The following is a 57671-nucleotide window of genomic DNA, read 5'->3' as shown; positions in this document are numbered from 1 at the left end:
AACGATGTAACCTGACCTGCAATTGCCAACACGATATAGGCAATTACAGGAATTGCCATCGAATTTATCTTTCCCCGATTTAAAGCAATAATCATCCAAACCGTACCAATAACAGCAACAGCTGCAAGAATATACGATGCTGGAATATTGATTGTTTTATCCGTATAGCTCAACCCATGAACGACACTTTCCTGAAATATATTTACCTGATTTGTTAACAGTGTTTCAAATGGTGAAAGTAAATGAAGACAAGCTAAAAGCAAGCCTGCAAATCCTAATGTAGTTCCCATATGAAGCTGTGCTGAACGGCTCATTCGATACATATTAAAAACGGAATACGCACCAATTTCCAAAACTAGAAAGAAAATACTCAATCCAAGCAGAATATAAACAATGAACTTTACAAATGGAAGGATAAATAAATAAAACGAAATATCCATATTGAAGTATGGATCTGTTTCACCAAAACCTACATAGTTCATCAGCTTCAGCAATGGCTCCCAGCCAATACCTTGAACGATTGTGCTGCCGATTGCACCAATAAAAACAGCGATCCCAAGCATTATTGCTCTGCTTGTTTTACGTTTTTCAATGATTGGTGGCAACTGATTATTATGAAAATGCCCAATATAGGACTTTCGAATCCAGGAAAGGGTAATATATGTAAGCACTAAAAACAGGAAAAATCCTATTGCACCCAACAATACTTTACTTCCAAAAATTGTCGTAAACACTTTCTCAAATCCTAGCGAACCCATCCATATATAATCCGTAATCCAATTAACAGAAAGCAAGAATAATATGCCAAGTACGATTATGATCCCCAGAATAATCCCGGCAACCTTACCTATTTTCTTTAATTTCTGAATTTGCCTTGCACTTAAATTTACGTTAGACTCCAACGATTAACCCCCCATTATTTTATTAATATCTATATCCATGATAACAGATACGTAGAATCGTTTCTTTCATTTTGTATTCGAATTAAAGTGTGTGAAGCTTTTGTTTCATAAAATCATAAACAAATAAGTTGGTTTAAAAGACCAATCAGGATTACTTTGAGAGTAAACACGATTGGTCTTTTTAATCTATAACCATTGAAAGCGAGTGATTAAAAACGCTATGAAAACATCTCCGTAGAGTTTCTATACCAGACTACTTCTTTTATTTTAAAACAAACTCAGACTTACTGTAACCTTCCTTTGTTTTTGTAACTTCAAGTATTGCAGGAAATATCGCTTTCAATTCTTGAACATGTGAAATAACACCGATCATCCGACCTGATTGTTGTATGTCTATTAATGTGTCAATTGATTTATTTAGTGATTCCTCGTCCAATGAACCAAAGCCTTCATCAATAAACATTGTATTAATCGTTATATTTCCCTGGAAGCTTTGAATAACATCAGACATACCAAGCGCCAAACATAAGGAGGCGTTAAACTTTTCTCCACCTGATAATGTTTTAACATCACGGGTTTGTCCAGTATACGAATCATATACGTCAAGCGCCAGCCCACTTTGCTTTCCGCGTGATTCCTGACGATCACTTCGGATTAAATAAAATTGCCCATTGGACAAGCGGGTTAATCGCCCGTTTGCAGCTTCAATAATCTGATCCAGATATTCGATTTGTAAGTAGCGCTCAAAGGATATTTTCTGGCTGTTTTGTCCTCTAATAACATCATGCAAGTCTGTTATCGTTGAAAGTTGTAACTCATGCTCTTTTACCTGACTTTCAGCATCGATTATATTTACTTTCAAATTGGTGGCTTCCTGATAATTTTCTTTTGATAGATTTAATTTATTCAACGCAAATTCATAAGCCTGCTTTAATTCTTCCAATTCATGTTGAAGTGCAGTTAAATCAATCCTTTTCTTTTCTTTCAATACTTCACTTAACTCATTTACCTGCTGAGTCAATGCAGACAAATGTTGATTGAATTTACGTATATCATTTTTCCACTTTTCTCGTTCAACTTCAGGCATTATTGCCTGACGATAACTCTCTTCCGACTCGAATCTCCCATTTTTTAGTGCATCATTAAATTGATTCTCTGCTTTCTTACGCTTAGCTTTAGTTTCCTCTAATTGGTTGGATGCATGCTCTAAATTGGAAGTAACTCTTGTTTGTTCTTCTTTAGCTTGCTGGAGCATCGTCTGAGCTTCGTCCCATGCCTTCTCAAGCTTTAATTTAAGTGCTTTTGTTTCATTTATTTGTTTTTCCAGTACAGATAAAGTTCTTACTTCTTCCGGTACATTGTGCAATCTTTCTTTAAAAATGGCCCGGGAAGTCTCATAGGACGTCCTCAGGTCCTGATACAATTTATCCATTTGTTCTTTCTTTACTTCCAATTGCTTAGTTTCTACTTTTTCTTTTTCCACAACGCTTTTTAGTTGTTTTAATTCTTCACGAAGCTTTAGTAATTGATCTACTTCCTTCTTTAATCGCTTTCCCTGCTCAACTAGTTGATTCTTTGCTTCTGTAGCCTGATCAGAATGGATATTGTAGTTTGCTACTTCTTTTCCTTTCTCTTCCAGTTGGGCTGAATTTGTATTTGAATTCGCTACAGCACTTCGGTATAAACCATCCGTTTCATCCAGCTCTTTCTTTAATGCTTCCAGCTGCTCTTTCGATACTATTCTTTTTTCATCTGCGGCTTTGTTTGGGTGTTCAAGACTTCCACAAACAGGGCACGCCTCCCCGTGATGCAAATGGTCCGCCAGTAGACTTGCCTGATTATTCATCCAAACTTCTTCAAGATCCTTGTACTGTGTTTTTACTTTCCGGTAAGCTGTTTCCTTTATATGAAGTTCTTTATCCAATTCTGTTTGCCTATTCTTTATTTTTATAAAATCCAGTAAAACCTTTGTTTGTTCTCTCAGCTCATTTAATGTTTGTTGTTTATCTGTTAACTGACTAACCGCATCATCTATCGATTGGATTTTCTCATTGTTTTTTTCAATTGCTTCATTTTTTTCAAGTACATTCTTTTTCACTAGTTCCAGTTCACTTTTCGACTTCTTCCCTTTAATCTCAAGCTCCTGTAAGTGCTTTTTCCTCTCATCTACATCTTGCAGGATTGGCAAATACTCAGTTAAACGATCAAATTTTTTGCCAGTATCTTCTCGCTTACTTTTATTGTTTTCTTCCTGTTTATAATTCGCTTCAGCTTTTTTTAAGTTATTACCAGCATTCTTACTGGCATTATTAGCACTATCTAAAATAATCGACTTTTCTTTTTCTTCTTTACGCCATTCATTCACTTGTTTTTCATAAATTTCAATATTGCCAGCTCGTTCTGCTTCTTCTAATTGTTCTTCTTTCTTACTATAAGCAGGAACTTGAACGTGTAATTCCTTTAGCTGTTTTTCTTTTTTATCTAGTTCTTCGAATCGTTCATTTACAGCTTTAGCCTGATGAAATATCGTTTGCTTCTGATCATGCTTATGATAAGCTTCTTCATATTTTTTTTGATCCAGTTTAATTTTATCCCGGTAAAATTCAGCTTCCTTTTCCAACCCTGTTACGATTTGGTTTACATTATAATGTTCTGAAGAAAGTACATTGAATATGAGAGAATCTTCCCGCTTCGGCAAGACGTTAGCAATACTTTGAAGATAATTATCTCTCATTTGACTTACCTGATTAAATTCCTGCATGATGGCATTTTTTTTATTTTTTAAAAGCTCACTCAAGTGTTTGTAATTCTCAGTTTTGAACAGTCTACGTAAAATCGCTTCTTTATTTTCCGTCTCCGAAGTTAGCAACTTCCGAAATTCTCCTTGTGGAAGCATGACAATCTGCTTAAACTGGTCCTTTGTCAAACCGATGATTGCCTCTACCTTTCGATCGATCTCTGAAACCATTTGGCGGTCAACACATGGGATCTCTTTTCCATCCACTTTTTCGAAAAACTCATATTTTTCACCAGTCTTGGACTTATTCCCCTGTTTCACATGACCCAATTGACGAAAAATACGATAAAATCGTCCTTTCAATTCAAATTCCAGTTGAACAGAGGTGTGGGTATTGTCGTCGGCAAAATCACTTCTTAGCATTCTATTATCTTCCCTATCCGTCCCACTCGCACTGCCATACAACGCAAAACATATTCCATCAAAAATCGTTGTTTTACCTGCACCGGTATTTCCGGAAATAACAAATAAATTATTCTGCTCCAAATCATTAAAATCGATTATTTCTGTATTTTTATATGGTCCAAACGCCGTCATATTTAACTTCAGTGGTATCACGCTGATTCTCTCCTTTCTTCTACGAAAGCTTAGTTCGATATATATTCTTTTTGTTTCATCTTTTTAGAACTCTCATTTTCGTCCTTCAAAAGTTCATCAAGCACTTCTTTAAAAATATATTCCGTTTCTTCGGTTGGTGCGTCTCCTTTTACTTCCTTGTAAAAAGCCTTGAAAAGATCCAGATCACTCATTTTACTGCGATCCACTATCCTCTCATCGTCAGCAGCCATTGGCGAAAAAGAGTAATTCTTACGCTCTACATGCATAGCATTCGGATAAACGGACCTAACCTTTTCCATCGGTGAAAGTACGGGTGCCTCGTCCATTAATCGAACGAAAACATAGTCTTCATTAATAGGATGTGTTAACAGCTCTTCAACCGTAGCTTCCACTGTTCGAATATCTCTTCGGGGAACGAGCTCTCGCTTCATGACAGAGACGTTTCCCACTCCATCCATCTCAACAATATGGAAACCCTTTTTATGGTTCTCTTCCGATATGGAATACTTTAAGATCGATCCTGAATAGCGAATCGTTTCATTTAAGACATAATGGGCCTGATGCAAATGACCAAGCGCTGTATAGTGAAAAGCTGAAAAATGATGAGCATCGACAAATTCTGCTCCACCAATAGAAAGCGGTCGCTCAGAATCACTCGTATTCTCCTTTTCTTCCCCAAACGGCGTAACAAAGGCATGACCAACAAATACATGCCGAGCATTTTTATCAAGTTTTGCAGTGATTTGTTCCACCGTTTTTTTGGCAGCATCATTATGTGTACGAATGGCGTCATCTTCCAAAACATTACGAACAACACTTGGATCACAATATGGAATAAGATGGAAGTGTACTTCTCCATGTTCATCCTGTAAAATAACCGGCTTGAGGTCTTTTGTATAGTTACCAACGATATGAAAGCCATTCTGCTCCATCATACTGCTTCCAAAGTTTAATCTGCTGGGACTATCATGGTTACCAGCAACCGCAAGAACAGGCGTTTTTAATTTCATAACAATTGTCTCAAGTATTTCATCCAAAAGATGAACAGCTTCTGTAGGTGGAACAGCACGATCATACAAATCACCTGCAATGATCACTGCATCTGGCTTCTCCTCTTCTATTGCTTGTAAAAATTGCTTGAGAATATAACGTTGATCATCTGTCATATAAACACCCTGAACAAGTTTACCTAAATGCCAATCTGCTGTATGGAAAAATTTCATAATCCCGTCTCCCTTCGTAGTTTAATAGAATTTTTTGTAGAAAAAGTTTAGAAGAGGTATTGCTTGAAACATAAGGCATAAGGAGGAACTATCATTTAAGAAGTGGATAGCTATGCTAATGAGTGTAGCAATTAAATCAGCTAAACGATGCTGGACGTAATAAGTCTTTTATACAACCGTAACTCTCTTAATGCTATTATAATCGTATCTCCATTGATTATGCAAAAGGGGAAATTTCCATAATGGCTGCTACTCTATAGTTAAAATACAATTCTCCTATGTAATCAGTGTATCATTTTTGCTTTTCTCACAAAAAACCAATAGAGAAAATCTTTTTTTCGATTAGAATAGCAACAAACTTTTTCTACTTTAAAAAAGTAAAAACAAAAGGTACAATTCTCTACTTGAACTGCACCCCTTGTATAAGTCCTGCACAAAATAATCATGTAGCAACACGATTATCGCAATTTATTAACATATTGACGCATATTGTCCATTATTCCTGCCAAACAAATACTTGCAGGATCTTTCTCAATGTCCAATTCCAGAGTTGATCCATCAATGGGTAAGGTTTCTTCAAATATCTCTTCATACTCTGAAACAGTTACTTCAGTTCTTGAAGTAAATAGCTTTGTATGTTGTTCTACATGTAAATACTCCCGGTAATTCGGCTGCAAAATACCTGTAAAGAACTCTCCAACTGCTCCTGAACCATAGCTGTACAGACCTATTCTTGATCCTGCTACTAAATTCTCATTTTGTTCAAGCAGTGATAGCAAACTCAAATACAATGAACCCGTATATATATTACCAACATTCCTGTTATATTCTGTACTGATTTTAAAATTTGCCAATAAACGTTCTTCATCTTCTTCTGTTCCTTCATCCAAAATAGTTTTTAAGGCTTTGAATCCCATCTTTGTATAAGGTAAGTGATAGCAAATGGCTTCGAAATCCTTTAAAGCATGACCTGTTTTTTCTTTGTACGCTTCCCAGAGCGTTGAAAAGAATAAAATGTATTGTTCATTCGAAAATTTTCCATCAACAAAAGCCTTATCTGAATATATTGGACGCCAAAAATCCATAATGTCAGAGGTTAAATAAGCGCTTTGATCCTCCAATGCCATAATTTTAGGATCTGCACTAATAACTAATGCAACCGCACCTGCACCTTGTGTAGCCTCCCCTGAAGTATTCAACCCATATCTAGCAATATCGGAACCGAGTACCAATACCCTGCTTTGTGTATTCAATGCGATATGTCCTTTTGCCAGTTGAATCGCAGCAGTGGCTCCATAACAAGCATGTTTCACCTCAATTGTACGCACGTGAGGATTAAGCCCTAGCAATTGATGAACATACACTCCTGCTGATTTGGAATGATCTATCCCTGATTCTGTTCCAAATATAACAAAATCAATTTTCCCCTTATCTTCATCATCTAGAATTTTCAATGCAGCATTTGCCGCTAATGTAACAGGATCCTGTGTAATTGGAGAAACTGCCATCTTTTCCTGGCCAATACCAATCGTGAATTTCTCAGGCTCTACATTTCTTGCAACCGCTAAATTATTCATATCAACGTATAAATGTGGTGTATAAAAACCTATCTTGTCTATTCCTATTTTCACTGGTCTTCTCCTTTATTTATCAATAAAATTTAAAATTTTTATCCAAGTGATATTATTCACAAATAGTAGAATGTGTTTATACCAACACTATAAATGGTAATATAATTTACTGATAAAAACAACATTGAACTGCCCGCCATTTATATCGGTAACTTTGTTATTCCGTCAAATAAAGTTTACAATATTGCTGAAAGGAGCTAACAGATGAACACAACTTACAAATTACCTGAAGAAATAAATGAAATTCTATATGCAAATAAGAATAAAAGCAATGATGCATATCAGGAACTCATCCGACATGGTGGTTATGTACCGCCTTCTATAGAATTATTAATCGATGCAATCACAGCATTAAGCCTGGGTAAAAATATCCTGTTAAAAGGACCAACAGGTGCTGGAAAGACAAAATTTGCTGAAACACTTTCACATCTATTTAATCAACCAATGTTTAGTGTCAATTGTTCGGTCGATCTAGATGCGGAAAGCTTGCTTGGCTTCAAAACATTAGCATATGAAGACGATAAACAAGTAATTGAATTCGTTCCAGGTCCTGTAACAAATGCAATGAACAATGGAACTTTCCTATATATTGATGAGGTCAATATGGCCAAGCCTGAAACATTACCGCTTATTAATGGCGTTCTTGACTACCGAAGAACTGTAACGAACCCGTTTACAAATGAGATTATCACTGCAAAAGATGGCTTTAATGTCATTGCTGCAATCAATGAGGGTTATATAGGCACAGTTCCGTTAAACGAAGCATTGAAAAATCGTTTTATTGTCATTGAAGTTCCTTATATTGAAGGCGAACAATTAAAGCAATTGATCACATCTAATACAAACCAAACAAACGAAACGATGATCGATTTATTTGTCAAATTGTCTTCTGACCTTATTCAGGCAGTTGCTCAAGGTAAGCTTTCTGAAGATGCAGCATCCATTCGCGCATTACTTGATGCCTGTGATATGAGTGTAATCATTCCTCCAAAACGAGCAATTCTCCGTTCAATTGTGGATAAATTGGATGAAGATAGAGAAAAAGAATTTGTGAGGAATCTAGCAGAAACTCTATTTTGAAAAAGGAGGATACTCAGATGAAGTATAACCGCTGGGATGACTCGAAAGTCGATACAGATCTTTTCCTGCAGCTGCAGGATCTAGCCACGGTATTATCGGATATTCCTGATTTAAAATTCGAATATAACTATGGATCATTTATAGATATCGTTAACGGAAAGATTGCCGGCAGTCATTACTGGGATATTAATCATCATATGATTAAGGTATCTGGTTATAAAACAGATGTTTTCCTGCGAACAATCGGAACATTAAATTATTCAGATATCCCGGAAATGAAGGTTTATTTAGAAAACATGAGGGATTCAAGGTTGCCAAAATTTGCTTCTCAGCTGATTACCTTGTTGGAGGATTTACGGCTTGAAGAAATCGTAAAAAAAGAAAGACCTGGTACGAAAAAGGACTTTGCTGTCCGGCGGAAATTTTTCAGGCATTATTTTAAAACACAATTAAATACAAATGTGACCCGGAGCTACCCGCTTGATGAATTATTCTGCCTCCTTTATTTAATCATACAAGCAGATCAGCCAGATCCTAATTTCCCCCAAGCAAATGGAAAACAGCTTGATCAAATAGAAAAATTAAAGCCAATCTTATATTCCATTTTCGAAGCAATCAACACATCGGATATTGTGCGTATATCCAGGGAAATTATATTTCAATTAGCGCCATATTATAAGGACAGCCTAAACGAATATTTCACTTTTCCAATTTCTCACATAAAAGATTTTACAATGAATACATTATTCGACGAATTAACCCGTACCGATGAAGTGGCGAATGATGATCAAGAAGAAGTGGATGAGGATAATAATGAATATATCGATCAACGCTTTTCCACTTGGCATCGAGAAAACCAAAATAGTGACAGAAAGCAGACCTTTCTCCAATTTGAATTGGATGTAGGAACGAAAACAAACATCCAGGGCGGTGGCACGAGAGAAACGGAGGACGCTGACCAAGCAATGGGTTCAATTCAAGGTGCTTCAGGTCAAAGTAAAAGAAATGATTATTCTGTACTAGAGTCACTGGAAAAGCAGGAAGCCAATCGTGGTAGCGTTCAACATGAAAGTATGTATGGAACGGAAAACAGAAATGCTGTTCCAATCGTTAAAGAAGCTACCTCTCCATCCATTCAGGATATGGAACTTTATCAGGAATTTGTCAGTGAAATCGAAAACTTTAAACGAAAGCTTGCAGCTACGATTGAAAAAACACTGGAGCACAAAAAGAATGCTCCCCAAAAAGATTTAATCAGTGGACGACTTTCAAAGAAGTTACTCCCCATTGTAATCGATGAAAATCCAAGGGTCTTTTACAAGAAAAACCAGGAATCCAATGAAGTCGATGCGGCTTTCACCCTGCTGGTAGACTGCTCTGCTTCCATGCATAATAAGATGGATGAAACAAAACGAGGCATTGTGCTATTTCATGAAGTATTAAACCAATTAAGAATCCCTCACTCCATTATCGGATTTTGGGAGGATGCAAATGACGTAAAGGAAAATTATCAACCGAACTATTTTCACGTTATCCATTCGTTTACCGACTCTTTTTATCAAAATACTGGAGCCAGAATTATGCAGCTTGAACCTCGAGAAGATAATCGAGATGGATTCAGCATTCGTGTGATCACAAAAGAGATTGCAGCAAGAAGAGAAAAAAACAAATTTCTCCTCGTATTTTCTGACGGTGAACCGGCAGCTGCTAATTACGATCAAAACGGAATTATTGACACAAACTTAGCTGTTTCAGATGCACACAAACAAGGCATTGATGTGATCGGGATGTTTCTGTCAGATGGGGAGCTTGATGAAAGAGATGACCTCATATTGAAAAATATTTATGGTAAAGAGCGGTTAATGATTCCAAGTGTAGCTGAATTGCCGGAGCATTTTGCACCGCTTTTGAAGCGGTTGTTATTGCGTTCGATTTAAAGAATAAAAACACCACCTTGTTTCTTGTAGGTGGTGTTTTTATTATCTTTCGTTGAATACCGAGTTTCCTTTAATTAATATCCAACAGCTTCTTTTAGTTCATATCCTGCAATTACTTTGTACAACGAAGCCCGCTCCGATTCATTTAAGGCTATGAGTGGCAAGCGTACACTTCCAACCGGCACACCAATTCGATTCAATGCTTCTTTTACTGATGTCGGATTTGGTGCTGTAAATAGTGTTTTCATAATTGGTAATAGACGACGATGAACGCTTGCTGCATCAACTACTTCCCCTTTTTGAAAATATTGAACCATTTCCTGCATTTCATTGCCAATGATATGGGAAGAAACAGATACGACACCTGATCCGCCAATAGATAGTATTGGTAATGTCAAACTATCATCCCCACTATATACACTGAAGTTATCAGTTGTTTTGCTGATGATTTCAGCTGCTGCATCTAAATCCCCACTTGCTTCCTTAACTGATACGATGTTTTTTATTTGTGATAGACGAATAATCGTTTCAGGCTCGATGTTCACAACACTTCGACCAGGAATATTATAGAGCATCACAGGCAATGACGTATTCTCGGAAATCACTCGAAAATGCTGATACATTCCTTCCTGGGATGGTTTGTTGTAATAAGGTGTCACCAGCATAATTGCATCAACACCTACAGCTTCTGCATCTTTCGTCAATTCGATGGAGCTCTTAGTATTATTTGATCCTGTTCCAGCGATAACAGATACCCTACCATCTACTTTTTTTACAACAAATTTAAATAATCTCAGTTTTTCATCATGTGTCAATGTTGGTGATTCACCAGTCGTCCCTGCAACCACCAAGCCCTCTGATCCATTTGCAATCAAATAATTTATTAAACCTTCCGTTCGCTCAAAATCAATTTCACCATGCTGATCAAATGGAGTTACCATTGCTGTCAATACTTTACCAAAATTCATCTTAACACCACACCTTTTTTAGATATTATAGAAGTGTGGAGAGCCAAAATAAAAAGCAGCAACGAGAGCCGCTGCTGCTAAAAAGAACATTTATTATCGTTCTTAGCTAGATAGCTCTCCATATAGTTTCCTATATGACAATTCCGCATTTATTCAATAACAGAACCAGCTTCAGAATGATGAGCATCCTTTCGCTTCGGCAAATTCCCCTTTCCCTATGTTTCTTTGGAGCTCATTCTCCTCCACATAGGTACTAATGGTTTTCGCACCTCTACCCTTACTTTAAAAAAATACTTTAAAATAAGAAATTATTAGATTTTTTAGTTGTTATGCTTAATGTAACAGAGAAACACTTAAAATTCAAGCCCAAATGGCTCATTTATAGGTTACTGTCGCTTTTTTGTTTTTTTATTATTTAATTTTTCGTTTGCCGTAAATGGTTCATTAGCAAACTCATGATCAAATTGGTTTGATAGCTTTTTCCTAACAGCCTGTTCATCACTAAATCCACTGTCTTTTTTCTTTTTACTCATCAAAACACCTCCATCAGGTATTTTGTGCGAAAAAAATTGTTTTATCCTATGTGGATGTGAATCCTACTGTCATGAAAGTTAATTCTAAAGATGTTCACGCATCACTTCAGATGTACTAAAAATCTTAATCTCTTGTAAAGCTTGTGATGCCAATCGATCTGCCTCCTGATTCATTTTCCTTTGTATCTGATTATATGTTGCATCCACCCCAATTGCAACAATCTTATCCTCGATTCGATCAGCCCATCTTGCCAAATTTTCATCATAACACGGCCAATCTTCTTTCAACTGGTTAATTACAACCTGAGAATCTCCTGAGAAAATAACAGGCAGGTGATGGACACCCAGTTGTTCCAATTCTTTTACTGCCAGGTGAAGTGCTGCATACTCTGCCTCGTTATTTGAATCAAGTTCTTCCACTAAAGCATTTTTCCGAAGCCGTAGTGACTTACCATTTTGTTCATAATATATAACACATCCAAGACCGGATTTTCTTGAATTAAAATCAAAACCACCATCAAAATAAACTGTCACATGATGGGGTTCAGTTCGGATTTCCTCCATCTGTTTCTTTAATTCCTTTAGGTTCCATATATTGTCATGACTATCGACAAATACTAAATTTCTGATGCGGCCGGTTTTCTCTAAATCCTCTGTAACTAGCAGGGCATGTTTAGCCCGCATTTCCTCTGAACTGAAAACTGCCTCCATACCCTTCGGCGTTCGATAGATTATTTCGATTCGGACATTCAATTAAGAATTCTCCTTTCCTTATTGTGTACTATGATAAAGGCTCTTTTCATTCTACTATTCCCCAACAAGCGGCTCAATAAGTATTTATTATTGGCAAAAAGCTTTATAATCATAACAAAGGATATATAAGGAAGGTATGAAACAATGCAGAAGCTCATATTTGAATCAGCATGGGATAAAACAATTGCTGCACAAGACAGAGAAAACATCAAGCAGGTTTTTGACAAAGTAAATTTAATAGCAGGAGAAGTCATCCAATTCACTTCACTCTGGCAGGCAAAAAATCATCGTGGTGAATTATTGATCGCTGTTCTAATTCATAATACAAGTAAACGGGATATTTCCTTCCACAATCAAACACTGACCTATCTTATAAATGATAAAACATTTGCTGAACACACCTTTTCCCCACCTATAACAATTGCGCAGCGAACCAGTATGCCATGGACATTTATTTTTCCAGCTGGTAGCTTTAATAGTAATGAGGATTTTTCTAATGGAATATTGGAGATTGAATAATGTTTTTCATTAAATTGAAGGAGAAATAAATGACTAAAGTATTTAGTGATATCATACAGTTTCGTGGAAACCATTATGACTTTGGATATATGCAGGGTGAACTACTGAGAAATTCCCCAATACTACCTGCTCGTAAAAAGCAATGGGATAAACAATGGAGACATTTTCTATTTGAAAAAAATGAGGTGCAGCAGGCATTCTCTCGTTTTGCCCCTGCAATTTGGGAAGAACTTCACGGGTTAGCAGATGCTTTATCTATGGATATGGAAGATGCTATTCGGGAATTTGGCGGGTATTATTACGAATACGGTCGATCAGGATGCTCTATTTTCTCTGATTCCGACTATATGGTTCGCAATTATGATAATGATCCAATCTCATACGAAGGACGTTACTTGCTTTATGAGCCAACAGACAGTGGTTATGCAATTATCGGTCCATCTATGCAAATAACAGGCCGTACAGATGGTATGAATGAAAAAGGTTTAGTGATGGGTTATAACTTTATTAATCGTAAAAAATCGGATGACGGATTTGTTTGCAATATGATTGGCCGGATTATATTGCAAACCTGCGGGAATGTCGATGAAGCTATTTCACTTTTAAAGGAAATTCCACACCGCCATTCTTTCAATTATGCTTTACTTGATCAAACAGGTGTATCTGTCGTTGTAGAAGCCTCTCCAAGAAATGTTACCTCTCACAATTCCAATATATGCACCAATCATTTTGAGCAATTAACAGATGAAAACCGCTACCGGATGGATGATTCTATTCGGAGGCAGCAGGAAATGGAAAAACAGCAAGGAATTGTCACTGACCCTTATAAAGCTTTTCGTATGTTGAATGATACGGATAAAGGTGTTTTTTCCAAAAAATATGGAGCATGGGCCGGAACATTGCATACAGCTGTTTACTTACCAAAAGAGATGAAAGCCTGGATCGCACTTGGTGGAGACAGATGGCCATTAATATTGGACTTCCAAAAATGGTTAAGTGGTAACAAACTAGCTGTAAAGCGGATAAAAGGAGAACTGGATTCAACCAACTCTTTTATTAATGAATAAGAATTCCTATTCGGTACAACCGAAAGTCGTTTATCTAAATAAAAAGAAGTAACCGCTCTTGGGCTTTACATGCGATTACTTCTTTAAATTTACTTCCTATTAAAATCAATTACTTGCCCCAACCAATTTCCCATCTTCCAGTTTTTGTGTTTCTAAAGACTGGCTGAAATCTTTCTCCGATAAATCAGCTTCCCGTTTTCGCTGAATTACCATTACCAAAATAATCAGTCCTACTCCAATCCCATCGGACAATAATCCTGGATACATCATCATAAAGCCACCAGGAATTAGTAACAGCCGCTCAAAGATAGCCGCCCTTGTTATCATCCAACCAATAATCCCAGCTGCCAATGTTACCACACCAATTACTGCTGACATGAAAGCAATAATAATCTGAGCTACAGACCCATCCATCAGCAATGAAGGTTCCAGTACAAACATAAATGGTACAATAAATCCAACTATGCCTAATCTGACAGCCGAAAATCCCACTCGATTCGGGTTGCTGCCTGAAATCCCGGCTGCTGCAAAGGCTGCCACTGCAACCGGTGGTGTAATTGCTGAAAAAATAGAAAAATAAACAATAAATAAATGTGCTGATAACGTAGATACACCTAATTCAATTAAAGCTGGTGCTGCCAGCATGGCTGTTAAAATATATGCTGCGGCTACAGGCATTCCCATCCCTAAGATAATACAAATAATCATAACTAAGAATAATGTAGGAAGTAGCATCCCTTCCGTTAATCCAAGCACTATACTTGTTAATTTCCCTCCAAGACCAGTGGACATAATTCCAGCTATGACTAAGCCAGCAGCTGCACAGGCGGTTGTAACAGGGATAGAAGCTTTTGCTCCATCAACCATAGCAGCCATAATTGCTTTGACATTCATCCGCTTATCTTTACGGAACCAGCTTACAATGACAATAGATAGAATGCCATAAAAGCCAGTTCTTGATGCACTATAGCCCTGTATCAGGAAAAAGACTAAAACAACTAAAGGAATAAAATAGTACCATCCTTCCTTCAATACCATAGAAATACGGGGTATAGCTTCTTTAGCAGTACGTGGCAGGTCCAGTCTGAATGCCTCGAAATGAATCATCGTTAACAGCGAAACATAGTAGAGAATTCCCGGTATAATTGCTGCGATAACAATGGATCCATAAGACATTTGTGTTACTGCTGCCATCAGGAAAGCGGATGAGCCCATAATTGGCGGTAATATACTTCCTCCTGTAGATGCAGCCGCTTCCACTGCGGCTGCAAATGATGACTTATAACCAGCTTTCTTACTTACGGGAATCGTAAAAGCACCAGTTGTAACAACATTCGCTGTTGGACTTCCCGATATAGATCCAAAAAATGCACTGGCAAGAACTGCTACCTTCGCAGCACCACCCTTTGATCTTCCTGCTACAGCTGTAGAAAGCTTGAAGAAAAACTCACCCGCTCCTGCTTTATTTAGAAATGACCCAAATAACATAAACATAAATACAAATGAAGCCGCTACTGCTATTGGGGAACCCCATAGACCATTAAAGCTAAACGCCAGATCGTCCAAAACCTCCACAACTGAAAACTCCCGATGCCACATAAGCCCATTTAAATGATGACCCCATAATGCATAGCTGATACCAATTAAAACAATAACAATAATCGGAAGGCCAATCGTTCTACGTGCAGCTTCAATACTAAGAATAACAAACACCAGGCCAAAGAAAACATCCCAATTTGTTAACGTATCCATTATTGGAATTCTTTCCGCAATTCGTTCTGCATGATAAGTGAAATAAATTCCTGCACCCAAGGACAGAGAGCTGCAAACGTAATCAATACTTGTTGGCACATTCTTGTGTACTGTTTTTTTAGAAAAGCTATAGACTAAAAAAGTCAGTCCTAAAATAAAAGACAGATGAATTGCCATTTGGTTGATTGGATTTAATTTTCCCCAAACAACAGACCAAATCTGAAATACAGACAAAATGAATGCAAAAACGGAGAAAATTTTCAAATGAATCCCTGGTAATTTTCGCTTATCCCCTTCTTTAAGCCAAGCGGTTAAATTGTCTTTTAAGATCAAGATTCAAAACCTTCCTTCTACAGCCAAACACTGTTAGAATTTACCTAAACGGTTAATTGTGTAACCCTTTTTCTTCAAAAAACTTTTGAGCTCCTGGATGAAGCGGGACATCACCAACATCCATCATATTATCAGCTGTTAAGTTTTTAAATTCTTCATGTACTGTACCCAGATAGTCAAAATTATTGTAAATTCCTTTTGTAATTTGATAGACTTCTTCTTCCGGCACATCCTTATGCACTAATAATATTACTGGTGTATTAACTGTATCGATATCCTGCTCCAAAAAATGATAACTTCCAGCTGCAATTGTTCCGGCTTCCATTCCCAGGTTTTCAGATATCGACTGAATTACTTCCTGATTTAATGAAAGTAATTTGAAATCTAATGTCGTCGACGCCTCCATAATATCACTCGAAGGAACAGACACTGCGTCTCCAGTAGCATCAATGCGATTATCAGCCATCAATTCAAATGTTTTAGCACCACCTAAATGGTCAACCGATCCTCCCCAGGAAATGATATCCTCATAAGTAACACCGTATTCCTGCAAAATATTCCGGGTGATAATTTCACCAGCTGACCCTTTTTGATCAACTGCCAAGCGGAATGGAACCTGATGTTCAATCATGTCATCAAAAGAATCATATTCCGTATCTGCCCTTACAATAAATTGATAATAATTTGCCGGGATAACGACACTTATTGCCCGAATTTCCTCATAAGCTTGATTGTATGGTTCCTCTCCAATGTACGCTGCATAGGCAGTCATTGCATAGGACAATCCATAAGGGACAGTATTAGTACCCACTGTTTGCGGATTTTCTACGATCCCACCCGGTTCAACGGTAATGATGGACCCATCATGCTCCCGTCGGACTGATTCTGCAACACCCTCTGTAAACACAGACCAGGCACCACCGGTACGCCCCCCTATAATTGTTGTTTGAATTGACTCGCTTGCATCTGAATTAGAGGCAGCACCTGATATAAATTCCTTTTCCGATCCACATCCTGCTAAAAAAAACAAACCCAGCAGCAAAAAAACAAGTTTATAAATTTCATTGTTTAACATGTTTAATCCTCCTAACACATTTATTTTTTGTTACCCTCTTTAACTTGCAAACTGATATCCAATGCCTTTACAGAATGGGTTAAAAATCCTAAAGATATATAATTGACACCTGTACTCCGATACGATGCTAGATTTTCCAATGTGATTCCTCCGGATGCCTCGATTACAATTGATTCAGGTACATACGATGCAAACTCCTTTACCTCTTTCGGTGAACGGTTATCAAACATAATCACGTCAGCACCTGCATCAACTGCCTCCAGCACTTCCTCTTTCGTCTCTGTTTCCACTTCTATTTTTACCATATGACCAATTTTTTCCCGTACCGCGTGTACCGCTTTCGTAACGGACCCAGCAAAAGAAATATGATTATCCTTAATCATTACTCCATCATACAGACCCTGTCGATGGTTTTTCCCACCGCCGGTAGTAACGGCGTATTTATCAAACATACGCAATCCAGGAACTGTTTTTCTCGTATCACAAATTTGAATAGAAGGATCATTTAATACCTCCACACATTCATTTGTAATCGTCGCAATCCCACTCATGCGCTGTATCAAATTTAATATGACTCTCTCACCTGTGAGCAAATGAGCAATCGATCCAGTCACTTTTGCAATTTTCTCACCTGCAGTCACCTTATCGCCATCTGTTATATACAAAGTAACTTCCATCGAGGAATCGAGTAAATGATAAGCTTCTTTTATGATTCCCAACCCAGAAATAATTCCATTGTCTTTTGCAATAAATATACCCATGCCTATCTCTTCCAGCGGAAAAATAGCTTGACTTGTTATATCATTATCTCCAATATCCTCCAATAATAATGATTGGAGCAGAACTCGTAATTTTAATTGATTCATCTGCTAAACCCCTTTTTCATGAAATGAATTACTGTCTTTTATGTGAAAACATTCACATACAAAGCACTACTTTGTAAATAAATACTGTAAAAATGCCTTTCTATTATAAGTATTATCTGCAAAATCCTATCCAGTGAAAATATCTAACAGTAAATATTGCTGTCTTGACATCTATGTTTACATAAGATTATTATAATAGCAAGAGTTTTTTTTGATTGCCGGATAATTTATTCTAAATTATTATAGACAATCCTCCCAAGTTCGCACCAGATATGGTATTGAATAAAGTGGTAATATATTAAAGATTTTTTGAGGAGTAGCTGTATGAAAAATAATAATAAAATGTCCTCTACAAAGAGGCAGGAACTTATTTTGGATATGTTAAATCAAGCCGAGCATCCCATTACCGGGGGTGAATTCGCCAAAAAAATGAATGTGAGCAGACAGGTAATTGTCCAAGATGTATCCATTTTAAAAGCAAAAAACGAACCTGTTATTGCGACAAGCCAAGGTTATTTGCTTATGAATCAACGAAGTGACGAAACCGTACAACGGATAATTATTGTATGTAACCACACACCCGAACAAACAAAAAAAGAACTTTACTGTATTGTTGACCATGGCGTTACGGTTAAAGACGTAATTGTAGAGCATGCTGTTTATGGAGATTTAACTGCTTCCATTATGGTGAGCAGTCGAGTAGAAGTGGATCAATTCATCAAAAAAATTAATGAGACCAATGCTTCCTATTTATCAACCCTGACCGAAGGCATCCATCTCCACACGTTGGAAGCAGATACGATGGATAAAATTGAAGCAGCATGTGATACGCTAGAAGAAGTGGGAATACTAGTTAAATAGATCACTGCGTTGGGTCATTATACAAATTTGGTAGTACCGGGAAATGACATTTAATATTTCCCGGTCCACCTTTCACCCTCTACATCAAAGATAGCGATCAATCTATCAGTGATTGTCTTTATTTTATATCCTTAAAGATGCAACATATTTATCCTTGTAAAAATCTACAATATACATTGCTGTTTTTTTTCTCTATAAAAGAAAGCTCCGGATGTTCATGTAAATAACGGCGAATTTCAATAATTTCATTTTTTCGTGATTCAAGCATTTTCATTAATTAATCTTTCATATCCCCAGTTCCTATTAGTGATCTATTAACTATAATGTTATCAGATAAAACCTTCATTTAGGCAAAAAGAACGAAATAATTTATTGACAAAAAATAAATTGTCATGATAGCAGGTATTTTTTCAGGTGCTTTAAAACCTCTCAATCAATGCCTTTCTTTCTATTTCCAGGGCCGCTAAATCTGCTTTCTGTTTTCCCATTTCCACTTTTAAATTACTTGTTATCCGACCGACGTTTGATTGTTGACTTCTGGCTTGTTCCAAAGAATCTTGAATCCTTCCTTGGACCATCCAATCGGAAAGTATCCCATCAAAGAAAAAGTCTGCAAATTTCAATAACTTGGAAATATCTACATGCAATTCAGCAGCTTCATTAACATCTAGCAATTCTTTCTGGAAGCTTCGCATTTTAGTCTGAGCTTGGTGTATATATGCTGTAGCTTCATCGATATGACTGTGTTTGATAGCCCCTGTGATCACCCCACCACCATACAAATCGAATGTCCCCCAACCTGCAGCACTCTCAAGTGAAGTTATAGCATTGGCGAGCGCATATTTGACAGTTTCCCCTGCATTAATAGCTTCTTCCAATTCTGTAATAAAGGCCTGTATATCCCCTTCTTTTTCACTTAAATCGTATAATTCACGAGCAGATGCAGCATTGCTTGCATTAATCATTTCTTCTTTTACAGCTAATATATTTTGATATTCAATTTCAATGGTTACCACATCTTGTAATTTATTCTCTAATACCATTATAGATTCATTGATTTCCTTTTGTGTTTTACTGGCTTCCTTCAGTTGCAGTTGAACACCCACAACCTCCTGCTTTTCCTTTCGCAGCTTTTCTTCTTTTGCACCAAAAAATGTTTGAAACAAGCTGGTCAATCCAATTCCTTCCAGCTTCTTAACATCCTTCGTTTCTTCCGTGAGCTGATCCTCGAGTTCAGTGATTGTATCCTCAATTCCAGATAATTCAACTCTGTAATCTGTCAATTGTGTTTGCCATTTTTTCTTCCTAGTCATTTTCCCTTTTATTTGAACAAGCTGATCATTCAGATCTTTGTACATATGTATTTCCCCCTTGTTAATCAATACTGCTTCTGTATAATTTTACGATTAAGAGATAAGGAAGGTTTCATTTCCCTACTAAAATTATCCAGTTCTTACTTGTTTTTTCTACAAGGCTCTTTTCGTAAACTTTGGGACTGCACTTCGTTCGCCCCACCAAAATACTGTTACTTTTTAGCCTTCTCAGGTGATGTAAACTGCGACGTAATTATTGTTTGCTATAGAATTTTTATAATCGCCGTTCTGGATCGCTCCGGGCGGATGCTTTCCGCGGGCACGGCCTTAGCCTCCTTGAGAAAATCACTCTGCGGGGTCTTCGGACACGTGCTGTTCCCGCAGGAGTCACCGCCCTCTGCTCACCCGAACTGGTGAGGTGGTTTGATGTTTTAAAAATTGAATACTAATGCAGTACATCGGCAATAACCGGAAATCCAGCGGAGGAAACACATTGTAGACTCCCGCGGGAGGAAAGGCATAGGTGAGACCCCGGAGTGCGAAGCACGAGGAGGCTCACCAGCCGCCCGCAGAAAGCGAAATGTGTTTCCGGAGCGAATCCCTGCTCTCAACCAGCGTTTGCAAATGATTTTCATTGCGTCGCACTTTACATCAACTACGGGGCAGATAACAACAAGTCTTTTGGTGGGTCGAGTAATCAATTATGCGAAGAAACAGCCTGCCACAAAACCTCTAACTGCTATTCGTCAGCAAAAAAATAACGATACCTTTATAAAGTATCGTATGCTTAGGTTGAATATCTATATAATTCAGCAACACTTGAGATTCTCAACTCTCAAACCTTGCATGAATATTATTTCTCTTATAAGTAGGATTGCTAAATTCATATACTTCCATGGAAAGTGCTAAATAGCGTTTTACAAACAAGTCTGCAAAATGATTTTCCATCTTACTAAACAGATCGTCAGAAAGAGCCTGTTTATCTTTGTGGGAACGACCTTTTCCAAGCTTAAGGGTGGCGTGGACAAACGCATCATCTGCTGAACCATCTGCTATGAGATAATCAGTCAGCTCAATTGCTCTAATCCGTAAGCCTGCAATTGGAATAATATGCTTATGGAAACGAAACACTTCGTTCACTGTTTGAAGTAATTGTGGTATATCTGCCTCTGTCTTAAGATTATTCGTATATTCAATGTAAAAATGCGGCATTTATTCTCCTCCACCTTATTTTGCCATAGTCAATGTATCCTCACCTGTAATGGTATTAACAAGCCTGCCAATTCCTTCAATTTCAGTTATCACTTCATCTCCCACCTTCGTATCAACAGACCCTTTAGGTGTACCGGTAAGAATAATATCCCCTCTATTTAATGTCATAAAGCTACTTAAATATTCTATCAATTCAGATACACCTAAAATCATGTCAGCAGTAGTACCCTCCTGTGTTATTTCACCATTAACATATGTCCGCAATGTCAGATTCATCGGATCGTCTATGTCCTGAGCATCTACTAGCCAGGGACCGAGTGGTGTACAGGCATCACGGTTCTTCGCCCGAAGATTGGGGCGATAATAATTTTCCAGATAGTCACGCATCACATAATCATTCGCAACCGTATAACCTGCTACATAGTCATACGCATCTATCTCCTTCACATTCCTTGCAGTATCTCCAATTACCACTGCTAATTCACACTCGTAATGCATAAAGGTAACATCACTGGGACGATACGTCTTGCTAAGGTGACCAGTAAATGTATTTGGCCCTTTTAAAAATACTAAAGGCTCTTTAGGAGTACTAAAGTCTAACTCTTTTGCATGGTCATCGTAATTTAGACCTAACGTAAAAACAGTACGGGGTTCTACAGGTGGGAGCCAGATTACTTCTTTCTCATTTACAATTTGGCCATCATTCAATTGCATTTTTCCATTCTTTTCAATAGCATGCTGGATCGAGCCATTATAAACTACTCTGGCATGTTTCATTTCACAATTCCCCCCAGCAAATTTCTCTCACTTTTGATTGTATTTTGTAACTTTCCAACCCCATCTATCTCAATTTGAACATGATCATTAACCCTCGCCAGTGGCGCATGCTCCGGGACACCGACAAGTAGCGTATCTCCTTCATATAGTGTCATAAATGCAGTGACGTCGGCCAGAAGTCTGCTAATTGGGCGTATGAGATTACTTGTGTTATTTTTCTGTTTTAGTTGACCATTAATATATACACGAATATTCAGTTCATCTGGTTTTTTCACAGCTTTACGTTCAATTATCCAAGGACCTGCCGGGCAAAAACCATCACGGGCTTTTTCCTTCACTGCCGGTCGGTAGACACTCTCATGCGGAATACTAACATCATTAACAACTGTGTATCCAAATACATAGTCAAATGCCTTATCTTCCGGTATCTTTGTAGCCTGTTTACCAATTACTACCCCTAAAGCTGCACCTATTTCCAGTTCAGAGATATCCTCCGGCAGTGGAATTTTTGCATCATTACTAATTAAAGTATTAGCTGGCTTAATATACAAAATTGGTGCTTTTGGGGGCTCTTTGTATGGCTTCTTGTACATCGAAGCTTTCAAAGTTTCATATGCACCTTTGTAGTTTAATTTGGTACCATAAACGGTTCCTGATAATGGATTATCAAAAGGAAGTTTATCCATAGCTATTTGCTCACCATTGATACCCACAATATCTCCTTTAAAATCTACAGTGCCTTGAATAAATTGCTGCATTCCCTTTAATTTTAGCTTCACACTAATCATCAGGACACTCCTTTCATTTTCAAAACGGGCTATAACATACAGAAAAACAGACCAGTACTTTACTGGCCTATAAAGCTTATTTATCACGCATTAACGGGCAGTAATACCCCCAACTCCAAGTGTGAGAAATCCCAAATGTGAAGGTGGGGGAGGACCTTGTGTCATACCCTTGCGGTATAAACAGCCCGTAAATTTCCTGATTCTGATCAAGGGTCTTTAGGTCATATCATGAAGTACTAACATTCAGTGGGGGAGGAAGGGAAGCCCCCACTGAATGAAGTTTCACTTTATAAAGCATTATTCAAATACATTCCGGTAGCTTGATAACTGCCATATTTTCCACCATAAAATGTTAATGGATTGCCATCCTTCAAATCAAGTTCCAGCACTTTCCCTATAATTAATGTATGGTCACCCACAACGTAGGTTTGATCCACATCACAAACAATGGTAGCTAAGGCATTTTTTATGACTGGCATTTCATTTTTAAAAGCAAAATTTATTTCTTTTTTTGCTTTCTTCTGTCCCGCAAAATGCATCGAGATCGATTGCTGTTGATCAGAAAGAACATTGACAGCAAACTTTCCGGATGTATTAATTTTCTTCAGCATGTTAGCATTATTATCAATTGAAACAGTAATCAGCTTGGGATCCAGCGATACTGACATGAAAGCATTAGCTGTCATCCCATGGACTTCGGTTCCAACCTTTGTTGTAATTACCGTCACACCAGTCGCAAACTTCCCCATTGCATTTCGAAAAACGCTATCATCCAAAATAATTCTCCTTTCTAATAATTTAGCTAAAATCTAAACTATAAAATCCGGCTTTCTTTGTTCTAGCTTTGCCTCTTGAACAACTACACGTTTACCTGTATTAAAATCAACAAATGGCATGGCCTCATTAAACCAGCTATCGGGCGGCTCATGCCCCCAGAATGTCGCACGCTGCGGGTCATCCAAATCCCAGCGAATAGGTTCAAAGTCAGCATCGCCTGTAAAATAATCCCCTGTATACAATTCAATACGGTTACCGTCAGGGTCACGTAAATAAAGAAAAAAGGCATTAGATAGCCCATGACGGCCTGGTCCTCTTTCAATACTCTTCGCATACCCCAATGAGGCAAGTACGTCACATGTATGAATCACACTCATCGGATCACTTAACCAAAATCCTACGTGATGAAGCCTTGGGCCCTGACCATTCATAAAGGCAATATCGTGAACGGCGGGCTTGCGATGAAGCCATGCGGCCCATATATCATCATTCTTTGTCGTAGTATATTCCGAGCAGGCATAACCAAGTTCATTCCGGTAGAAATCATATGCATTTTGCACATCTGGTACCATACAATTAAAATGATCGATTCGTTGCATTCTGGAACCCCTATATAGATCATAACGCTGCAGCAGGCGTTCGATCGTATCCATCCTGCAGAAGAATTCAACCGGAATACCAGAGATATCCCGCACACGAAAAGCACGACCAAGTGCATGCTGGCTTCCTTTTGCAAACCACTTTATTTTCATTCCCTTTCCCTCAAAGAATGCTGCCAGCCGATCCAAATCCTGATCCTGTTCTACTTTATAGCTGATAACCTCAACACCCGGCTGTTCAGCTTTTTTAAGAACATAACTATGATGCCCCCGCTCTTCCAATCCCCTTAAATAGATATAATTTTCATCTGATTCTGTTTCAATGAATCCTAATCCATTAACATAAAAATCCCTGGCTGTATTTAAATCACTCACCCTGATAACTGCACGAGCTGCCCTTGTTATATTAAAATCATCCACCAGGATTCCCCCCTACGCCTTCACAAGGTCTGGTCTCGCAACACTTAAACCATCAAGAAAATTGCGAACTCTCTCTTTATATGGATCCTTATCGTACTTATCAAAATAAGCCATGCCCATTTTAACCGGATCACCAAAGAAGTAGTATTCATAATGTGTCTGTCGACTACCGAATGCACTCATTGTTAAATCCCAGGCTAACCGGAAAATCTGAACACGTTCATAGCCTTCCACATTTTTACCTTGCATCGCCCTGTGCAGAATGGGACCGATTTCTTCATGATTAAAGTCAGCATAAGAAGGAATTCCCATCATTCCTGAGGCACCGAGGATACGTAAAATCTCCGCCATCCGAGGATAAACACGTGGATACCAGTTCCGTGCAGCATCCAGCGCTTCAAAATCCGGTGTCATCATTCCCCATTTATCAACCTTCGCATTATATTCTGCCCGAAACAGATGGGACTTCATCACTTCCAATGTCAGCATAATTTCCGTTCCCTTATCTTTGACATGCTGAAAACCATCGATTCCAATAGAGTCCATCAGTGTCAGCACAACACCAAGCAAGAATTCTGTTTTGGCAACATCTTTTGCAATAACCTGATGGGACATATGGGCAATAGCATTCGTTTCGGCAAATGCCCGATTGCAAATAGATGAATTCTCACAAACAAAAACACGATCCCAAGGCACAAGTACATGATCAAAAGCGACAATTGTATCACCTTCTTCAAATGACGCACTTAATGGATGATCATATTTATTTTTTCCATAATCAAATGATTCTCGTGACAGGAATTTAAGGCCTGAAGTATTATTTGGCAATGCAAATGCCAGTGAATAAGGATCATCCAACTCACCGGATTTTTTAACAGTTGACGGAAATACAAGAATCTCATCGGTTATACCGCCTTGCGTTGCCAACAGCCTGATCCCGTCAACAATAATTCCTTCATCTGTTTTCTTGACAAGATGAAGCGCAACATTGGCATCCTTTTGTTCAGCCTGGATTTTTGCACGGTTTACCTGTGGATGGATTAGTGTATGGGTTAAACTGATATCATTTTCCCGTGCATATTCAGCATAGTTCTTTGCGTTATCAGCAAACATCGGATCTCCTTCTGCAAAAAAATCACTGGCTTCTCCCATTGCCATCACGTCAGCATTGAGATAATCCGGGGAACGGCCCATTAACCCATTTGTAAACTCCTGCCACTCCATAATGGCTTCACGCCTTGCAATTAAATCTTCGATGGTTTTTGGAACCATAAATGTTTTACCGACTTTGTTCCCTGTAGTCGGACTAGTGTAAAGCATTTTATCCGGTTTTTCATATTGAATATCATACAATTTCGCCATGGATCCAACAATATTTTTAAATGCTGGATGTGTTGTCGCATCTTTCACCCGTTCTCCATGAATGTAGACATTATTATTTGCCTTCTTTAAGCGATCTATATATTGTTTACCTGTTTTAGCTGGCATTCGATAACCTCCTTTAGTTAATCCTTTTTCTTCCCGAATTGCGGAATGTGATGATCCTTGAGTGCTACATGGATTACTTGTGTTTCCGTATAAAAATCAAACGCATAATGACCACCTTCTCTACCAATTCCACTTGATTTGGAACCACCGAACGGAATCCTTAAGTCCCGAACATTTTGCGAATTAATCCATAGCATTCCGGAATCAACTGCTTGTGCGACGCGGTGGGCCCGTTGAATATCTTTCGTCCACACATACCCGGCAAGACCGTATATAACATCATTCGCTAACTCAATAACTTCAGCCTCATCCTTAAATTTCATCACCGTTAGAACAGGTCCAAATACCTCCTCCTGTGCAACTGTTTTATCATTTGTAACATTTAAAATAATGGTTGGTGCTACAAAATTGCCTTGTTCAAATTCCCCTGGCACTTCTCCGCAATAAAGCGTTGCACCCTCTGCTTTGGCAATTTCCAAGTAACGTTTTACATGATTAAAATGTGTTGTATGAATTAGTGGTCCCACTTCAGTGCTTTCATCCATTGGATCCCCAACAATGATATTATCCACCCGTTCTTTTAAAGCTTTCACAAATTTATCATAAATGTTTTCCTGTAAAAACAGACGTGAATTTGCTGTACACCGTTCCCCATTGAAAGAGAAGATTCCCCATGTACAAGCATCAAGTGCACGTTCGAAATCAGCATCTTCAAAAACAATGATCGGTGATTTCCCACCCAGTTCCATGGAAACCCGTTTTAATGTATCCGCACTATTTTTGGTAATCTCCGAACCTGTTTTTGTTTCCCCAGTAAATGAAATCAATTTAACATCTTTATGTGCAACAAGGGACGCACCTGCTGTTTCACCAAAACCATGTACAATATTGAAAACTCCTTTAGGTAGCCCGACTGAATCAATTAGCTCAGCAAGTTTATTTGCAGTTAACGGAGACCATTCAGCCGGTTTTAAAATAACTGTATTTCCTGTTGCCAGTGCAGGTGCGATTTTCCATGTTTCAAGCATGAATGGCGCATTCCATGGTGTAATGAGTCCTGCTGTACCAAGTGGTTTATGAATTGTATAATTAATAAATTCATCATCCATCTGATAGGCCTCACCGACCATTCTATTTCGGACCATTTCTGCATAAAATCGGAAGTTTTTTGCTGCACGCCCTGCCATTTTTTTAGTTTGACTTAGTGGCAAGCCTGTATCATAAGATTCAAGCAGAGCAATTTCATCAACATGCTCATCGATCACGTCTGCAATTTTTCCGATCAGTTCTAATCGATCTGCTGCCTTCATCTTGCCCCAAGTCCCTTTAAACGCTCTTTTCGCTGCATTAACTGCTTTATTAATATCAGCGTTGTCACCTTCTGCAACATGGTTAATCACTTCATTTGTAAAAGGATTTAAATTTTCGAATCGCTTTCCTGATTCTGCATCAATGAATTCCCCATTTATATAGAGCGAAATATCCTTCGTTTCCAGATCGTTTATCAGTTGCTCTTTATCGAGTTGCTTTTCAGTCATTCGAATGATTCACTCCTTTTTATTAGAAAACTTGGCTATCGCAAACACTTAGGCGATATCCCTAGTTGCATTTATGCAGGATATGAAAGTTTTATGTTTCTTATCTGCAAAAAGGTTTTAGGTTTTCACATTATTTATTGGTAACGCTTTCATTAATATCGGCATAATTTTTCAGGACATTCTTTATTTCATACTGAAGCTCTTTGGATGGTATATCCATTGGCATCCGTAATGTAGGGTTGATCTTGCCAAGTATACCTAAAGCTGCTTTCACCGGTGCTGGATTTGTATCTTTAAATAACACATCATTAAGTGGCATCAATTCATAATGTAAATTCTGCGCACGTTTTAAATCCCCTTTATTCCATGCATTGTGCATTTCAGCTACCTTGTCAGGGGCAACATTTGCTGTTGCGCTGATCGATCCAGCCCCTCCAATTGCAAGCATCGGATAACACAATAACTCAATACCCGAGAATAATAGAAAGTCTCTGCCACAGTTAAGTAAAACACGGTTAACATGTTCAAAATCTTTATTTGATTCTTTAACACCAATAATATTTGGACAATCTTTGCTTAATTTAGCCAATGTTTCCACTTCGAGATTTACAGCTGTTCTTCCCGGAATATTGTAAACAATAATCGGGAGATCTACAGAATCAGCAACTGCTTTATAATGTTTGTAAAGTGCTCCTTGATTTGGTTTGTTATAATATGGAACAATGACCATTGCAACATCTGCCCCAATTTCTTCTGCTTTTTTAGTCAGATACATCGTTTCTTCATGATTTGTTGAGCCTGTTCCTGGCAAAAATGGTACCCTGCCATCAATTGCCTGCATCGCCGTTTCCATTACACTGACACGCTCTTCAATCGCTAGTGAACTTGGCTCTCCACTTGTACCACAAACAGAAATAGCATGACTTCCACTTTTTATTTGCCAATCGATTAAGTTTTCAAGCGTTTTAAAATCAATCGAACCATTTTCATTAAATGGCGTAATTATCGGGACGATGGATACACCACATAAGCGCTGTTTAATTTCTTCAAACACGGACATATAACCTCTCCCCCTTTTGCATTTTTTAGAATTATGTGTATTATCTTTATACTATCATCAACGTAATCATATTAATAATATTTATTCTGTTATCCATCCATATAAAATCAATATACTTAATTTAGAGTAATATTATATGTTAATTGAAATTCAAATAAAGCATTTTAAAACCACGAATAAGTTTAATTGAAATAATAAAAAAATATTTTGGATTATTTTAATTATTCATATAGTTGCTATGTTATAATCAATATGTAAATCATTTATTTATTTGCTTTTGAATATTTAAATTATATAGAAGGAGGAAAAAACCTGTGGATATAAGACAGTTACGTTATTTCTATACCATTGCAAAAACAGGGCAAATAACTCGTGCTGCCAAAAAACTCCATATGGCCCAGCCTCCGTTAAGTCAATCCCTAAAGTCTCTTGAAGATAATCTGGATGTGAAATTATTTGAAAGAAATGGGAGAAAAATGGAACTCACAGAAGCGGGATTGATATTGTACCAAAAAACAGAACGACTACTCCACTTTTTGGATGAGACGAAAACCGAGGTCAAAGAAACAGGAAAAGGCATAAAAGGAAAACTTTCCATTGGATGTGTCAAATCATGTTTTTCACTTTTGCCTAACCGTTTAAAAATTTTTCACAATCTGTACCCTAACGTTTCCATTGAATTACAAGAAGGAGATACGTTCAGACTTACTGAACAACTACATAACCGTAATATTGATTTGGCAATTGTTCGCCTACCTCTGGAAATGAAGCCATTTTCATTTTATTCTCTGCCAAATGAAAAATATGTGGCGATTGTTCCTGAAAGCTGGATTGCCAACATTAAAGAAGATTCTATACCTCTGAAAGAACTGGCAAAATTGCCTTTACTGCTTCTTCATCGAATTAGTGGTATAGGACAATATGAGCTTATCATGGATCAATTTGTAAATAGTGGATTAAAACCAAATATCGTTTGTGAATGCCCTGATGTTGATATGATTATAGGGCTGGTAAATGAGGAAATTGGTGCAACAATCGTACCGGAATCTGCCATTACAAGGATGCACCAGCAAAATATCAAAGTATTGAAATTAAAAGATGTAACGATAATTTCTGAATCTTCCCTTATATGGTTAAAAGATCGCTATCTTTCAAAAAGCGCAGGTCGTTTTATTGAATTATTTACGAATAAAGAAACAAAGACATTATCCAGCTGAACAACATTACCGGGAGTAATTGGAACAACGCTAAAAGAAGTAATCGCACATCCGAAAAGATCAGCGACTACTTCTTTTTCTCAGAAAACTTTCTGCTAAGCTCAACCCAACACAGCGCGATCATTTTCAAATTGTGTCCCACGTATACGTTGAAATTCTTTTAACAGGTCTTCTATTGTCAGCTTCTGTTTTTCTTCTCCATCTATATCCAAAATGATTTGGCCTTTATCCATCATGATCAGTCGATTTCCCAGATCGAGTGCTTGTTGCATGTTGTGTGTAACCATTAATGTCGTTAAATCAAATTTACGAATGACGTCACCAGTAAGCTTGGTGATTAACTCCGCACGGGAAGGATCAAGTGCTGCTGTATGTTCATCAAGCAGTAAAATATTCGGTTCGGTAAAAGTAGCCATTAATAAGGAGAGTGCTTGGCGCTCACCACCAGAAAGAAAACCAACTTTGGCGTTCAAACGATCTTCCAGACTTAAATTCAGAGTCGCTAAAAATTCCCTGAACATTTCCTTTCTTTGTTTCGTTACACCTGGTTTAAGCTTTCTTTTTTTGTTACGGGCATATGCCATCGCCAGGTTTTCCTCAATGGTCATGGATGGCGCTGTGCCTGCCATTGGATCCTGAAAAACACGGCCGATAAATGCTGAGCGTTTATATTCCGGCAAGTGAACAACCTGCTTCTCATTTATATATACATCGCCAATATCGGGAATCAGATTTCCGGATACAACATTCATTAGTGTGGATTTTCCTGCCCCATTACTTCCAATTACCGTAACAAATTCCCCTTTTCTCAGTTCCAAATCGGTATCCTTCAATCCTATTTTTTCATCCGGTGTTCCTTCATTGAATGTAATGGATATATTCTTTATTTTAAGCAATAGCTACTACACCTCCCCTACTTTTTCCTGGTTTAACCTGGTGCGTTTTTCCAGCCTGCGCTTTTTCTCTTTTCTTGCCTGCAATAATTTTGGGGCAACCAAAGCAATAATTACAAGTAATGCAGTTATCATTTTCATATCGCCCGTTTCCAAAAATTCAACCCGTAGTGCCATAGCCACAACAATTCTATAGATGATTGCACCACCGACGACAGCTAATGTAGCTCTGGCGATGGTTTTGACCCCAAATAACGCTTCACCTATTATAACGGAAGCAAGACCAATTATAATCATTCCAATTCCCATATTTACATCTGCGAATCCCCCGTGTTGAGCAATCAGACCTCCTGAAAAAGCTACAAGTGCATTTGAAAAACCTATACCGACAATGATTAAAAAATCCGTATTTGCGGAAAGACTTCGGATCATCACTTGATTATCACCTGTAGCCCGTAGCGCAAGACCAACCTCTGTTTTCAACAAGTAATCTGTCAGTAGCTTGATAGCGAGTGTTACTAGAATCATAACAATAACAACACTCCAGGTAGGTGGGAGACGATCCGCACCAAAGAACGTTAACATACCATTCATTGTCGCATCTATTCCTGTTGCTTCCCAAATTGATTCAAGTTGCTTAAAAATGGTTGATTCATTTAAAAGGGATAGAGTCGGTTGTCCCATTATTCTTAGATTAATAGAGTATAGAGCAATCATCATGAGAATTCCTGCCAGCAAGGCATTAATTTTCCCTTTTGTATGAAGTATACCTGTGACACAGCCTGCAAGAAATCCAGCAACTGCCGCCAGGAGGCTTGCCGTTATGGGAGATACACCATTCATAATCAAAATTGCTGCAACTGCAGCCCCTGTTACAAAACTACCATCAACAGTTAAATCGGGAAAATCCAGAATGCGAAAGGAAAGGTAGACCCCTAAAGCCATAATTGCATAAATAATACCCAGTTCTACTGCATTAAATAATGATAAAAGCATAGTTACCTCCTTATCGCAACAATCTTAGTTAAAAAATAAAAATCAGGCTTTTATCCCGACCAATAATAGGAATCATAAGACAGACATCCGTCTGGCTTATGTCAAATAACATTCTCTCATCTTTTTATTCCTGCTCTACAAATTTTGCTTCATCCCATTCGCTCTGCCACTCGATACCCTGTTCCTCAGCAGCTTGCTTATTAATGAATAATTCGATTTTTGGTGGATATTCAGTTGGAATGTCCTTAGGTGATTTTTCACCAGTTAAAATTTCAACAGCCATTTCACCTGTCCGGTAACCGATTGTATAGTAGTCAATTCCATATGTAGCAAACCCACCTATTGCTACTGAATCGGGCTCACCAACAATCAATGGAATATCCTGTTCATTTGCAACTCCAACAACTGTTTCCAGTGCAGATACAACTGTATTATCAGTTACAATATAGATTACATCCACTTCACTTACTATTGTAGCCGCAGCTTGCTGAACCTCTGCAGAATTAGCAACTGTCCGTTCAACAAAACTGATGGAAGTTCCTTCAGCAGCTTCTTTAACCGTATCAATCTGCGAAACGGAATTTTGTTCTCCTGCATTATAAATCAAGCCTACAGAAGCACCTTCAAAATAGTCATTGATGAACCCGACTGTTTCCTTAATTGCGTCCGGATGAAGATCTGTTACACCCGTTATATTTTCTCCCGGTTGATCCATAGCTTCCACCAAACCGGCACCAATTGGGTCTGTCACTGATGTAAACAGAATTGGAATCTCACTGGTAGCTTGCAATGCACCAAGCGCACTGGGTGTTGAATTGGCAAAAATCAAATCAACGTCATCCGCAACAAATTTATTACTGATTGTACTTACATTATTCTGATCATTCTGCGCACTTTGAAAGTCATATTCCACATCCAATCCAGCCTCATCGATCGCAGCCATAAAGCCTTCATAAGCTGCATCAAGTGAGGGATGTTCCAGAATCTGGGTGGCACCTACCTGATAAGTTTCTCCACCTGTATCCTCTGCTTTCTCACCACTGTCATCAGGCTCCTGAGCGTCAGATGAATTATTATCTGAACCACAAGCAGCCAGTACAAATATCGTTAATACTGCAATTACCATTAATAGCCATTTCCTCAAAACGTATTCCTCCCTTTTAAGCTTTTCGAAATTTTTAAAATTATAACATATCCAGCTAATTAGTCAAGTAGCCCTTCTGAATAAATTAGTTAGATATTTTTTATCAAAATTTTCCTGATTTCATGTGAATACGTGAGAAACTCGCTCATTTTTTCTTTTTGGTACCATGTGTATTGATTCACCAATTAATCCTTCCACTGCTTCCAATAACCCTTCATTCATACTTGGGTGGGCGTATAAAGGAAACTTCACGTCCTCCTCCTTTGCAGCCATTTCCAGTAATTGCGTAAAGCTGGAGGAAAGTTCAATTGCCGCCTCGCCAATCATATGAACGCCCAGAATTATATCAGTACTATTATCAGAAATAACTTTAATAAAACCATCCTTTTTGCCTGAGATCATAGCATAACCACTACTTCCGAACGGAAATTGACTAATGCGGATATCCAAATCACGTTCCACTGCTTCTTTTTCCGTTAATCCGACGGAAGCAATCGGTGGAATTGTATGGGCAACAGCTGGCAGAAAGGTTAAATCAACTTCAGGTTTACCATCTGCAATCAACTCCGCAGTCACTTTTCCTTGCTTGATTGCTTTCACAGCAAGCATGCGTCCTTTTACCACATCTCCAATTGCGTAAATGGAAGGTATCGTTGACTGCAGATTTTTATTTACAGTAATAAACCCTTCCTCATTTTGCTTGACACCTAATCGATTAATCCCCAACGATTGAACATTTGGTTTTCTTATACCAGTTGTGAATAAATGTGTACCATCTAATAGATGCTTAGTATCATCATCTTTTTCATAAGTAATAGTAATGTTGTCATTCATTTCCTGTACGGAGTTGATCTGAGCATTCTTGATAATCCGAATCTTTTTCTTTTTAAATTGGCGGGTTAATTCCTTGTTGATGGCAGAATCATATGGGAAGTCCCTTTCATTCTCAAGCAGCATAGTAACCTTTGATCCGAATTCCCTGTAGGAGGATGCCATTTCAAATGCAGTATAATCATTGCCATAGACGATAAGATGATCCGGGATGGTTTCCAGCTTAAAAATTTCATCCGATAATATAATCCGGTCACTTTCACAACGAATATTCGCTTGCAATTCTACAAAACTTCCTGTTGCAATAATCGCTTGCTTAAAGGTGTATGTGTCAAATTGATGACCATTCTCTACACCAATACGATCTTTTCTTGTAAACGTGGCTTTCCCTTTAATCACCTCCACCTGATTTTCACTACATAGTTTCTCTACCCCCATTCGAAGCTGCTTGGTTACCTTTGTTTGATAATCAAGCAATTTATCCACATAAAATCTCTCACCTGATGATTTTATACCAAACTCTTCCATGTGCGGTAGTTCAGAAAGCTTCTTTGCTGCATATGTCCAAATCTTTGATGGAATACAGCCTTTGTTTAAACAAACACCTCCCAAGTCCCCCTGCTCGATCAATGTAGCCTGAATGCCCAGCTGTGCAGCACGTATCGCAGCACTATAACCACCTGGACCACCACCAATAATAACAAGCTCCCTTTCCTGACTGATTTCACCTACAACCATTCATATCATCTCCAGCATTAATTTATATGGTTGTTCTACCAATTTGGAAAAACGGTTCGTAAACATAACAGCAGTTGCTCCATCTGCAACACGATGATCAAAGGATAGGGAAAGTGTCATGACTTGTCTGATAACAATCTCATCATTATCATTCACTACAGGCATTTTCTTCATTTTATGAAAAGCAATCAATGCAGTTTCCGGATAGTTAATAATTGGTGTTGCCCCTGTGCTGCCAAGTGGGCCGACATTACTAACCGTAAATGTACTATTTTGTATATCTGCCGGCTTTAATTCACTGTTTTTTGCCTTCGTGGTTAAGTGCTTGATCTCATTGTGGATCGTTTGGATTGTTTTTTTATCTGCTTCACGCACAACAGGAACCATCAAACCATCTTCCGTATCTGTTGCCATGCCAATATGATAGTCTTTCTTCAAAAGGATTTTTTCGTTTTCTTCGTCCAGCTCTGCATTGAATACCGGAAAATCTTTTAATGCAATGATAAGTGCCTTTACGAGAAAGGCTGGAATAGAGATGTACAGCTTATCAGCCTTTAATTCTTCGCGGAGCTTGACTAAATTCGTCATATCAATCTCATCAAAATGAGTAACATGTGGGATCGTAAATAAAGACTTCGTCATGTTCTTCGCAATTTGTTTTCTAATACCACGAAATGGAATTTCATCTGGATGTGTAGTTGGAGTGGGTTTGTTCATTTCTTCTTTTCCAGTTTTTTTTGATTGGGACACAGCAGTTGATTTCAACGGTTTTTGTTGGACTTTTATAAACCGGTATACATCATCTTCTGTTACTCTTCCTGAAGGATCGGACGCTTGAACGTCTTCGATATTAATATTGTTGTCACGTGCAATTTTTCGTGTGAATGGTGTTGCTAAAATACGATTAATCAAACGAACAGGTGATTTTTCGGCTTCTTGTTGATTCGTTACATTTATGACCGGGGCATTCTCTTCTTTCGCTTGAGTGGTCAGCCTTTTTATCTTATTATTTCCTTCTGCCTCAATGTAAAGGAGAGTTGTTCCAACTTGAACTGTCTCACCGGTATTAACAACGATTTCTTTTATCTTTCCGGTTCCGGGAGAGGGGAGTTCAGCAACCATTTTATCTGTCTGTACTTCAACAAGCGGCTGTTCAGCTGTGACATTATCCCCTTCTTTGATTAAATAATGGATGATTTCTCCTTCTGTCATTCCTTCGCCGATATCATGCAGTTTTACTTCCAGCATGCTTACACCCCCTAGAAATTAAAAACCTTCTCAATACTTTTTAATACACGTTTAGCAGTTGGAAGAAAATAATCTTCCAGTGCAAAAAATGGTACCGGAACGTCAAAACCTGTGACACGCTCAATTGGCGCTCGTAAATACAGAAATGAAGTGTCATTAATGGTGGAGACAATTGTCTCGCCAAGTCCGCCTGTTGCTTGCGCTTCATGAACAATGACCGCTCTTCCTGTTTTTTGTACAGATTCAGAAATTATTTCCCGATCCAGCGGATATAATGTCTGCAGGTCAATTAGATCACAGGATATTCCTTTTTGTTCTGCTTGTTCCCTGGCCTCCTCAGCAACCGGAATCATCGCTCCCCATGCGATGATGCTGACTTCTTCCCCTTCATACAATTGTCTTCCTTTTCCAATTTCTACTGTATATTTCTGAGCAGGAACTTCTTCACGCGTTGCTCGATAATTACGCATCGGTTCCAGAAATAATACAGGATCAGGATCTTCAATAGCTGAAATAAGTAATCCCTTTGCATTATATGGCGAAGATGGACATACAACCTTCAAACCAGGCATATGAGTGAATAGAGCCTCCGTGCTGTCCGAATGCACTTCAGGTGCTCTGATTCCTGCACCATATGGCGCCCTGATAACCATTGGTACTGAAAAGTGGCCTCTTGTTTTCATGCGGATTCTGGATACATGTGTCATAATTTGATTAAATGCCGGATAAATGAATCCCATAAATTGAATCTCAGCAATTGGTTTAAAACCATTTACAGCAAGACCCACCGACGTTCCAATAATACCTGATTCCGAAAGTGGGGTATCAACAACCCTGTCTTCACCGAATTGTTCATAAAGGCCTTCGGATGCCCTGAAAACACCACCGTTTTTCCCAACATCCTCACCTAAAACTAACGTAGTATCGTCCAATTCCAGCATTGTTTTCATTCCATCATTAATCGCTTGAATCATGGTCAGGTTCTTTGCTGTTATATTTTGCTGTGTCTTCCTTCTCAACTCTACCGCCAAGATAATCCCCCCTTACATAATTTTGAAAGACTGTTTTCTAAAAGATTGGAACTGCACCACAGGTTCTTTTCATTGTAAAAATTTGGGACTGCGAATACTCGCCCACCGAAAACCTTTGTTCTGAGCAGAACAAGGAAAGCTTCGATAGCACTAGTATCGCACAAAGAAAATTGGTTTGGATTATCGACATTACAAGTCTATAAAACCTCCATCCTAGTATTCCTCCAACAGCCTAAGATAAGATTCCTTTTGCTTAACAAGTTCATCTGGTAGCTTGGCAAATACGTGATCGAATAAATCTTCCACTTTAGCTTCCGGATAATTTTCCATGGCATCAACCGCCACATCAACTTCTTCTTTCAATTTAGCCTGCATTTCGGATATTTTCTCCTCTTTCCAAAAGCCCTTCTTTTTCATGAATTGCTCTAGGCGATTCAATGGCTCAACAATATCATTTCCCTTATCAGTCGGACGGTATTTGGTTGGATCATCTGCTGTCGTATGTGCACCTCTACGCCAGGTAACAGCCTCAATTAACGTTGGCCCTTTCCCTGCACGTGCCAAATCTACTGCCTTTTTCGTCTCAAAGTACACAGCAAAACAATCATTTCCATCGATACGGACACTTCTCATTCCATAGGCTACACCCTTTTGTGCAATTGTTTCCGAGTTCATTTGCTTTTCTACCGGCACGGAAATGGCATAACCGTTATTTTGATTAAAAAAGACGGTTGGTGTTTTAAATACACTTGCAAAATTAAGACCTTCATGAAAATCACCTTCAGATGTTGCACCATCCCCAAAATAGGCAATCGCAATTCGGTCTGTCCCCTTCCTTTTCTCTGCCCAGGATGCTCCAACCGCATGCGGAATTTGGGTTGCTATTGGTACCGCCGCAGGGAAAATGTTTTTTCCTTCTGGCGGGATACATCCTTCTACTCGTCCATTCCAATAAAGGAACATGCTTGTCATGTCAGCACCATAGGTCAATGTTGCCCCATGATCACGGTACGTTGGAAATATCCAGTCATTTTCCCCAAGTGCGAGTGCACTGCATACCTGGGCTGCTTCCTGTCCTCCAAATGGCGGATATGTTCCAATCCGCCCCTGACGCTGGAGACTGATTGCTTTTTTATCAAATGTCCTAATCCGGTACATATGGTAATACATATTTTCCACAAACTGCCCGTCAATTTGATCCTCGTACAAATCATCGATAAGATCTCCTTGATCATCGATGATTTTTTTTATTGGATAGTTAGCTTCCATCTGCTTCCCTCCCTGTTAATGGAAGTTCAATAAATTCGGTAAAAACGACCCTTCTTAGGGAATCTTCTACTAAGTACCGACACGTTCTGGGACTGCGCTAAAGCTCACCCCACCAAATGCCATTAGTCGAACATAGAAGTTACCACATCCCACTAGAAGCTCGTTGGCTTGCTCTAAAGTTCCTTATAAGAAAAACACTTTTCCTGCGTGCTAGAACGTTTCCTCTTGTTATTAAAAGCATACACTCCGGTACATGGAGCTGCACCGCCTCGGACTTCTCGATCCTTTTTATCCTCCTTTTGAACACGATTTATTAATTACGAATATCCCATTTAGGTTTGGTGGAATGAGTATAAAAGCTGTTTCTCCTTTTTCTATTTTCCAATACGTTTTCACATATGTGATTTGCTGCTTTTATCGTTGATTGTTGCTTAAGCTCTGCTTGTCGATACACACCCAGAAGTACATTATATATTTCCTTTGTTTTCATTAGCACCCTTTCTTTATTCGCACCATACAATTCGTCCGCAACCTGGATAAGTCCACCTGAATTAATAATGTAATCAGGGGCATAAAGGATACCTTTCTCAGCCAGTTCCATCCCATGCTGTTCTGTTAGCAGTTGATTGTTTGCTGAACCGGCTATTGCTTTTACATTTAATTCTTCAATGGTACGATCATTAATAACACTACCAAAAGCACACGGAACAAATATATCGACTTTCTGTGAATAGATCTCGTCACTTGAAACGGGGTGGGCTGATCCAGAAGTTTCTTTAGCCTTTTCCAGGATTTCAGCTACTTTTTCCTCATCGATATCTGTCACATAAATTTTTGCTCCTGCCTGCAAAAGACCTTCAGCAACTTTGAACCCTACCTTACCAAGTCCTTGCACAGCATATGTTGCTTGCTTTAAATTGGCATTACCAAAAAGGATTTTATTCGTAGCCATTATTCCATACAAAATACCCTTGGATGTAGGAACAGAAGAGTCACCGCCACCACCGTATGCTTCCGGAATACCAACAATGTTAGGTGTTTCCCGCATTGCATGCACAAAATCATCCATCGTTGTCCCCATATCTGTTCCTGTATAAAAACGTCCACCAAGTGAATCGACAAATTGACCAAAACTGCGAAAAAGCTCCGGTGTCTTATCCGTCTCGGGATTCCCAATAATAACTGCTTTTCCGCCACCAAAGTCAACATCAGCTGCAGCACATTTATACGTCATTCCTTTTGACAGGCGAAGCACATCTTCCAGCGCTTCATCAAGACTCGCATATGCTTTCATTCGGCATCCACCGATTGCAGGGCCAAGTGTTGTGTTATGTATTGCAATAATTGCTCGCAGTCCGGTGGAAGGATCATTACAAAATACCACTTGTTCATGTTCTGACATTTTTTCAAGCAAAGCAAAATCATCAGTGATCGATGACTCCTTAACTAATCCCATAAAAATCCTCCTAAAAAGATGAAGTTTTGATATGAAAGAACGTGTTCAAAAAGGGGATAAAAAGGACCAAGAAGTTCAAGGCGGCGTAGCTTTGAGCACCGGAACGTATGCAATTAATACGTAAGGAGCGGGCTTGCACAGGATGTGCTGACTTCTACGTTGCCCACAGGACGTGGGCGGTCTTAGTAGAAGATCCACTATCGCCAACGAAGAAATTCGATGTGTCATTTTTACCGGACTTTTTGAACATCCACTGAAAGAGATCTACTCAGGAATAAAATCTCCCTTTTCCTCCAAAGGTTTTCCGAATAACTTTTTGGGAGTGTTACTTGTTTCCTGTCATTCATATTATTTTTAAATTTAATTGATAATATAGCCTTACTATAAAATCCTATTTCCACTGTATATATAGTATTAATGGTCAAAAATGGATACATCCTATGCTAAAAGACAAGCCATCAGTAAAGCGCTTATCATTAAATAATATTATATGCTGTTATTTACACGTCATTTTATCATCATGGTATAATACAGTGAAAATTTTTAGAAAAATTAATCTATTACAAAAACCTTAATAACAAGCCTATGAATGGGTTGCACTTGATTTTCCATTTAATAAATCCATTTTACAGTTCATTTGTATAGTTGCATCACGAATCATTCCCTCGATGACTTCTCTCACACTGGCTATACGTGTGATTAGTCCTGTCACTTGCCCGGCATTCATAAAGCCATTCTCGAGATCTCCATTTAGTGCCCCTTTTAGATGGTGAGCCTCAGAAGTAAACGAACTATATTGTTCTAACGTTATACCACTATTCTCAAGCGCTTTAAGTTTTTTTGCATACGGTGTGTTCAGGATACGTCGAGCTTTTTCTAAAGATCGGCCAACGATAGCAGTTCCAGTTCCATCCGATTGAATTAACTGCTGTTTATAGTCATCATGAAAAGGTGATTCCTTAGTTGCAACCAGGATGGTTCCCAGCTGAACACCACTTGCCCCAAGCATTAAAGCCGCTGCCAGACCTTTTCCGTTGCCTATGCCACCTGCAGCAAGGATGGGGATAGCGACATGGTCAGAAATTTGAGGAACCAATGTAAACGTGGTCAATTCTAAACCGGAATTAATACCTGCCGCTTCAAACCCCTCTGCTACAATAATATCCGCACCGGCATTCTCCGCTTTTTCCGCATGCTTGACAGAAGCAACAACGGTAAGCGCTTTTACATGATTATCATGGAGAATAGGAATATAATTCACAGGATTTCCAGCAGATAATGAAACCGCAGGGATTTGATGTTTAATTACCAATTCTATTAATTGATCAACATGGTCTGTCACGTTTATTGCAATATTGATACCAAATGGTTTATTCGTAAGTCCCTTTGTTTCAATAATTATCTTTTCAACTTCTTCCGGTGTCATTGTTCCACAGCCAATCATTCCCAATCCACCGGCATCTGAAACTGCAGCTGCAAGTGGTGCATTACTGATATTCCCCATTCCCCCCTGAATGATTGGATAGCTTATATTGAGCAGCTGGCAGATAGGATTCACATAACTTCCTCCTTCGTTTCAGATTAATAAAAAGACACTTCCTCCACCAATTTCCAGCAGCCAAAGATTTCCATGAACCAACTGATTTTTCTTTGCTTTGACTGCTGCCTGTTTTTATGATGACCCCCGTGTTAAATAGATAAAGTGAAACTTCATTTAGTAGGGGTTTCCCTTCCTTCCCCACTGAATGTTAGCACCTCATGGTATAGCCTAAAGGTCCTTGAACAGAATCAGGAAATTTACGGGCTGTTTATAACACAAGGGTATGACACAAAGCTCTCCCCCACCTTCACGTTTGGGATGTCTCACGCTTGGAGCTGGGAGTATTACAACCCGTTAATGCATGATAAAATTAAACTCCAAATGGATTTAACGGTTTAGATCCGTAGTATGATAGAACGCTTTTGTCTTCCATATAAAGATCCAGCGATTCCACGGCAAGCTCCCTGCCAATACCCGATTCTTTATAGCCACCAAAAGGAGTTCCCGGAAATGCGGAAAATGGACTGTTCACCATGACGATTCCAGCTTGAATCTGATGCGCTACACGGGTTGCTCTGGCCTGATCGGTCGTCCAGATTGCTGAACCAAGCCCATATTTAGTATCATTGGCACGCTTGATCACATCTTTTTCATCTGTGAATTTTTCAACAACAACGACAGGACCGAAAATCTCTTCTTTTACTGCTTGCATATCAGGAGTGACGTCCGTTATAATAGTTGGTTCATACCAATGGCCATTTTCAAATCCTTCCATTTGCATGATTTTCCCACCTGTGGCTATTGTTGCTCCATCGGCTATGGCTGATTGGACATAGCCATCGATTACCTCCACTTGCTCCTTGCTGATTATTGAACCTAAGTGTGTTCCTTTATCAAATGGATCACCGGACTTCAGTTTTTTTGTCTTTGCAATGAATTGTTCCATGAACGTATCATAGATTGATTCATGGACAAACATACGTGACCTTGCTTCACAGGATTGTCCTGTATTAAAGAAAATACCAAACAGGGATCCTGGGACTGCCGCTTCCAAATCTGCATCGTCAAAGACAATGTTTGGTGATTTTCCACCAAGCTCTAGTGTTATGCGCTTCAATGTTTCTGAAGCTTTCCTCATAATATTTTTCCCTATAGGTGTTGATCCTGTAAAAGCAACTTTATTGATTGCTTCATGATTTACCAGGTAATCTCCCACCACTTGACCGGAACCTGGAATCGTATTGACCACCCCCGCCGGAACCCCTGCTTCGTGGCAGATTTCATTTAACAGGATTGCCGTAACCGGCGTGAGACTTGCCGGCTTAATAACAACCGAACAACCCGCAGCAATCGCTGGTGCTATTTTCCATGCGGCCATCATCATTGGATAGTTCCATGGAATAATCTGGGCACACACCCCGACCGGTTCCTTATGTGTATAGTTGAAAAATCCATATGGCATATTATTCACTGTGCCACGGTGCCCAACAATTGCTCCCGCATAAAATTCAAAATCTTCAATCGATTGATTAACTTGGACCTGAGCTGCACCAATTGACTTACCGCTATTCAGGACTTCCATTTCCACAAGTTCTTTAAATCGTCCCCGCATAATTTCTGCGATTTTATTTAACACACGGGAACGTTTTCCAACTGGATACTTACGCCATTTCCCATGATCAAAAGCGTTTCTTGCTGCTTGTACAGCTTTTTCAGCATCTTCCTCGTTTGCCTTTGCGATGGTAGCCAAAACTTCTCCTTTAGCAGGGTTGAATGTCTGATATAGTTCATCCGAACTGCTTTCTGCACGTTCTCCATTAATAATCATTGAATAATGCTCACGCTTTAGTGGTCCAACCTCAGTAATTATTTCCTTGTTTACGGTTTGTGTCATGGACTATATTTCCTCCCCATAATTGTAAAATCAGCAGTAATTTCCAGCGTAATATCTACTTTAATTTCCTGAAAACTCGGCTCTCCGTTTTTCTTTAAAAGCATTTAACCCTTCCAGATGATCCTGGGTTCTGCCGGCAATGCGCTGCGCTTGTGCTTCCTGCTCCAACACTTCATCAAACGACAAATTCATTCCGTCCATCATATACCGTTTGATTAACCCAAATGCTTTAGTCGGTAATCCCGCCATGGAGATCGCAAACTCATGCACCTTCTCATCCCATTCGGAAGACTCGATCATTTCCGTTGCAAGTCCTAATTTATATGCTTCTTCTCCTGTCATCGTTTTTCCCAAAACAGCAATTTCTAGTGCTTTAGCATAACCAATCAGGCGGGGAAGTACATACATAAAACCCGAATCAGGTATTAAGCCGATATTCATAAATGCACTAACAAACTTCGTATTTGGTTGAACGAGCCTAAAATCAGCTGCCAATGCCAGGCTCATCCCTGCCCCCGCTGCAGTACCATTAACCGCAGCTATAATCGGCTTTGGCACCTCTTTAATTGCCTTCATCATCGGATGATAACGCTTACGAAGAAATGCAGCATGATCCGTATTTTCGCCGATCCCACCCAAATCCTCACCCGCACAAAATGCTTTTCCGATTCCCGTCATAACAATACACCGCACATCTCTATCTTTACTCGCCATTTTCAATGCCTTGATGATTTCCCTATTCATTTCAACTGTAAATGCATTAAAGGCTGTCGGCCGGTTCAATGCGATTGTTACAACACCATTTCTATACTCATAAGTAATTGTGTGATAATCAATGGATTCCATTTCTCATACCCCCCTGAAAGAAGGAGAACGTTTTTCGATAAAAGCTTTCATTCCTTCTTTTTGATCCTGTGAGTCAAAAGTAAGGTAAAAGTTTTTCCGTTCCAGTTTCATCCCATCCAACAAAGGTAATTCCTCAGCTTTATCCACCACTTCCTTAATAAGACGTAAAGAGATCGGTGGCTGTTTCGAGAGTTTTCCTGCCAATTGCATCGTCTCTTCTTCGACCATTTCAGGTGCAACAACCCGATTGATAACACCATAATTCATGGCTTCCTTTGCATCCATAAACTCACCAAGCCAGATCCATTCAAGTGCTTTCCGCTTTCCCATTGCCATTGTTAAAAACTGTGTACCCCCAGCCCCTGGCATTACTCCAAGCTTTACTTCTGGAAAACCAAACCTGGCATCTTCACCTGCAATGATTAGGTCACAATGAAGGGCCAGCTCAAATCCGCCACCTAAGGCAAATCCATTGACGCTTGCAATCATCGGCTTTTTTATCAATGTTAAACGATCCCAAACTGCAAATGGATCCAGAAGCTCGATCGATAACGGCGTATCTTCCAGCATCTCTTCAATATCTGCACCAGCAGCAAACGCCTTATTATTTCCCTTCACAACAATGACACGGATAGAGGCATCCCGATCAAAAGCTTCCATTTCAGCAACAATTTCATCGACCATTTTTCGGTGTAAAGCATTGGCAACCTCAGGGCGATGAAGTTGAATCACACCTACACTGTTTTCCCTGGTAACCTTAATATAGGATCGATCAGTCATCGACTTCCTCACCGATCATGAGTGTTACAATGTCACCGGCAAATTGCATTACATCTTTACCTGACGCCTTTCCTTCATCTGTTTTCATCGCTGTTTGCAATGATTGATGGGAATCGTAAAACATTTCACATAGCAGATAATAATCGCTTTTACCCATTGGTGACCCAACAATTTTAGTTACTTTCATATCCCTTAGACCAGGTATTTTCTTTGTAATCGGTGTGTGTACATTAAAATAATGTTCATCGAATTTCGCTGGATCCTCCGGCTGTTTGTACAAAGCTATTAATTTAACCATCTAAAACATCCTTTCTTTTTTTGTATAGTTATTGTTTAGTTCTACTATGTGTCGGGTTGCTGTTGTCTCTCAACTTTGCGGTGTTGGCTCTCAACTTCATGATGCTGGCTCTCAACTTTGTGGTGCTCGCTCTCAACTTTGTGGTGCTCGCTCTCAACTTTGTGATGGCTCCAGTTGAAAGTCGGTTTTTATTGAAAGCACTTACAATTATGCTTTTTATAATGAAATGGAATACTCCACAACTGGCTTCATTGCCTCAAATGGGTTTCTGCATTCCATGCAATATAAAATACTGCGGCAGGCTGTCGGTCCAAACACATTCTCCACCGATGTATATGCTGAATCACAATATGGACAACTTACAGTCCAAGAATCCCCTGGCTGATAGCTTTCTGGAGGAGCTGCAATCCCTAGCTTTTTCAGATTTTCCTTTCCTGTATTTGTAATGCTATCCGTAGTCCATCTGAGCTGGAATGAAAATTCTACCTGACATCCATCCACCCAGTCCAACGCTTCAACAGCTTCTTTAACATTTTTTTCAATGAAATCTAAGGCGGGACAACCCGCAAATGTTGGTACCATCGTAATAGCAACATTATTTAGGACTACCTTAATTTCATGAACCATCCCCAGGTCATAAACACTCACTGTTGGAAGCTCTGGATCATCGACCGTTCTAAGGATAGAGAGAATCTCAGCTTCCCTACTTTTTACTTGCATTCTACTCCCCCTCCGTGTGATGCTGTGTCTCAACTTTACGATGCTATCTCTCAACTTCACGCTGCTGTCTCTCAACTTCGAGGTGCTGTCTCTCAACTTCGAAGTGCTGTCTCTCAACTTCACGCTGCTGCCTCTCAACTTCGAGGTGCTGTCTCTCAACTTCGAAGTGCTGTCTCTCAACTTCACGCTGCTGCCTCTCAACTTCGAGGTGCTGTCTCTCAACTTCACATTTTTGTCTATTGGCACCCTACCATACTGCTTCTCTATCACTCTCATACACTTCGGAAAATATCTTTATCGCCTGCTTAAGGTCTGCGGAATGCTCACCATTCCTCCCATTGCCCAGCCCCTTCCCTATAGGAAAAGTTGGTAAAGACATGACCGTTGCTTGCACTTCTTTCAGCCATTGTGTTCGCAAAAAGTCTTCACCGGCAATCAACTCGTGCTGTACCATTTCTAAGGATTTCGATCCTAATTCAAGAGCATCACCGAATTCCTTCCAGGCTTCTACTATTCTCATGTTGATCCGGGACTTTGCATCTTCATTCGAATGCTGCAGCTGCTGCATCCATAATTTCCAATGTGCCAAATGATAAGGCTGTTCCATCAATACTTTTTGTGCAATATTTGCCAGAGGTGCGTAAGAGCTTTCAGTGAGTGCCACCAGCTTAACTTTTTTTAACACTTCAAAAAAATAGTGACGCACAACAGTAAGTGCCCAATCAAAGTACGGATCTTTGAGATATGATCCATCCCCATTTTGTTTCTCCAGGTAAACTGCATTCCGTCTTTTTTCCAAGGGACGCACATGTGCAAGGGCGTCCGCAGCACCTTCTCCTAGTTCCTCCAGAAGGTTGTAGTACATGACAGCATGCCCCATCGTATTTTGTGTAATGGACGAAAAAGCAACATCCTCCTCGATATGTGGCGCTAAACCAAGCCATTCTGACCCACGAAACGAAACTATGAAATCATCGTCAGCCATTTGATAAAGCAATTCTTTCAAAGCTTCCAAATATGCAACATCCTGTCTTGCTTCATCTGCAGTTTCGATTCGTTCTGTCATGACTTATTCACCTCTTTCCAGGACATGATTTCTTTTTCATCGAGCATCCCCTGCTCCTTTTCACGCCATTTTTTTCTTAAGTATCCATAGCCTTTGGTTGTTCGATATGCTTTATTATCCAACCGCTTTGTCCAGGTTAAGCGTTCCTCGCTTGTCATGGAACGGATATGCTCTCTTGCTACAACCCATACATCGATTACATCTTCTCTGCGCATAAAGTTTTCCTGTGCCATCATCAATGCTAATTCATCATTTGGTGCCAACAGGCTAAATTGATGCTGGATTGGTGCTTTTGCACTTCGCTTACTAAAAACTTCATATTCTTTATAAAAATTTGACTCATCCTGTGCCGCCATCCTAACTCCCCTTCCATCAAACCATTACGAGCTTATTACCTGTGGTACCAATGCCTGCCTCACCCAGCGATTTTTCTCATAGGCAATTTCCCTTAATCGCAACCGCTCTTTTGACATCGGGCCTTTATTCTTAATAATTTGCTTAAAGTCATTCCAGTCCGGCTGCCGGTAGATCCAAACTTCTTTTTTTTCATCATAATGGACAGTTTCATCAGGGACAGTTAAACCAAGCGAAAACGCACGAGGTAAATATTTATTTAAAAATGCCTGGCGCAATTCCTCATTATTGCTTTTTCGAATGCGATATTTTATCATAATATCCTGTTTGGAAGAACCGGTAGTTTGAGCCGATGCAGGTCCAAAAAACATCAATAATGAGGGCCACCAGCGACTAAACGACTCCTGCAATATTCCCCGTTGTTCTTGCGTTCCTTCCGCAAGTGCCATAATAATCGCTTCCCCATGCTGTGCATGAAAGACCTCCTCCGCACATATGCGCTGAAGCGCTCTTTGGTATGGACCATAGGATGCATCAAGCATATTAGTTTGTGAAATGATGGCAGCCCCATCTACCATCCAGCCAACCATCCCTGCATCAGCCCAAGTTTTTGTTGGCATATGAAAAACATTATGAAACTTTAAATCTCCATTTAATAAATCTTCTATTAAATTTTCTCTTGTTCTCCCATACGGCTTCATTAAATCTTCTGCCACCCGAAGAAGTAATTGACCATGCCCCATTTCATCCTGTACTTTTGCCATAATACCAAGTTTACGTTTTAAGGTCGGAGCCTTTGGAACCCATTCTTTTTCCGGCAACGCCCCCATAATCTCGCTAATCCCATGCATAGAAATTAGTTTTATAAGTGCTTGACGATAATCCTCCGGCATCCAGTCGTCCGCCTCAATCTTTTCCCCATTGTTGATACGCTCCATAAAGTCTTCATATTTTCCCTGGTCTTCCTCTGTGTACGCTTTAGTTACGGAGTCTCCATCAGGAATGTAATTATACATTGCAACAACTCCTCATTACGTTTTATTAACGTCATTATATCAATTCGTTATATAATGTTCAAGTTAATTTTCGAATAATTTTAATAGTACTTATTATTCGAAAATCATTAACCTTCTCGAAGGTATAAGGGAATAACTTATGATTATTTATTTTATTGACAGAATCATTGATAAAATATACTATTTATATTACATATTTATATTTAACGTTTATTTTTGCGAATAGGAAAGCATAAAAACTTTCCTATTTGCATAAGTGCATAAGTAATACTTCGAAGCATTTTCATCGCAGACGAAAGGTATTTTTCATTGAACTAAGATTGTCACCTGAAAACTTGGTGACAACCAAGTTTTCTAATAATACATATAAATAGTCCATTATTTAACTAATATATTAGAAAACGATGAAGTATATGAGAGAAAGGATCGTTCTATGGAAAAACAATTTAATACACGTTCAATGATCTTTACTCTATATGGGGATTACATACGTCATTATGGCAATGTCATCTGGATCGGTAGTTTAATTCGCTTGCTGGAGGAATTCGGTCATAATGAACAGTCCGTACGTGCAGCTATTTCCCGTATGAACAAACAGGGATGGGTACAATCGAAAAAAATTGGGAACAAAAGCTATTATTCGTTGACTGAACGGGGTACAGCTCGTATGGAGGAAGCCTCCAAAAGAATTTATAAAACCAAATCTCCCACGTGGGATGGCAAGTGGCGCATGCTTGTTTATAGTATACCTGAGGAAAAGCGCCATCTTCGTGATGAATTGCGTAAAGAATTGGTATGGAGTGGTTTTGGACTTCTCTCCAATAGCTGTTGGATTACACCAAATCCATTAGAAGAACAAGTCAATCGATTAATTGAAAAATATGACATCAGTGATTATGTTTCCTTCTTCCTGGCAACCTATGAAGGGATGAGTAAACATTCAGAACTGGTCGCAAAATGCTGGGATATTGATGATGTAAATGTTCGCTACTACCAATTCATCCAGGAGTATAGTCAAAAGTATGTCATTGATAGGAATAAAATTGAAAAAGGGAAAATGAGTGATGGTGACTGTTTTATCGAGAGTGCATTACTTGTACATCAATATAGAAAATTTCTATTTATTGACCCAAACCTTCCGGAAGAACTGCTGCCAATAAAATGGCTGGGAGATTCAGCAGCTTCTCTGTTTACGTATTATAATCAATTACTACAAACACCTGCCACCCGTTTTTTTGAGTCTGTTTTCGAACAGGGTAAAATTCCTGCAATGAATAAATAGTAAACTGAAAAATGGTTTACTATTTGCTTATGTAGTATGAGGAGACTGACCATATTTTGGCAGATAAGGAAGTATAAAGTGAAACTTCATTCAGTGGGAGGTTCCCTTCCTCCTCCACTGAATGTTAGTACCTCATGGTATGACCTAAAGGCCCTTGAACAGAATTAGGAAATTTACGGGCTATTTATAACGCAAGGGTATGATACAAGGCCCTCCCCACCTTTACGTTTGGGTTTTCTCACGCTTGGAGGTGGGGGTATTACAGCCCGTTAATGCGTGATAAAATACTTTCTTACTGCATAAGTGCTAGCTTTGGCTATCACCTAAGGACATGGTGACAACCAAGTTTTCTAATGAGTGTAGAGAGTATTTTTGATAAAGTGATGCTCCGGGATAGGATACGTATTCGAGGATTTTCCGCTTTGGTTCAGGCTTCTTTCGTTAAGTTCTGATTTCCCTAACCCCAGTTCAGAATCATTTCTTCATCTGATCTTTTCAAATAATTCTTTCTGCTGGAACTCCTGACCTTTATCCACATATGTAGTAATCGCTTCTTCAATCATAGCCATGTCTTTATTTGTTAAAGTTCTGACTACTTTCCCTGGTGATCCCAATACTAAAGAGCGTGGTGGAATTCTTTTACCGGACGGAACAAGACTATTTGCACCAATGATTGAATACTCACCAATTTCTGCTCCATCTAAAACAGTTGCACCCATTCCGACCAATACACCTTTTCGAAGTATACAACCATGAACAATTGCATTATGCCCTATCGACACTTCATCTTCCAAGGTTAACGGAAATTGCTCATACAGGTGACACATGCTGTTTTCCTGTATGTTGCAACGCTCACCAATCCTAATCGGTCCCTCATCACCGCGAAGTACCACATTAAACCAAATACTCGAATGAGCTCCAATCTGTACATCTCCAATAATTTTAGCACCTTCAGCAATAAAAACCGTATCATGAATAACCGGTGTATGGTCTTTGTAACGATAAATCATTCCTAAAAACATCCTTTCCCTTTTAGTAGTTTCGTCAGCTATCTAGCATTAATCTATGTCCGATAACCTTTTACTAGAATAAGGCTCGCTTATTCTTCCAGTTTTTTAATGAGTATGGAAGAAACGCATGTTGCTGCTAGTTTATTGTTTTGCTTTAATTCTGACACCACATATGCTAACGTCCTACCAAGTCTTTCTACCCTGGCAATCACTTCCACTTCTCCCTCTACAACCGGCCGATGAAACGTTGTATCGAGATTAATAGACGCAAATCCATGCTGGTCTGTTAATTTAGATGAAATCGCATAGGCCATCATAATATCTGCTGCGGATGATAAAAACCCACCCATTGCTACACCAATTCCATTGATATACTTACGATCAACTTTCCAGGTTCCATGGGCAATTCCATCAACGGATTCATGTACCGTGATTTGCATCGTATCATCACAAGGTGGTGGCATTATTATCTGATCAGCAACCTTTTGAAAATCACTCATTTTAAAATTTGTCACCATAAGCAACACTCCCCTCTTTAAAACTACTTTTCTGGTACATCCGCTATCACATTAAAGTCTTAAACTGATAACATTTAGTATGACATTTTATTTAAACTACGTAATAAATTCGTCATCTATAATAATAAATCTCTAATATATTGATGTCAATTGTATTTGGAATTTTTGATCTTTCACAAAGTACGGGGAAATTCATGATTGTTTCTAATCTGCATTTAACTTAAAACGCTAGTTACACAGAAGCATTTAACTCCATCTTCCCCGCATCATCTTTCCGTTGTTTTTGAATGAACCAGATTCCGACTGCTAATAATAGTCCAGTTAAACTACTAACTATATTTGGAATAATTAACAGGATTCCTGCAGCAAACAGATTGAGCCGTTCCCATGAATACGAGTTACGAATGAAAAACCCAATAACCGCACTACTCACTGCAGCCATTCCCAGTATTGCTGTTGTTAAGGCTATAATGAGAGGGATAGGCGTAACATCTACTAAAACTAAAATATCATTGTAGACAAATACATATGGAATGATAAAAGCTGCAACTGCGAGTTTGACAGCATTAACCCCGGATTTAAATGGATTTGCCCGAGCAATCCCTGCACCAGCATATGCAGCTAAACAAACAGGTGGTGTAATATCTGCTACAATACCAAAGTAGAAGACAAACAGATGGGCTGCAATCGGTGTAACTCCAAACTCATTAATAAGAGCAGGCGCAGCAACCGTGGCTGTAACAACGTAATTTGCTGTTGTCGGTAATCCCATCCCTAAAATGATACAAGCAATCATTGTAAAGAAAAGAGCCAAAAATAAATAACCACTCGACAATGCGATAATACCGGAAGCAAACTTCGCCCCAAGCCCTGTAATACTTATAACACCAGCAATAATTCCAGCTGTTGCAACTGCCGCAATCACCGGAAGCGCAACTTGCGCCCCTTGTTCCAGCACATAGATCGTCTTCTTAAAATTCATCCGGGACTCTTTTCGAACTAAACTTACCAGATATGCTGCTATAATGCCCATTATGGCAGCCCGTTGAGGTGTAAAACCCACCATAATTGTTCCAATAATAATAAATAATGGAAGTAGCATATATCCATAACGAATCATTAGTTTAGTAAAATTTGGAAGTTCAGACTTCGGCAATCCAAAAATACCTAGTTTTTTTGCTTCAAAATGAGCACCAATAAAAATTCCCGAAAAATATAATATTGCAGGTACAATAGCTGCCAGCATAATCGCACCATAGGATACACCAAGGTATTCCATCATGATAAACGCTGCAGCACCCATCAGTGGTGGCATGATTTGTCCACCGGTAGAAGCAGAAGCCTCTGTTGCCGCTGCAAATTCCGGCTTAAACCCCGCTTTTTTCATCATTGGAATGGTAAAGGAACCCGACGCTACTGTATTTCCAACCGAACTACCTGATACCATGCCTTGCAGGGCACTTGCTGCTACTGCCGCTTTCGCTGTCCCACCAGTATATCTACCTGTAAGCGCAAAGGCTATATCATTAAAAAACTTACCAATTTTCGTATGTACAAGAATGACACCAAAAAATAGGAATAGAAATATAAACTTGGATGAAATTTGGATAGGTGTACCAAATACACCACTCTCACGGAACCATAGATTAGTTGTAATTCGGTCAACAGCAAAGCCAGGATGTGACAAAATTTGTGTTGGGATAAAATTTCCGAAAATAGCGTATATGATTGTAATACTTGCAACGATAACAATAGGTACACCGACGGTTCGGCGAGTTGCCTCAAGCAATAGCAGTATCCCGAGAATCGATACAATCACATCAATGGTACCATAACCGGATATACGGCTTTGCAGGATCGATTCAAAAAAAATAATTTTGTGATAGGTTACATATATCGCAGTAAATGCCAAAATCACATCATACCACGGAATGTTCTTTTGCTTTTTATGCAGACCTTTTTTTGCAGGAAAAAGAAGAAAGATGATTCCGAGTGCTGTTCCTAAATGGACAGCTCCTTGCTGTTGGGAGGGCAGTGTTCCAAAATAACCTGTATATAAATGGAAGAATGTTAAACCAACTCCAAGAAATGTAACAATGATAGCCCACTTCCCAATATTTACACGATAGTTACTTTCTTTATCGTATTTTTCCAGGACTTCTTTTGCATTTATTTTTTGACTTTCTTCCATCTAATCACATCCCTCAATAATAATAGAAGGAAAGGAACTCAATTTACTTGGCAGATTAGAAAACATAAAATACTTTCTTATCTGCATAAGTGCAACTAAGGCTGTCAGCTATGAGCTTGGTAACAACCAAGTTTTCTAAAAAGTCCCTTCCCTGTTCCAAAAAGCCTATTTCAAATCGTCTAAGCTTTCGATTTCAGTATTTTCTCGTGTAACAATTTGAATAACCTCAGGATAAATATGTCCAATAAATGCAGTATTTGGAACTTCATTCCCTTCAAAGTCTCCTGTTCCATTTACCGCATCTTGCGTGGGAACATGGACAGCCATGCCAAGATCCAAATTACCATCACGGATGCTAGCCAGATTTTCTATGGATGCACCGGTTTCTGTATTCGTTACATTTATACCGTCAATATTGTTACTCCAGATGGTTGCCATCTCTCCACCAAGTGGATAATAGGTACCACCCTGGCTTCCTGTTCCTAAAATAAGTTCACTTTTTCGTTCACTTGCAGCTAATTCAGCTACCGGATTATCCACTGTCAGTCCCTGTTCTTCATAATAACGTTTCGCACCTGGGTGAATTGGTAATCCTTCTGAGCCTTTGAGTGCATTTTCCAATGTCATTTGTGCTGCCTGTGCATGTGTATTTTCACTTGCATCCTCTACCATACTTTTAGCAAGCTCATAACCAAGCTCTTCGTCAATTGTATCTGTGCTTGCCATTAAAATAGCATATGCAGTAACTGTCTCTACATCTGATTCAAGAAAGTCATACGTATCCTGTGGAATCGTATAACGCATATATCCACTATTTTCTTCTATATAGGAAATTGCTTCATCCGAAAGATCTAACATTTTCACATCACCAGCTGATGCTTGCAGTGCCTCAATGCTACCAGCAGGTAAACCAAGAATCCCAATTGAAATATCTATATTTCCATCCTGAACCCCATCAGCAGCATCGCCAAATCCTTCCTGATGTGCACTATAATCCCCGTCTCCTATCCCATATGCTTCTAAAATTAACGTAGAAACTGAATTCGTCTCACTAGCAGGTGGCCCAATGGCAATATTCTTTTCACCACCGCCACAACCCGCAAGTAACAGAATCATGCTTAACATTAATGTAGTGAAACCTAATAATTTCTTTTTACTCATAATTTCCCCCTTTTAAAACTGTATTTATCTCCCCTTGGTTCAGTACTTACACATTAAAGAGAATTCCGTGGATGTTTTAATGAAAACCATTTAGGAGCTTAGTCTATTTATACTAATTTCCCGTTAATTTATAACTGTTTATTACTACTCTTAATAATTTGTTAAATCTATTTGTTAACAATAGACCGTGAAAATTATGCCAGCCCCCATTGTTCTAAGTTAAAGCAATGAAGTTTTAGTATTTTTTAAAGCTATACATTTCCATGCATACCCCTTCAGCTATACTAATAATTAAGCATGCTGGTTATTTATTGCATGTTAATTGTTTATTAAAACGGAGGGAGATATTAGTATGAAGAAGTTAGCAATCCTATTTTTCGCATTCATTTTATCAACAGTTTTAGTTGCATGTGGTGGTGAATCTGACGCTGAAAGTAGTGATTCTTCATCAAGTGATGCTGCAACAAACGAAAGCGAAAAAACAGCTGAGGATGATTCAACAGAAATGTCAGCTGAAGAAAATAAGTCCACAGAAGCTAAAGTTGGAGACACATTGACAACGGAAGCAGGGGAAATGACACTAGTTAGTCGCACTGATGATGTGGGAACATTTGAATCAGGTCCAATTAAATTAACAATAGAAAAGGCAAATGGGGTTACCGGGAAACTGAGTGGTGACATGGCTGCTATGATGGAAACAGAGGAATTAGAATATATTCAGGTTGATATGACAGTTGAAAATACTACAGAAGAAAATACAACCTTCTATGCATCCCAAGCTATCATGACCACTAATACTGGTGAACAATTAGAATCGGATATGTTCTTCAGTGATCATATTGATGGTGAATATATTGGTGCTGTTACAAAATCTGGATCTTCTTTTTATATTTTGGAAAATTCAAAAGCTGAAGATGTTGAAACTATCCGTTTAATTTTTAGTGCAGCTTCAGATGCTAATTGGGAAGATATTGGTGAAGAAATCGATATTGAAATCGAACTTAATAAATAATAATTTTCAGTAAAAGCATGGTGTACATCAGATTGTACACCATTTTTTTTACTGTTTAACTCTATTAAATATACTCGGGCCGATTATAAAATAATTCCTTGCAGTCAGCTGAGCGCTTCATAGCAGTAATCACTTTCTCTAATGGGACACTATTATAAGAACCCTTTATAGGGATATTATTAAAACTCCCCATTAAAGCAGGAGTAGCACTACTTATGTTAACGGTAATTCCAAAACCATCCTTGAAAATCATCAACTATGGCGTAATTATCATTCTCTTCATCTACATCCATTTCAGCTAGGGGGACAATTACTTTCTTTCTTCCTTGTCTACATTCTACTAGAACCCCATACATGTCATCATACTGCATCACTTGATCTAAACGAATGCATTTCACTTCATATTCTTCAAATGAAAATGGCCCTGTTTCCCGTTCATATGATGCCTCAAACGGAAAAGTTAATTTTTCCTTCAAATAATGGTAATATTTCAATATTTTTTCACCAGTTACTTCAAATAACCCAAACCGCTCACTTTCACTGTATTCCTTTTGCTGTATTGGAATATCTAGTATTTCAGCAACTTTTGTTTCCCATTCCTCCAAAGCATCGTTTTCCAATTCTTGTTCTTCAAGCTTTGCCTTGGGAACAATAAATCCGTTCACCGTTGTGAAATTATTAAATGGACTACTCTTTGCTACAGATTCTATTGAAAATTCACTGTCAAAATATGACATGTTAAACATATCTCTAATCTTTTTTGATTTTTGAGAGGTGGTACTTTTTTTGTGTTGAAGTACTCACAAATATCAGTAACAGAAGCATAGGGATCCGTACCCTTATCGAATAAAAAATTGATAGTTCCTAGTCCATAAATCACAGCCGCTGCCCAAATTTCAATTCTACCTGTTAAAAATGGCACCTCCCTTTTTCTAGCCATTTTTGTAATTAGCTTTTCAATCACAGCATCATATTCTTCATTCAAATATTCTTCACTAAAATCTTTCGTTAGCTGAAGCAGCTGCTCTTTCTTTTCTTTAACTTTTTTCTTATTTGTAGTTGCCATGTCTTCATATCCTTTTTTAGATTAGTAGACTCCATATAACTCCACACCACAGAAATGCTTTTGTCTGGTATAAGATTGATCATAGTTTCAAAATTCTTAGCCTTCTATTTTAATAATTCGTCAAATATCCCAAAATTCCTGCTTAGCTAAAGACAGGAATTCTCTGAGCCCGATTTGGTATTACTGGTAAAACGGGATCTAAAGGATCTACGACATTAATATTTTTCAAGCATCCAGCTAAACCATCTCCCATGCCCATCTATCTCAGCAATTAGTTTATTATCTTCTTAACCATAACAATGTCAAGGTGAACAAATCCATCCCTTATATTATTATATATAGAAAAGACATCTTTTCTTTTAGCAGCCCGTTTTACATAGTAATGATAATATCAATGCCCTAATTATCATATTAATTTTATACTCTTCCCAAAAATTCTAAAATCGTTTATACTTTTATACAAGGGAGGTGAAAAGCATGGAACAAGAAACTATCTTAAAGGAAATTTTAAATGCATTAAAACTTCATGGAGAACATATGGATCGGAAATTTGATAATATCGATCGGAAATTTGATAATATCGATCGGAAATTTGATAATATCGATCGGAAATTCGATAATATCGATCGAAAATTTGACGATATGAACTCCAAGATGGATGAAGGTTTTTCCAAAGTTAATCTGAGATTAGACCGTTTAGAAAAAAAGGTTGATGGTATTAGAGTGGAATTAACTGAAACCCAAGAAAACACAGATTTTTTATTGAGTAAAACTGCACAGCATGAGAAAAAACTTCGCCAACTTTCTGAACAATATTAGTGAAATCCCCCACAAGCTTTTTAAATCCAATATTGTACTGTAATCATGCCGAACAGTGCAGGACACTGTTCGGTAATCATATTCTCCATTAAAACCTGAATGTATCCAAAATCTTCATATTCATTTTCAAGTGTGAAGAAATCCTGTTCATAATTCAAAACTTCAATCTGTGGGAGTTCCTTCTAATCTCCTGGGGAAGCGTTAAGACTGGTTTAAATTTGCTTTTCACCTGGCAAACTGGGAATTCCAAATAAAAAGAAAATACGCCCATCAAAGTTATTCACGACCAATCTTCTTTTTATCGTTGACAATACTCAAACAAAAAGGATCGTATAACGGCAAAAATGAAAAGAGCTAATGGGGATTAATCCAAGAATTATGGTATATCAACTATTGATACTATTTCCCACTCTTTCTTCTTACCATTATTTCCTCATTTACAAAGCTA

General features: G+C 38.6%; 53 protein-coding genes and 1 riboswitch (2 of these 54 cut by a window edge). Of the genes, 9 read left to right on the top strand and 44 right to left on the bottom strand.

Annotated features, from left to right (window positions below; all coding sequences use genetic code 11):
* The 4 genes from AC6HVZ_RS00500 to AC6HVZ_RS00485 all read right to left on the bottom strand — a co-directional run.
* Positions 1-902, bottom strand: partial view of a UPF0182 family membrane protein gene (locus AC6HVZ_RS00500; protein ID WP_497556167.1) — the 5' end (the start) only. The gene continues 1840 nt to the left of window position 1, outside the view; the window shows 902 of its 2742 coding nt (coding positions 1-902); it begins with the start codon at positions 900-902; its stop codon lies beyond the left edge, outside the window.
* A 262-nt stretch (positions 903-1164) separates the two neighbouring features.
* Positions 1165-4257: an AAA family ATPase gene (locus tag AC6HVZ_RS00495; protein WP_497556166.1), complete on the bottom strand. Its 3093-nt coding sequence runs from the start codon at positions 4255-4257 to the stop codon at positions 1165-1167.
* 29 nt (positions 4258-4286) lie between these two features.
* Positions 4287-5480 (bottom strand): exonuclease SbcCD subunit D, encoded by a 1194-nt coding sequence (locus AC6HVZ_RS00490; RefSeq protein ID WP_497556165.1) that lies wholly within the window; start codon positions 5478-5480, stop codon positions 4287-4289.
* A 458-nt stretch (positions 5481-5938) separates the two neighbouring features.
* Positions 5939-7111 (bottom strand): hydroxymethylglutaryl-CoA synthase, encoded by a 1173-nt coding sequence (locus tag AC6HVZ_RS00485; protein WP_497556164.1) that lies wholly within the window; start codon positions 7109-7111, stop codon positions 5939-5941.
* Between the two features lie 204 nt (positions 7112-7315).
* Here AC6HVZ_RS00485 and AC6HVZ_RS00480 point away from each other — a divergent pair, with 204 nt between their 5' ends.
* Both AC6HVZ_RS00480 and AC6HVZ_RS00475 read left to right on the top strand, forming a co-directional pair.
* Positions 7316-8191 (top strand): ATP-binding protein, encoded by an 876-nt coding sequence (locus tag AC6HVZ_RS00480; protein ID WP_497556163.1) that lies wholly within the window; start codon positions 7316-7318, stop codon positions 8189-8191.
* Between the two features lie 17 nt (positions 8192-8208).
* Entirely contained in the window at positions 8209-10128 is a 1920-nt protein-coding gene (locus AC6HVZ_RS00475; RefSeq protein ID WP_497556162.1) for a vWA domain-containing protein, read from the top strand.
* Positions 10129-10202: 74 nt separating this feature from the next.
* Here the strand turns inward: AC6HVZ_RS00475 and dapA are convergent, their stop codons facing one another.
* The 3 genes from dapA to AC6HVZ_RS00460 form a co-directional block, all read right to left on the bottom strand.
* A complete protein-coding gene (gene dapA / locus AC6HVZ_RS00470) occupies positions 10203-11096 on the bottom strand; it encodes a 4-hydroxy-tetrahydrodipicolinate synthase (protein WP_497556161.1) in 894 nt (297 codons plus the stop codon).
* A gap of 103 nt (positions 11097-11199) precedes the next feature.
* Positions 11200-11378, bottom strand: a riboswitch (Lysine riboswitch).
* 104 nt (positions 11379-11482) lie between these two features.
* A complete protein-coding gene (gene sspO / locus AC6HVZ_RS00465) occupies positions 11483-11629 on the bottom strand; it encodes a small acid-soluble spore protein SspO (RefSeq protein WP_497556160.1) in 147 nt (48 codons plus the stop codon).
* Between the two features lie 84 nt (positions 11630-11713).
* Entirely contained in the window at positions 11714-12382 is a 669-nt protein-coding gene (locus tag AC6HVZ_RS00460) for a reverse transcriptase-like protein (protein ID WP_497556159.1), read from the bottom strand.
* Between the two features lie 144 nt (positions 12383-12526).
* Here AC6HVZ_RS00460 and AC6HVZ_RS00455 point away from each other — a divergent pair, with 144 nt between their 5' ends.
* Both AC6HVZ_RS00455 and AC6HVZ_RS00450 read left to right on the top strand, forming a co-directional pair.
* Positions 12527-12901: an SLAP domain-containing protein gene (locus tag AC6HVZ_RS00455; RefSeq protein ID WP_497556158.1), complete on the top strand. Its 375-nt coding sequence runs from the start codon at positions 12527-12529 to the stop codon at positions 12899-12901.
* 29 nt (positions 12902-12930) lie between these two features.
* A complete protein-coding gene (locus tag AC6HVZ_RS00450; RefSeq protein ID WP_497556157.1) occupies positions 12931-13968 on the top strand; it encodes a C45 family autoproteolytic acyltransferase/hydrolase in 1038 nt (345 codons plus the stop codon).
* Between the two features lie 105 nt (positions 13969-14073).
* Here AC6HVZ_RS00450 and AC6HVZ_RS00445 read toward each other — a convergent pair whose 3' ends face one another.
* Genes AC6HVZ_RS00445 through nadC form a run of 3 tightly spaced genes read right to left on the bottom strand, consistent with a single transcriptional unit; the run spans position 14074 to position 17994 of the window.
* Positions 14074-16053, bottom strand: a complete 1980-nt coding sequence (locus tag AC6HVZ_RS00445; RefSeq protein ID WP_497556156.1) for a TRAP transporter permease — start codon at positions 16051-16053, stop codon at positions 14074-14076.
* Between the two features lie 52 nt (positions 16054-16105).
* On the bottom strand, positions 16106-17128 hold the full coding sequence (locus tag AC6HVZ_RS00440; RefSeq protein WP_497556155.1) for a TAXI family TRAP transporter solute-binding subunit: 1023 nt from the start codon (positions 17126-17128) through the stop codon (positions 16106-16108).
* A 20-nt stretch (positions 17129-17148) separates the two neighbouring features.
* The gene (nadC, locus tag AC6HVZ_RS00435) at positions 17149-17994 is read right to left on the bottom strand and encodes a carboxylating nicotinate-nucleotide diphosphorylase (RefSeq protein WP_497556154.1); all 846 of its coding nucleotides are present in this window, start codon (positions 17992-17994) and stop codon (positions 17149-17151) included.
* Between the two features lie 324 nt (positions 17995-18318).
* On the opposite strand from nadC, the gene AC6HVZ_RS00430 reads away from it, so the two are divergent.
* A complete protein-coding gene (locus AC6HVZ_RS00430; RefSeq protein WP_497556153.1) occupies positions 18319-18855 on the top strand; it encodes a transcription repressor NadR in 537 nt (178 codons plus the stop codon).
* 419 nt (positions 18856-19274) lie between these two features.
* Here the strand turns inward: AC6HVZ_RS00430 and AC6HVZ_RS00425 are convergent, their stop codons facing one another.
* The 9 genes from AC6HVZ_RS00425 to hpaI form a co-directional block, all read right to left on the bottom strand.
* Positions 19275-20213, bottom strand: coding sequence for a hypothetical protein (locus AC6HVZ_RS00425; RefSeq protein ID WP_497556152.1), 939 nt, complete (start codon positions 20211-20213; stop codon positions 19275-19277).
* A 783-nt stretch (positions 20214-20996) separates the two neighbouring features.
* Entirely contained in the window at positions 20997-21380 is a 384-nt protein-coding gene (locus tag AC6HVZ_RS00420; RefSeq protein WP_497556151.1) for a 5-carboxymethyl-2-hydroxymuconate Delta-isomerase, read from the bottom strand.
* 15 nt (positions 21381-21395) lie between these two features.
* Positions 21396-22157 carry a fumarylacetoacetate hydrolase family protein gene (locus tag AC6HVZ_RS00415; protein WP_497556150.1) on the bottom strand — a complete coding sequence of 254 codons (762 nt, stop codon included), beginning with the start codon at positions 22155-22157 and terminating at the stop codon, positions 21396-21398.
* Positions 22154-22945, bottom strand: a complete 792-nt coding sequence (locus tag AC6HVZ_RS00410) for a fumarylacetoacetate hydrolase family protein (RefSeq protein WP_497556149.1) — start codon at positions 22943-22945, stop codon at positions 22154-22156. The genes AC6HVZ_RS00415 and AC6HVZ_RS00410 overlap by 4 nt, the downstream gene beginning before the upstream one ends.
* 287 nt (positions 22946-23232) lie before the next feature.
* Entirely contained in the window at positions 23233-23721 is a 489-nt protein-coding gene (locus AC6HVZ_RS00405) for a flavin reductase family protein (RefSeq protein WP_497556148.1), read from the bottom strand.
* A gap of 33 nt (positions 23722-23754) precedes the next feature.
* Entirely contained in the window at positions 23755-24741 is a 987-nt protein-coding gene (gene hpaD / locus AC6HVZ_RS00400) for a 3,4-dihydroxyphenylacetate 2,3-dioxygenase (protein WP_497556147.1), read from the bottom strand.
* A gap of 12 nt (positions 24742-24753) precedes the next feature.
* The gene (hpaB, locus tag AC6HVZ_RS00395; protein ID WP_497556146.1) at positions 24754-26229 is read right to left on the bottom strand and encodes a 4-hydroxyphenylacetate 3-monooxygenase, oxygenase component; all 1476 of its coding nucleotides are present in this window, start codon (positions 26227-26229) and stop codon (positions 24754-24756) included.
* 17 nt (positions 26230-26246) lie between these two features.
* On the bottom strand, positions 26247-27767 hold the full coding sequence (gene hpaE / locus AC6HVZ_RS00390) for a 5-carboxymethyl-2-hydroxymuconate semialdehyde dehydrogenase (protein WP_497556145.1): 1521 nt from the start codon (positions 27765-27767) through the stop codon (positions 26247-26249).
* A 130-nt stretch (positions 27768-27897) separates the two neighbouring features.
* Positions 27898-28827, bottom strand: coding sequence for a 2,4-dihydroxyhept-2-ene-1,7-dioic acid aldolase (hpaI, locus tag AC6HVZ_RS00385; RefSeq protein ID WP_497556144.1), 930 nt, complete (start codon positions 28825-28827; stop codon positions 27898-27900).
* Between the two features lie 314 nt (positions 28828-29141).
* Between hpaI and AC6HVZ_RS00380 the strand changes: the two genes are divergently transcribed.
* Positions 29142-30044: a LysR family transcriptional regulator gene (locus tag AC6HVZ_RS00380; RefSeq protein WP_497556143.1), complete on the top strand. Its 903-nt coding sequence runs from the start codon at positions 29142-29144 to the stop codon at positions 30042-30044.
* Positions 30045-30145: 101 nt separating this feature from the next.
* On the opposite strand, the gene AC6HVZ_RS00375 is transcribed toward AC6HVZ_RS00380, so the two are convergent.
* The 17 genes from AC6HVZ_RS00375 to paaA form a co-directional block, all read right to left on the bottom strand.
* A complete protein-coding gene (locus AC6HVZ_RS00375) occupies positions 30146-30940 on the bottom strand; it encodes an ABC transporter ATP-binding protein (protein WP_497556142.1) in 795 nt (264 codons plus the stop codon).
* Positions 30941-30946: 6 nt separating this feature from the next.
* Entirely contained in the window at positions 30947-31933 is a 987-nt protein-coding gene (locus AC6HVZ_RS00370) for an ABC transporter permease (protein ID WP_497556141.1), read from the bottom strand.
* A 124-nt stretch (positions 31934-32057) separates the two neighbouring features.
* Positions 32058-33077: an ABC transporter substrate binding protein gene (locus AC6HVZ_RS00365; protein WP_497556140.1), complete on the bottom strand. Its 1020-nt coding sequence runs from the start codon at positions 33075-33077 to the stop codon at positions 32058-32060.
* A 120-nt stretch (positions 33078-33197) separates the two neighbouring features.
* A complete protein-coding gene (gene lpdA, locus AC6HVZ_RS00360; protein ID WP_497556139.1) occupies positions 33198-34646 on the bottom strand; it encodes a dihydrolipoyl dehydrogenase in 1449 nt (482 codons plus the stop codon).
* Positions 34647-35894 carry a dihydrolipoamide acetyltransferase family protein gene (locus tag AC6HVZ_RS00355; RefSeq protein WP_497556138.1) on the bottom strand — a complete coding sequence of 416 codons (1248 nt, stop codon included), beginning with the start codon at positions 35892-35894 and terminating at the stop codon, positions 34647-34649. It lies immediately after the preceding gene.
* A gap of 11 nt (positions 35895-35905) precedes the next feature.
* Positions 35906-36868 (bottom strand): alpha-ketoacid dehydrogenase subunit beta, encoded by a 963-nt coding sequence (locus tag AC6HVZ_RS00350; RefSeq protein ID WP_497556387.1) that lies wholly within the window; start codon positions 36866-36868, stop codon positions 35906-35908.
* 270 nt (positions 36869-37138) lie between these two features.
* Entirely contained in the window at positions 37139-38194 is a 1056-nt protein-coding gene (gene pdhA, locus AC6HVZ_RS00345; RefSeq protein ID WP_497556137.1) for a pyruvate dehydrogenase (acetyl-transferring) E1 component subunit alpha, read from the bottom strand.
* Between the two features lie 313 nt (positions 38195-38507).
* Positions 38508-39650: a Leu/Phe/Val dehydrogenase gene (locus tag AC6HVZ_RS00340; RefSeq protein WP_497556136.1), complete on the bottom strand. Its 1143-nt coding sequence runs from the start codon at positions 39648-39650 to the stop codon at positions 38508-38510.
* Positions 39651-40233: 583 nt separating this feature from the next.
* Complete coding sequence (locus AC6HVZ_RS00335; protein ID WP_497556135.1) at positions 40234-41208, bottom strand: NAD(P)H-dependent flavin oxidoreductase; 975 nt, start codon at positions 41206-41208, stop codon at positions 40234-40236.
* A gap of 352 nt (positions 41209-41560) precedes the next feature.
* Positions 41561-43084 carry an aldehyde dehydrogenase family protein gene (locus AC6HVZ_RS00330; RefSeq protein ID WP_497556134.1) on the bottom strand — a complete coding sequence of 508 codons (1524 nt, stop codon included), beginning with the start codon at positions 43082-43084 and terminating at the stop codon, positions 41561-41563.
* A 60-nt stretch (positions 43085-43144) separates the two neighbouring features.
* Complete coding sequence (locus AC6HVZ_RS00325) at positions 43145-43930, bottom strand: enoyl-CoA hydratase/isomerase family protein (RefSeq protein WP_497556133.1); 786 nt, start codon at positions 43928-43930, stop codon at positions 43145-43147.
* A gap of 3 nt (positions 43931-43933) precedes the next feature.
* On the bottom strand, positions 43934-44710 hold the full coding sequence (locus AC6HVZ_RS00320) for an enoyl-CoA hydratase/isomerase family protein (RefSeq protein WP_497556132.1): 777 nt from the start codon (positions 44708-44710) through the stop codon (positions 43934-43936).
* The gene (locus AC6HVZ_RS00315; protein ID WP_497556131.1) at positions 44703-45008 is read right to left on the bottom strand and encodes an EthD family reductase; all 306 of its coding nucleotides are present in this window, start codon (positions 45006-45008) and stop codon (positions 44703-44705) included. Before AC6HVZ_RS00315 ends, AC6HVZ_RS00320 begins: the two co-directional genes overlap by 8 nt.
* 216 nt (positions 45009-45224) lie before the next feature.
* A complete protein-coding gene (paaD, locus tag AC6HVZ_RS00310) occupies positions 45225-45728 on the bottom strand; it encodes a 1,2-phenylacetyl-CoA epoxidase subunit PaaD (RefSeq protein ID WP_497556130.1) in 504 nt (167 codons plus the stop codon).
* Positions 45729-45975: 247 nt separating this feature from the next.
* The gene (gene paaC / locus AC6HVZ_RS00305; protein ID WP_497556129.1) at positions 45976-46794 is read right to left on the bottom strand and encodes a 1,2-phenylacetyl-CoA epoxidase subunit PaaC; all 819 of its coding nucleotides are present in this window, start codon (positions 46792-46794) and stop codon (positions 45976-45978) included.
* A complete protein-coding gene (gene paaB / locus AC6HVZ_RS00300) occupies positions 46791-47150 on the bottom strand; it encodes a 1,2-phenylacetyl-CoA epoxidase subunit PaaB (RefSeq protein WP_497556128.1) in 360 nt (119 codons plus the stop codon). The genes paaC and paaB overlap by 4 nt, the downstream gene beginning before the upstream one ends.
* Before the next feature lie 24 nt (positions 47151-47174).
* A complete protein-coding gene (gene paaA / locus AC6HVZ_RS00295) occupies positions 47175-48164 on the bottom strand; it encodes a 1,2-phenylacetyl-CoA epoxidase subunit PaaA (protein ID WP_497556127.1) in 990 nt (329 codons plus the stop codon).
* A 433-nt stretch (positions 48165-48597) separates the two neighbouring features.
* Here paaA and paaX point away from each other — a divergent pair, with 433 nt between their 5' ends.
* Positions 48598-49446 carry a phenylacetic acid degradation operon negative regulatory protein PaaX gene (gene paaX, locus AC6HVZ_RS00290; protein ID WP_497556126.1) on the top strand — a complete coding sequence of 283 codons (849 nt, stop codon included), beginning with the start codon at positions 48598-48600 and terminating at the stop codon, positions 49444-49446.
* Between the two features lie 482 nt (positions 49447-49928).
* Here paaX and AC6HVZ_RS00285 read toward each other — a convergent pair whose 3' ends face one another.
* The 4 genes from AC6HVZ_RS00285 to AC6HVZ_RS00270 all read right to left on the bottom strand — a co-directional run bounded on the left by AC6HVZ_RS00285 (position 49929) and on the right by AC6HVZ_RS00270 (position 54326).
* Positions 49929-50456, bottom strand: coding sequence for a gamma carbonic anhydrase family protein (locus AC6HVZ_RS00285; protein WP_497556125.1), 528 nt, complete (start codon positions 50454-50456; stop codon positions 49929-49931).
* Between the two features lie 89 nt (positions 50457-50545).
* Positions 50546-50974 (bottom strand): PaaI family thioesterase, encoded by a 429-nt coding sequence (locus AC6HVZ_RS00280; protein WP_497556124.1) that lies wholly within the window; start codon positions 50972-50974, stop codon positions 50546-50548.
* 232 nt (positions 50975-51206) lie between these two features.
* Positions 51207-53165: a TRAP transporter permease gene (locus AC6HVZ_RS00275; RefSeq protein WP_497556123.1), complete on the bottom strand. Its 1959-nt coding sequence runs from the start codon at positions 53163-53165 to the stop codon at positions 51207-51209.
* A gap of 165 nt (positions 53166-53330) precedes the next feature.
* Entirely contained in the window at positions 53331-54326 is a 996-nt protein-coding gene (locus tag AC6HVZ_RS00270; protein ID WP_497556122.1) for a TAXI family TRAP transporter solute-binding subunit, read from the bottom strand.
* 352 nt (positions 54327-54678) lie between these two features.
* Here AC6HVZ_RS00270 and AC6HVZ_RS00265 point away from each other — a divergent pair, with 352 nt between their 5' ends.
* On the top strand, positions 54679-55338 hold the full coding sequence (locus AC6HVZ_RS00265) for a hypothetical protein (RefSeq protein WP_497556121.1): 660 nt from the start codon (positions 54679-54681) through the stop codon (positions 55336-55338).
* 218 nt (positions 55339-55556) lie between these two features.
* Here the strand turns inward: AC6HVZ_RS00265 and AC6HVZ_RS00260 are convergent, their stop codons facing one another.
* Complete coding sequence (locus AC6HVZ_RS00260; protein WP_497556120.1) at positions 55557-56075, bottom strand: calcium-binding protein; 519 nt, start codon at positions 56073-56075, stop codon at positions 55557-55559.
* On the bottom strand, positions 56045-56404 hold the full coding sequence (locus tag AC6HVZ_RS00255; protein ID WP_497556119.1) for a DUF6398 domain-containing protein: 360 nt from the start codon (positions 56402-56404) through the stop codon (positions 56045-56047). Before AC6HVZ_RS00255 ends, AC6HVZ_RS00260 begins: the two co-directional genes overlap by 31 nt.
* Before the next feature lie 477 nt (positions 56405-56881).
* Between AC6HVZ_RS00255 and AC6HVZ_RS00250 the strand changes: the two genes are divergently transcribed.
* On the top strand, positions 56882-57223 hold the full coding sequence (locus tag AC6HVZ_RS00250; protein ID WP_497556118.1) for a hypothetical protein: 342 nt from the start codon (positions 56882-56884) through the stop codon (positions 57221-57223).
* A gap of 20 nt (positions 57224-57243) precedes the next feature.
* Here the strand turns inward: AC6HVZ_RS00250 and AC6HVZ_RS00245 are convergent, their stop codons facing one another.
* On the bottom strand, positions 57244-57381 hold the full coding sequence (locus AC6HVZ_RS00245; RefSeq protein WP_497556117.1) for a hypothetical protein: 138 nt from the start codon (positions 57379-57381) through the stop codon (positions 57244-57246).
* A gap of 241 nt (positions 57382-57622) precedes the next feature.
* A protein-coding gene (locus tag AC6HVZ_RS00240; protein WP_497556116.1) for a vWA domain-containing protein crosses the window boundary here: on the bottom strand, positions 57623-57671 show its end. It continues 542 nt past the right edge of the window; 49 of the gene's 591 nt are visible here — the last part of the coding sequence; its start codon lies off the right edge, out of view; its stop codon occupies positions 57623-57625.

Source organism: Oceanobacillus sp. NCCP-135 (assembly GCF_059698015.1).
The sequence above is the reverse complement of the archived record's forward strand: the minus strand, read 5'-3'. Positions and strand labels throughout refer to the sequence as shown.

What these genes read in the sequence shown, in the direction of transcription:
- AC6HVZ_RS00490 (WP_497556165.1), bottom strand. Translation starts at nt 5,480, where the DNA reads ATGAAATTTTTCCATACAGCAGATTGGCATTTAGGTAAACTTGTTCAG.
- AC6HVZ_RS00480 (WP_497556163.1), top strand. Translation starts at nt 7,316, where the DNA reads ATGAACACAACTTACAAATTACCTGAAGAAATAAATGAAATTCTATAT.
- AC6HVZ_RS00475 (WP_497556162.1), top strand. Translation starts at nt 8,209, where the DNA reads ATGAAGTATAACCGCTGGGATGACTCGAAAGTCGATACAGATCTTTTC.
- dapA (WP_497556161.1), bottom strand. Translation starts at nt 11,096, where the DNA reads ATGAATTTTGGTAAAGTATTGACAGCAATGGTAACTCCATTTGATCAG.
- sspO (WP_497556160.1), bottom strand. Translation starts at nt 11,629, where the DNA reads ATGAGTAAAAAGAAAAAAGACAGTGGATTTAGTGATGAACAGGCTGTT.
- AC6HVZ_RS00455 (WP_497556158.1), top strand. Translation starts at nt 12,527, where the DNA reads ATGCAGAAGCTCATATTTGAATCAGCATGGGATAAAACAATTGCTGCA.
- AC6HVZ_RS00450 (WP_497556157.1), top strand. Translation starts at nt 12,931, where the DNA reads ATGACTAAAGTATTTAGTGATATCATACAGTTTCGTGGAAACCATTAT.
- AC6HVZ_RS00440 (WP_497556155.1), bottom strand. Translation starts at nt 17,128, where the DNA reads ATGTTAAACAATGAAATTTATAAACTTGTTTTTTTGCTGCTGGGTTTG.
- nadC (WP_497556154.1), bottom strand. Translation starts at nt 17,994, where the DNA reads ATGAATCAATTAAAATTACGAGTTCTGCTCCAATCATTATTATTGGAG.
- AC6HVZ_RS00430 (WP_497556153.1), top strand. Translation starts at nt 18,319, where the DNA reads ATGAAAAATAATAATAAAATGTCCTCTACAAAGAGGCAGGAACTTATT.
- AC6HVZ_RS00425 (WP_497556152.1), bottom strand. Translation starts at nt 20,213, where the DNA reads ATGTACAAAGATCTGAATGATCAGCTTGTTCAAATAAAAGGGAAAATG.
- AC6HVZ_RS00420 (WP_497556151.1), bottom strand. Translation starts at nt 21,380, where the DNA reads ATGCCGCATTTTTACATTGAATATACGAATAATCTTAAGACAGAGGCA.
- AC6HVZ_RS00415 (WP_497556150.1), bottom strand. Translation starts at nt 22,157, where the DNA reads ATGAAACATGCCAGAGTAGTTTATAATGGCTCGATCCAGCATGCTATT.
- AC6HVZ_RS00410 (WP_497556149.1), bottom strand. Translation starts at nt 22,945, where the DNA reads ATGATTAGTGTGAAGCTAAAATTAAAGGGAATGCAGCAATTTATTCAA.
- hpaB (WP_497556146.1), bottom strand. Translation starts at nt 26,229, where the DNA reads ATGCCAGCTAAAACAGGTAAACAATATATAGATCGCTTAAAGAAGGCA.
- hpaE (WP_497556145.1), bottom strand. Translation starts at nt 27,767, where the DNA reads ATGACTGAAAAGCAACTCGATAAAGAGCAACTGATAAACGATCTGGAA.
- hpaI (WP_497556144.1), bottom strand. Translation starts at nt 28,827, where the DNA reads ATGTCCGTGTTTGAAGAAATTAAACAGCGCTTATGTGGTGTATCCATC.
- AC6HVZ_RS00370 (WP_497556141.1), bottom strand. Translation starts at nt 31,933, where the DNA reads ATGCTTTTATCATTATTTAATGCAGTAGAACTGGGTATTATTTATGCA.
- lpdA (WP_497556139.1), bottom strand. Translation starts at nt 34,646, where the DNA reads ATGGTTGTAGGTGAAATCAGTCAGGAAAGGGAGCTTGTTATTATTGGT.
- AC6HVZ_RS00355 (WP_497556138.1), bottom strand. Translation starts at nt 35,894, where the DNA reads ATGCTGGAAGTAAAACTGCATGATATCGGCGAAGGAATGACAGAAGGA.
- AC6HVZ_RS00350 (WP_497556387.1), bottom strand. Translation starts at nt 36,868, where the DNA reads ATGATTCAAGCGATTAATGATGGAATGAAAACAATGCTGGAATTGGAC.
- pdhA (WP_497556137.1), bottom strand. Translation starts at nt 38,194, where the DNA reads ATGGAAGCTAACTATCCAATAAAAAAAATCATCGATGATCAAGGAGAT.
- AC6HVZ_RS00340 (WP_497556136.1), bottom strand. Translation starts at nt 39,650, where the DNA reads ATGGGATTAGTTAAGGAGTCATCGATCACTGATGATTTTGCTTTGCTT.
- AC6HVZ_RS00330 (WP_497556134.1), bottom strand. Translation starts at nt 43,084, where the DNA reads ATGACACAAACCGTAAACAAGGAAATAATTACTGAGGTTGGACCACTA.
- AC6HVZ_RS00325 (WP_497556133.1), bottom strand. Translation starts at nt 43,930, where the DNA reads ATGGAATCCATTGATTATCACACAATTACTTATGAGTATAGAAATGGT.
- AC6HVZ_RS00320 (WP_497556132.1), bottom strand. Translation starts at nt 44,710, where the DNA reads ATGACTGATCGATCCTATATTAAGGTTACCAGGGAAAACAGTGTAGGT.
- AC6HVZ_RS00315 (WP_497556131.1), bottom strand. Translation starts at nt 45,008, where the DNA reads ATGGTTAAATTAATAGCTTTGTACAAACAGCCGGAGGATCCAGCGAAA.
- paaD (WP_497556130.1), bottom strand. Translation starts at nt 45,728, where the DNA reads ATGCAAGTAAAAAGTAGGGAAGCTGAGATTCTCTCTATCCTTAGAACG.
- paaC (WP_497556129.1), bottom strand. Translation starts at nt 46,794, where the DNA reads ATGACAGAACGAATCGAAACTGCAGATGAAGCAAGACAGGATGTTGCA.
- paaB (WP_497556128.1), bottom strand. Translation starts at nt 47,150, where the DNA reads ATGGCGGCACAGGATGAGTCAAATTTTTATAAAGAATATGAAGTTTTT.
- paaA (WP_497556127.1), bottom strand. Translation starts at nt 48,164, where the DNA reads ATGTATAATTACATTCCTGATGGAGACTCCGTAACTAAAGCGTACACA.
- paaX (WP_497556126.1), top strand. Translation starts at nt 48,598, where the DNA reads ATGGAAAAACAATTTAATACACGTTCAATGATCTTTACTCTATATGGG.
- AC6HVZ_RS00285 (WP_497556125.1), bottom strand. Translation starts at nt 50,456, where the DNA reads ATGATTTATCGTTACAAAGACCATACACCGGTTATTCATGATACGGTT.
- AC6HVZ_RS00280 (WP_497556124.1), bottom strand. Translation starts at nt 50,974, where the DNA reads ATGGTGACAAATTTTAAAATGAGTGATTTTCAAAAGGTTGCTGATCAG.
- AC6HVZ_RS00275 (WP_497556123.1), bottom strand. Translation starts at nt 53,165, where the DNA reads ATGGAAGAAAGTCAAAAAATAAATGCAAAAGAAGTCCTGGAAAAATAC.
- AC6HVZ_RS00270 (WP_497556122.1), bottom strand. Translation starts at nt 54,326, where the DNA reads ATGAGTAAAAAGAAATTATTAGGTTTCACTACATTAATGTTAAGCATG.
- AC6HVZ_RS00265 (WP_497556121.1), top strand. Translation starts at nt 54,679, where the DNA reads ATGAAGAAGTTAGCAATCCTATTTTTCGCATTCATTTTATCAACAGTT.
- AC6HVZ_RS00260 (WP_497556120.1), bottom strand. Translation starts at nt 56,075, where the DNA reads ATGTCATATTTTGACAGTGAATTTTCAATAGAATCTGTAGCAAAGAGT.
- AC6HVZ_RS00255 (WP_497556119.1), bottom strand. Translation starts at nt 56,404, where the DNA reads ATGGCAACTACAAATAAGAAAAAAGTTAAAGAAAAGAAAGAGCAGCTG.
- AC6HVZ_RS00250 (WP_497556118.1), top strand. Translation starts at nt 56,882, where the DNA reads ATGGAACAAGAAACTATCTTAAAGGAAATTTTAAATGCATTAAAACTT.